The organism is Spirillospora sp. NPDC048819 (assembly GCF_040650055.1).
Lineage (GTDB): Bacteria > Actinomycetota > Actinomycetes > Streptosporangiales > Streptosporangiaceae > Spirillospora.
Map to the genome: position 1 here is coordinate 114,194 of NZ_JBEZGN010000007.1, position 57,671 is coordinate 171,864.

The window sequence follows — 57,671 nt, forward strand, 5'->3', positions numbered from 1 at the left end:
GAACGCGCGGGCCCTCGCGGGCCGGATCCGGGAGGTCTACCAGCGGCGGGTCGCGGAACTTCCGCCGGAGACGCGGCAGTTGCTGCTGGCCGCGGCGGCGGAGCCGGGCGGCGACCCCGTCCTGCTGTGGCGGGCCGCGGACCGGCTGGGGGTCGGCATCGAGGCCGCGACGGCCGCGGTTTCGACCGGACTGGTCGAGATCGGGGACAGGGTGCGGTTCCACCACCCGCTGGTGCGTTCCGCCGTCTACTGGGCGGCGTCGTCCGAGGACCGTTGCGGCACGCACCGCGTCCTCGCGGAGGTCACCGACCCGCAGGCCGACCCCGACCGCCGCGCCTGGCACGCGGCACATGGCACCCAGAGCCCCGATGAGCACATCGCGGCGGAACTCGAACATTCGGCCGGACGGGCGAGGTCACGCGGGGGGCCGGCGGCGGCAGCGGCGTTCCTGGCACGGGCCGTCGAACTGACCACCGATCCGGTGCGCCGCCAGGAGCGCGCATTGGCCGCCGCGCACGCCACCCACCAGGCCGGAGCACCCGACGCCGCACTGAGACTGCTGTCGGTCGCCGAGGCGGGACCGCTCGACCAGCGCCTGCGCGGCGAGGTGGACCTGCTGCGGGCCGAGATCGCCTTCACGGTGGACCGCGGCCGCGACGCGCCCCGGCTGCTGCTCAGGGCCGCCCGGCAGCTCAAGCCGCATGACGCGGCACTGGCGCGCGAGACGTATCTGGAGGCGATCAGCGCGGCCCTGTTCGCCGGCCCGCTGGCCGACGGCGTCGGCCGGCTCGAAGCGGCCGAGGCCGCCCGGTCGGCCCCGCCGGCCGGGGGCGACCCGCGTCCGGCCGATCTGCTGCTCGACGGAATGGCGGTGCGGATCAGCGAAGGGCTCGCCGCCGGGACGCCGGCGCTGAAAGCCGCGATGGGCGTCTTCCGCGGCCCTGACCTGTCCGAGGAGGACGGGCTGCGCTGGCTCTGGCTGGCCGGTGTGGCCTCCTCGGCACTGTGGGATCACCAGACGTGGGACCTGCTCGCCACCCGGCATGTCCATCTCGCTCGGAGGTCCGGCCGGGCCACCGCGCTCCCTCTCGCCCTGACCCAGCGCATCGCCGTGCACGTGTTCGCCGGGGAACTGGCCGAGGCCGCATCCCTGGTCGAAGAGGTCAGGACGGTCTCGGAGGCGACCGGGATATCCGTCCCGCCCTATGGCGCCCTGCTGCTCGCCGCCTGGCGGGGCCGCGAAGCCGAAGGCGCCGTGGTGCGGCGGGCCGTCGCCGCGGAGGCGACCCGCCGGGGCGAGGGGAACGGGCTGACCGTCAGCGGGTGGGCGACGGCCCTGCTGTTCAACGGCCTCGGCCGGTACAAGGACACGCTGGCCGCCGTCCCCGAAGCCGGCGAGGACCGTCCCGCGGAGATCGGCACCGCGCCCTGGGCGCTCGTCGAGTACATCGAGGCGGCCACCCGGAACGGCACACCCGGGCTGGCCGCCAACGCTCTCCGGCGGCTCACCGAGGCGACGGTCCCGGCCGGCACGGACTGGGCATTGGGCATCGAGGCGCGCTCGAAGGCGCTGATGAGCGACGGACCGCTCGCCGAGGACCACTACCGTGAGGCGATCGACCTGCTCGGCCGCACCGGTGTCCGCGGTGAACTGGCCCGGGCCCATCTCCTCTACGGCGAATGGCTCCGCCGCGGTCGCCGCCGGCGCGCCGCCCGCGAACAGCTGCGCATCGCCCATGAGTCGTTCACCGCGATGGACATGGAGGCGTTCGCACGGCGGGCCGCGCGCGAGCTGCTGGCCACCGGTGAGCACGTCCGCAGACGCACGGTCGAGACCACCACCGAACTCACCCCGCAGGAAGCCCAGATCGTCCGCCTTGTCCGGGAGGGCCTGACCAATCCCGAGATCGGGTCCCGGCTCTTCATCAGCCCCCGCACCGTCGAGTGGCACCTCCGGAAGATCTTCGGCAAGCTCGGCGTCACCTCCCGCAGGCAGCTCCGGCGCGGCGCCGCTGCCGAGGTATAGCCGACGATCCCCGGTCTCCGCCGAATCGCACGCCGACCCGACCACCCAGGGGGGCGCGCTCCGCCCCCAGGGGTTCGACCCGTGGTCCACCCGGGTGTGTCCGCCGCCCCACCCGGGCGAGAGTCGTCGGTACGGCAAAAGCCGGTCGTGAGCACAGAGAGGCGGACATATGAACATCACCGACCCACCCGTCGTCGTCCTGGTCCACGGAGCTTTCGCCGAGTCGGCGAGCTGGAACGGCGTCATCGGGCGCCTGCGCGGCCGCGGGCTGCCCGTCGTCGCGGTCGCCAACCCGCTGCGGAGCGTGGCGGGCGACGGGGCCTACGTCCGCGACGTGATCACGGGGCTCGACCGCCCGGTCGTCCTGGTCGGTCACTCCTACGGCGGCGCGGCCATCTCCGAGGCGGCGGCCGGCCACCCGGCGGTCCGCGCCCTGGCCTACGTCGCGGGTTTCGCCCTCGACCACGGGGAAACCGCGCTGCTGCTGTCGGGCAAGTTCGAGGGCAGCAGCCTGGGCGAGACGCTGGAGGCCTACCCGCTCAGCGGCGGCGGCAACGAGTTCCGGATCGCCGACGACAAGTTCCACCACCAGTTCTGCGCCGACCTCGACGCGGACGAGGCCGCTCTGATGGCCGCGACGCAGCGGCCGGTGACGGAGCGTGCGCTGACCGACGCGCTGACGGTGAGCGAACCGGCCTGGCGCACCGTTCCGTCCCGATTCGTCTTCGGTGAGCGCGACCTCAACATCCCGGCGGCGCTGATGCACTTCATGGCCGAGCGGGCCTCGTCCCGGGGAACCCGGGAGATCGCCGGCGCCTCACACGCGGTCGCCGTGTCCCAGCCGGACGCCGTGACCGACACCATCCTCGACGCGGTCGGTGACGCTCAGGGCTGAGCGAGACCGTCGCGGCGGATCCGGTGGTCCAAGGCGGGTGGAAAACCCGGCACTGGCCGCACGGTTCGGCGCGCGACGCGGCCAGTGCCGGAGTTCCGGGGTGCCCGCCGGCGGCTCAGGTGCCGTCGTCGAGGATGTGGGGTTCGCCGTTGCGGTAGCGGTCCCGGTCTAGCTTCTTGGCGTCGTTGAAGGCGGGTGCGACCCAGAGTTCGCCGAGGGTGGCCTTGCCGCCGGTGTAGCCGGCGGCGTCGAGCAGGGCGTTGGCGGCCAGGCGGCCGCCTTCGTTGGCGGTCTCCATGGTGGACACGTACAGGCCGGTCTTGACCCAGTCCCCGGCAAGGAAGAAGTTCTCGATGCCGGTTCCGGCGGTGGGGCGCGTCTCGTAGGCGCCGAGGGTCTGGATGAACAGCGGGTCCTCGTTGGCGACCTGGGGGGTGCCGGGATTGAGGATGCCGGGGTCCAGGTACCAGGTGTGCAGCATGTCGTCGGTCAGCACCGGCGGTTTTCCGGGCTCGTTGAGGTGCGCCTTGATCTGCTTCCAGGCCTCCTCGGCGATCTCCTCGCGGGTGCACTCCTTGGCGGTCTTGCCGTTGAACATGCCGGGGGTGTTCCAGTCGGAGATGATCGCCGACAGGTTGTCGGTGACCGTGCCGTCCCCGTAGGCGGTGAAGTCCCGCTTCCAGAACTGGGCCTGGCTGATGGACGTGATCGCCCAGGTGGAGTCCCAGTAGTTGACGTGGCCCGGCGTGATCGGCACCTCCTGCTTGAGGAAGAACATCAGGCCGTTCATCCAGTCGCTGCGCAGTTTGGAGATGTTGTTCAGCATCGGGTCGGCGGCGCGCATCCGGCGGTCGACCAGCCGGTCGGCGCGTTCGACCGGCACCGCTGACACGAACCAGTCGGCGTCGACGGTTTGCCGCGCCCCGGCGGGGTCGACCGCTACCGCGGAGGCGATCCTGCCGCCGGACAGCTGAAACGACTCGGCCGCCCATCCCACTTGGAACTGGACCCCGAGGGTTCTCAGGTGCGCGACCCAGGGGTCGATGAGCATCTCGTCGGTCGCCCCCGCCAGGACCCGGTCCACCGACCCGCCCGCCTCGTTGCCCTCGCCGAGGACGCTCCACAGCGTGGCCTCGCCGACCAGGCCGATGGCGTGGGTGCTGGCGTCGGCGGACTTCATCGCGGCCAGGTTGCGCACCAGCCCGTCGGCCAGCAGCGTGTTGTACTCCGCCGACCGGGTCGCGGTGCCCAGGTAGTCGGCCCACGACACGTGGTCCCACTGCCCGATCCGGCGTTCGTCGCAGCTGGTGACGTACATGACGCCCTTGCGCGCGAAGTGCAGGATCTCCGGCAGCGGGATCATGCCCAGCGACTGCAGCCCGCTGATCACCGTGGCGATCAGCGACTCCGGCGTCAGGAACGGCGGGGTGCCCTCCGGGATCGGCCACGGGAACGGGAACGGGATCGTCAGATCCGGGCGGTCTTTGCGGGCGCCCAGGTAGGTGGACGCGCGGGTCAGGTTGTCCCAGGTGCCCTTCTCGTTGCCGGGGAAGGGGATGCGGCGCATCGAGTCGGGCAGGTTCTGGTAGAAGCCGGGGAAGAACCGGAACCCGTGCTCGGCCGGCAACTCGTCCCGCCCGCCCCTCGCCGACCCCGGCACGCCGAACACCCGCGCCTTGCCGCCCAGCTGCCGCCGCTCGTACACCGTCACCGCGAACCCGCGCTCGGCCAGCTCCAGCGCCGCCGACAGGCCCGCGATCCCGCCGCCGAACACCGCCACCCGCCGGCCGGCCGCGCGCCGCCGCGTCCCGGCCAGGCCCGGCCGCCGTCCGGCCTGCGCGGACGCCTCACCGCCCAGTGCGCCGGCCACCGCCGCACCCGCACCCACGGCGGCCGCACCGCCGAGGAACTTCCGCCGGGTGGGTTTGTCCGCAGGGTCCGAGTTGTGCCCGCTGCTCATGGTGTTCCTCTCGCGTCTCCGGCCCCCGAGGTCCGTTCTCCCGCGCCTGGAGTCACACGTGACTCTAGAGCATTATTGGCGCTTCGCCAATAGCATGCACGCTGTTGTCAGGAACGCCTTGTTGGCATAGCGTCAACAACGCCGGGCCGGCCCCCGGCCGGGACGGCGAGCGAGGCCGGACGCGTCACCACGGGTGGTGCGCGCACCGCTCCAGGCGATCGGATCTGAGGGACGAAGTGACCGACCACGCTGCGGTGGAGGTTCCGCGCAGGGTCCGCAAGGGGCCCGACGAGCGGCGCGAGCAGATTCTCAAATGTGCGCGTGCGCTGTTCAGGGAACGTCCCTACGGCTCGGTGTCGAACACCGAGATCGCGGCCGCCGCCGGCGTCAGCAGGGGCCTGCTCAACCACTACTTCGGCACCAAACGGGATCTGTATCTGGCCGCCGTGGCGCAGATGCTGGCGGTGCCGCCGATTCCCGTGCCCGCGTTCGTGGAGGGCGCGATGGTCCCCGACCGCATCGACCAGAGCATCGAGGCGTGGCTGGAACTCCTCCAGCGCAACCGGACGACCTGGATCACCGCCCTGGACATGAGCGCCTCGGGGGTCGACGCCGAACTGGTGGAGATCCTGGAGGAGGGCAGGGAGAGCGCGGTGGACCACATGGCCGAGGTGGTCGGGCTCGCTCCGGCGACCCGCGAGCACCCGGAGATCCGGGCGGCGTTCCGGGGATACTCGGGGATGGCCGAGGCGACCACGCGCGAATGGCTCAAGTACGGGCGGCTGGACCGTGACCAGGTACATCTGATGCTGAAGGAGGTCCTTCTGCATCTCCTCGATCGGGTCGTTCCGCAGTTCGTGCAGTCCGGCGCCGGCTCAGGCTGAGGATCGCGGCGGTCAGGGAGAGGGGGTGGGCGAGGTCGACGGCGACGGACCGGTCTGCTTGCCGTCGGGGTCGGTCATGCTCTCGTTGGCCGCGCCGATCGAGTTCACCTCGGTCACCTTCCACTGCCCGTCCTGCCGGGTGAGCTTCATGTCCAGGTAGGAACCGAGCACGCGGCGGGTGCCCGCGGTGCTGTGCACTTCGGAGTCCATGACGACGACGGCCTTGGCGTTGCCCTCCCCGACGTCGCTGACGTAGACGGTGCGGGCGGTGGCGGTGGCGTCCGCCTTCAACTTCGTGATCACGCTCTCCAGGCCGCCGGTGAACGCGACGTCGTAGGTCTTGGCGAAGTCGTCGGACGCCATCGCGAGAACACGGTTGCGGGCGGAGTTGACGTCCTTGTGGTCGTAGCTCAGCAGGGCCTGCCCGAACTCCTCGGCGCGCTCGGCCACCGCCTCCCGGTCGCTCTCCCGGCCGGCGTAGCCCTCGGCGCGGTGCCACTGCATGCCCGCTGTGACCACGGACGCGGCCAGGACCGCCATGGTGACCGCCTTGCCCAGCCACGGCGTCCCGGACTCGCGCAGCCGCCTCCTCGCCGGCCGGTCCGCGTCCTGTTCCTCTTCCTCTTCTTCCTCGGAATCCTCGCGAGCCTCCGCTTCGGTGTCGTCCGGTGACTCGTCCGGGTCGGTTTCGGTCTCGGTGGCCTCTGCCTCTTCCAGGACGTCCTCGGAAGCCGGCTCGGCGGCGGGCTGCTTGTCGGTGCGGGTCTTCATCGCGGGCCTACCTTCTTGATCGGAGACGCTGGCGGAGCAGGGCGCGGACGGCACCGGCCGCCGCGGCCAGGACGATGACCGCGGCGAGCACCGGGGGCAGGAGGGGCAGTGCGCGCGACAGCGGCGCGGACTCGGGCTCCTCGTCGGCGACCTTGCGCGCCGGCCCCTGGGCGGGCGCGGGTTCGGCCGGACCCGCCGCAGGCGGGCTCGCGACGGGTGTACGGGCTTCGACGGCGGGCTCCCGTCCGGTCTTCCCGCCCTTGACGTTCTTGGTCGCGGGGCAGAGCGTCAGGGACGGCGGGGTGGGGCGGGGGACGGGGGTGGCGTACTCTTCCGCGGCCTTGGCGGGGCCCGCGATGGTGATGACGGCCGTGACCTGCAGGCCGCTGCCCCCCTTGCCGTCGGGCGCGATGGTGTCGGAGGCGAGGGCCTCCAGCGTCGGGATCATGCGCAGAACCTGGTTGATCTTCGCCCGGTTCTCGGCGCCGAAGACGGGCGCGGTCGGGATGGCGGCGGAGGTGAGCAGGCAGTCCAGCCCGGGGCGGGCCTTCTGCAGCAGCGCGTTGAGGTCCTCCAGGCGTCCGGGGCCGTGCTCCAGGATGGCGTCGAGGTCGCGGCGGGTCTGCCGGGCGGCGGTGGTGAAGGCCGCCAGATCGTTGATGCCGGAGGCGATGCCGTGGCGGTGCTGGGTGAGCGTGGCGGTGAGCTGCGTGAGCTGGGCGGCCAGTGCGTCGAGGGTCCCGGCGTTCGCGGCGAGGGTGGCGGTGAGGCGGTGGGCGTCGCCGACCATGTCGTTGAGGTCGTCGCCCCGGCCCTGGAGTCCGATGGCCGCCTCGTGGACGAGCGTGCGGGTGTCGCGGGGGTCGACGGATCGCAGGGTCTCGCTGAGGCTGGAGAACAGCTGCTTGTAGTCGGTGCTGCCGGACGTCCGGCTGAGGGGGATGTGGTCCCCGGCTTCGAGGACGTCGCCGCCGGGTTGCCCGGACGGCGTGGTGAGCTCGATGTACGGTTCGCCGACCGCGGACTTGCGCAGCACCCGGGCCTTGCTGGCGGCGGGCACGCGCACACCGCGGTCCATGTCGAGCTGCACGGTGACATGCCCCTGCCCCAGCCGGACCGAGCCGACGGTGCCGACCCGCACGCCCAGGTGGGTGACCTCCAGGTCCTCGCGGAGGCCGGGGGAGGAGGCGAAGTCGGCGGTCACCGGGAACGGGCGTTCGAGCGCGTCGACGGTGATGATGCTGCGGACGGCCCAGACGGCGAGCGCGCCGCCGAGCAGCGCGAAGAACACGAGGTTGATGACGACCCGGAAGCGTTTGATCATGAGCGCGGTCCCAGCAGGTCGGCCCAGGATGCTCCCCGGCGAGGGGCGGGTTCCTGGGAGGGCTCACCGGGCGGCGGGGCGGAGCGGGCACCGGACGGCGCGGCCCCGGTGGCGGGCAGGAACCCCTTGATCCAGCCGAACAGCAGTCCCTGACCGCTGTAGGAGACCGACGGCGAGCGCAGGAAGGTGAGCACCGCCGCCGCCACGGTCTTGAGTTCCCGGCGTCCGCGCAGGGCCGCCGTGAGCAGTTCCTCGGCGCGTTCCAGCAGGATGGCGAGCCGGCCCGCGTGGCGTAGGTGAACCTTGGCGTTGACCGAACGGGCCAGTTCGCGCATTTCCCGGATGGCCCGCTTGAGTTCTCCGCGTTCGTCCTGGAGCCGCCGGGTGGCCAGGGCGACGTTGCCGGGGAGCTTGTCGATCTGGTTCCTGCCCTTGGCCAGAGACGTGCCCAGCTTGGCGAAGGAGTCGAGGACCCGGCCGAGGTCGCCGCTCGCGGCGGCGTAGGAGTCGGTCACGTCGGCGGCCCGTTCGATCAGGGTGTTCAGCTTGCGGCCCTTGCCGTTCACGGCGGTCGCCGTCTCGCCGGTGATGGTGGACAGGTCCTGCCCGCCGAGGGCCGCCAGCAGCGGGCCGGCCTTCTCGCTGATCTGCTCCAGGTCGGGCTGGACGGAGGTGTGCTCGATGACCGCCCCGCTCTTGAGGAAAGGTCCGGTGTCCAGGCGGCGGCCGGGCGGCGGGTCGAGCCGGACGTAGTTCTCGCCGAGCAGGGACGACTTGGCGATCGTCGCGGTCGTCCCGGCCGGGACGTGCCGGTCGTCGCGCAGCGACATGGTGACCTCGGCGCGGTAGCCGGACAGGCCGATGCGCGTCACGGTGCCGACGCGGACGTCGGAGATCTGCACGCTGTGCCCGACGACCAGGCTCTGCACATCGTCGAACACCGCGGTGACCGTCATGTCGCCGTGCGGCGCGCCGATCGTCTGGAGCGAGCAGCCGCTCGCGACCGTGACCGCGAGGGCGCACGCCGCCGCCCGCACGGGAACCCGGGCGGACCTCCACGCCGATACGCGGGCACGGATCGATACGCGGGCACGGATGCGGGCACGGATGCCGGCCGGTGTCGTCATCGTCTGCCTCCTCCCGGACCCGGGACGCAGTTGGCGATCGCGGTGTCGCCGGCCGGGCAGGGCACGGCGCCCCACCCCATCGCCGTGAACAGCGGCTGGAGCCAGGCGCGGACCGTGGCGCTCAGCACGGCGCGGATGGTGACGACGTTGTTCTCGCGGTCCCATGCCTGGTCGGCGACCTTGGTGAACTGCTCCAGGGCGGCGATCGCCTGGTTGAGCGCGCCGGCGTTCCCCTTGAGGGTGAGCACGATGTTGGACAGGTCGGTCATCGCGTCCGGCAGGGTCTCCCGGTACGCCGTGATGAGGACGCCGCTCTTCTCGATGGCGGCGGCGAGGCCGGAGACGAACTCGCGGAGCCTGGTGCGTTCCTCCGACAGCGACCGGCTGGTGGTGGAGAACGACCGGAGCAGTTCCTCCAGTCGCTGGTCGCGGTCGTTCAGGGTGGCGGCGAGCGACCGCAGCCCTTCCGCGAGGGACACGATCTTCTCGTCCTGGGCGGCGAGCTTGCCGGTGAGGCGGGAGGTGGCGCCCAGCCCGCGGTTGATGCCGGCGCCGTGGCCGCGCAGCCCGTCCGCGCCGCGGTGCACGGCCGATCCGAGCGCCTCGGGGTCGAGGGAACGGTTGAGCTTGGCGAACGCGTCGAGCGCGTCGTCGATCTCGACCGGCAGCCTGGTGCGCTCCTGCGGGACGACGGCGCCGGGCTCGGCCTTGGGCTTTCCGGGCTTCCACGCGGGTTCCAGGGAGACGAACCGCTCGCCGAGGGTGTTGGCGGACTCGATCACGGCGTTGACGTCGCGCGGGAGCGGCACCTCGCGGTTCACCGCCAGCTCGACCCGCACCCGGGTCCGCTCGTCGGTGATGGAGGTGACGGTGCCCGCGTCCGCGCCCAGCACCTTCACGCTCGACTGCTCGTACAGCGACGGCGTGCGGGCGAAGTAGACCGTGACGCCGTAGGTGCCGGAGCCGCCCGGGAGCACCGAGCAGCCGCCGGTGGCGGCGGCCAGGAGCAGCGCCGCGGCGATCGTGACCGGGCGGATCATGGCCGTCCCCCCGCCGGCGCGTTGCGGGCCAGCTCGGCCAGATCCCTGGGGGACAGGGGGCCGAGCCCGGTGGCGACGACGTCCAGCCAGGGGCCGCTGCCGCCCGCGCCCGACAGGCCGCTCAGCGTCGGGCCGGCCCACGCGAGCAGGTCGTTGAATTCTCCGGTGGCCGGACGCAGCGTGCCGAGCGTGCTGCGCAGATCGGCGATCACGGACATGAGCTGGGCCTGCCTTCGGTCGATGAGCTCGGCCATGTCCGCGACGGCGCTGCTTCCGCCGCCGAGGAACGCCGACAGTTCGTTCTTCCGCCGCCGCAGCTCGTCCAGCATGATCTGGACGTTGCCGAGGAGCCTGCGGAGCTGCTCGTCCTTGGCCTTGGCGAGGTCGAGGAGCCGGTCGCCGCCGGCGAGCAGCCTCTCGATCTGGGGGTCGCTCTCGTCGACGGTCTCGGCGAGTTCGGCGAGGTTGGTCAGCGCGCGGCCCAGCCGGCCGCGCTGCCCCGCGTCGATGCCGCTCACCTCCGCGACGATCGTGTTGACGGCGCGGGCGTCCAGCTTGGAGATGGTGCGCGTGGAGGTGTCCAGGACGTCGTTGACCGTCGCCGGCACCCGCGTCCGCTCAAGGGGGATGCGGCGGCGTTCGGAGGGCAGGTCGGCGAGGTGCGGGGTGGTGACGTCGCCCGAAAGGCGCAGGTACCGGCCGCCGAGGATGTTCTCGGTCGTGACCGCCGCGCGGGTCGCCGGGCCGAGGTCCACGTCGGAGTCGACCTTCCAGGTGACCACCACCCGGCCCTTGCCGTAGTCGGGTTCGACCTCGGTCACCTCACCGACGTTGATCCCGGCCACCCGCACCTCGTCGCCGGTGCGCAGCCCGCCCGTCTCGCTGAACACGCCGGTCACGGTGTAGCGGTCGAGCAGCAGGCCCCGCGTGCCGACCACGTACACGGCGAGGACGAGGGCGACCAGCGTCGCGCTCGACACGAGCCCGACCTTGATCTTGTCGCGGTCGCGGAACGACGTGCGGGCCATCTCACGAACCTCCGACGAGAAGGCGCTTCAGGGCGGCGGGGTCATCGATCGGCGTGCCGGACTCGCGGGGGCCCGGCAGCCCCGTCGGGTACGGGCAGGGCGGCGCCGCGAGGCTGACGCACGGCGCGGCGACCTCGACGTAGCGGCCGTTGTCGGTGGCCGCAAAGATGTGCTGGAGCTTCGGCCCGGCCTCGCTCAGCACCGACGCGACCATTGCGGCGTTGCGTTCGACGCCGGAGGAGAACCGGGCCAGCCGGCCGATCACCTCCGCGAGCCGGTCGGCGTTGCCGGACAGCACGGCGTCCGACGTCCGGGCCGTCGCGGCGAGCTGCACCAGTGCCCGGTCGATCAGCCTGCGGTTGTCGGCGAACGCCTTGCTGAGGCTGACCAGGTCGTCGACGGCGACGCCGATCTGCTTGTCGCGGCGCGCTATCAGCGTGGTGACCGTCGCGTAGTCGTCGAGCATCTGGCCGAGCCTGGAACGCCGCGCGGCGATCGTGGACGACAGGCGGTCCACGTCCACGATGAGCCGTTCGATGCTTCCGGCGTTGCCGTCCAGGGCCTGGGCGAGCGACACGAGCACCTGGTTGACCTTCTTCGGGTCGATGCTGCGGGTGAGGGGGGCGAGCTGGGCGAGGAGTTCGCCGGCGTCCACGACCGAACGGGTCCGGGTGATGTGCGCGCCCGGCCGCATCCGCTCGGGGCTGGTGCCGGGGATCAGGTAGACGACCCTGCGGCCCATCGCGTCCCGCCAGCGGACGGCGGCCTCGCTGTCGGCGGGCACCCGTACCGAGTCGCGCACGGTCATCCGGACCCGCGCGCGGCCGTCCACGACCTCGATGCCGTCCACCCGGCCCACCGGGGCGCCGGCGATCTTCACCTCGTCGCCGGTGGTCAGGCCGCTTGCGTCGTCGAACGTCGCGGTCACCCGCCAGCCGCCGCCGACGTTCACGCGGGCGATCTGCAACCCGATGAACGCCGTCAGGACGCCGGTCACGAGCACGAACAGGGTGAGCCTCGTGAGCAGGGCGGCGCGGGCCCGTCCGCGTGCACTCGGCCGTCCCCGCAACCTCCGGGTTCGCCCGGCCATCTCAGCGCCCCCCGGCATCGGCGGGGCCGCACATGCCGCGGATCAGCGCGCACGGGTCGGTCGGCAGGAACAAGTGCGACTCCAGATAGTGCTTGCCGCCCGGCCCGGGGTGGCGGATCAGCTCCTGGTAGCGGGGCAGCAGACGGTTCGCGGTGCGGATCGAGCCGCCGAGCAGGCCGAGCTGGGAGTAGATGACCGCGGCGGCCCGCTCGCCCGAGCGGAACGCCTCGCCGAGCTGCCCGCCGCGCTTGTCGAACCCGTGTGAGACGAGCTCCGACAGCTCGGAGATCTGGTCGGCGAACGCGCCGAGCCGCCCGTGCCCGCCCCCGGCGGCGGTCTCGATCAGCGCGTTGGCGTCCGACCCGATGCCGACGATCTCGTCACCCGAGTTCGCCAGCGCCCCCGACAGGTCGGCCGCGTCACCGAGGAACCGGCGCGCGTTCACACGGTTCTTGTGCGCGACGTTCACCAGCACACCGGTCTGGTCGATGGTGGCGCGCAGGTCCCGGCCCCTGCCCTCCAGCCCCTGCGCGAGGGTGTGCACGACGGTGAACACCTCGCCGGGGTCGACCGCTCCGAGCTGCGTGTTCGCGTCGGCCAGCAGGTCCGACAGGTCGCGCGGACCGGACGTGCGGGCGATGTGCGCCCCCGGTGCCAGGTAGGGGCCTCCGGTCTCGTGCGCGCCCGGGACCAGGTCGACGAACTTCGGGCCGAACGCCGACGCCGGCTCGATCGACGCGGTGACGGAGTCGGGCACGCGCGTCCCCTCGTCCAGCCGGAGGGTCAGCCGCACCCGTCCGCCGCCGGTCAGCTCGACCTCGTCGACGGTCCCGACCGTCATGCCGCGCACCTTCACCGGCGCGCCCGTGCCGAGGCCCTGCCCCGCCCGGTCGAACTCCGCGGTCAGCACCGTCCCCTCGCGCTGGAACGGGCGCGCGACCAGCAGGTACAGGGCCATGGCCGTCACCAGCAGCGTCACCAGGCTGATCTGCAGCCGGCGGCGCACGGACAGCTCCTCGTTGATCATCCGGTCAGCCTCACGGTGGCGCCGCCGCCCCAGAACACGTAGGACAGCAGCAGGTTCAGGGCGACGATGACGATGATGGACAGCCGGATCGCGCGGCCCGCCGCCCGGCCGACCCCGGCGGGCCCGCCGGTGGCGTAGTAGCCGTAGAAGCAGTGGATGGAGATCACCGCGAAGGCGAACACCGCGACCTTGATCGAGCTGTAGACGAGGTCGATCGTCGGCAGGTACAGCCGGAAGTAGTAGTCGTACACGCCCGGCGCCAGGTCGAAGAACTGCGTGCTGATCAGCCGGGTGGAGAAGAAGCTGGCGAACAGCGCGATCAGGTACAGCGGGACGAGCGCGATCAGCGCCGCCACCACCCGCGTGCACACCAGGTACGCGAACGAGGGGATGCCCATCACCTCGAGGGCGTCGATCTCCTCGGAGATCCGCATCGCGCCGAGTTCGGCGGTGAACGCCGACCCGCACTGCGCCGCCAGCGCCGTCGCCGCGATGACCGGGGTGATCTCGCGGACGTTCGCGAACGAGCCGACCAGCCCCATGAACGACTCCGCGCCGATCGACTCCAGCCCGGTGTAGCCCTGCAGCCCGACCTCGGTCCCGACGAAGAACGCCATGGTGAAGATGACGAAGATCATTCCGCCGCCCACGACGGTCGCGCCCGCGCCGACCACGATGTCGCTGACGTGCCGGGCGACGGTCTTGGCGTACTTGCGCCGCCAGAGCAGGTCGCGTGCCGAGTACAGCAGGATCCGGTGGACGAAGACCGGCCACTGCGCGAGGTCGCCCATGCGCTGCGCGAGGTCGCCCGTCCGCCGCACTCCGCCGGTGACGGTGGCCATGGCGCGCGTGCCCGCGCGTCCGGCGATGATCGGCCCGGCCATCAGATCTTCGGGGGGAACGCGACGAAGTACACGGTGGTGATGACGTAGTTGAGGGCGAACACCAGCATGAACGCGACCACGATCGCGCGGTTCACCGCGCGGCCGACCCCGACCGGGCTGGCCGCGCAGTTCATCCCCATGTAGCAGGCCACGATCGCGGCGATCAGGCCGAACAGCCACGACTTCAGCAGCGTCACCAGCAGGTCCGACACCTGCAGCAGCGACAGCGCGCCGTCGAAGTAGGCGCCCGGCGTCACGTCCTGCAGCAGCACGTTGAACACGAACCCGCCCGTCGCCCCGGACACGATGACGAGCGAGGCGAGGAGCGAGGCGATCAGGCTGGACGCCCACAGCCGCGGCGTGACCAGCCGGTGCACGGGGTTGACGGCCATCGTCTCCATCGCCGACAGCTCGTCGCGGATCCGGCGCGCCCCCATGTCGGCGGTCATGGCGGAGCCGCCGGCGCCCGCGATGATCAGCGCGGCGGCGATCGGGGCGACCTCGCGCACGAGCCCGACGACGACAGCGCCCCCGGTGGCCGACTGCGCCCCGAGCTGCGCGGCGAGCTGCCCCACCTGGAGCGCCACCGTCGCGCCGAGCGGCAGCGACACGAGGATCACCGGCAGGCTCGTGACCCGCGCGAGGAACCAGGCCTGTTCGGCGAACTCCCAGAACCACGTCCGCACGTCCCATGTGCGCCGCAGTCCCTCCAACGCGATCACGAAGAGCTCGCCGACCTCGTTGAGCAGCCCGTGGACCCTGCCCGGCAGGTATGCGACGGCCACGACGATCACCTCCCCAGCCGAATGCAGGGGGACTCTAACCCATATTGGCGCACCGCCAACAGTGCTCCGCACGAGTTATTGTCAGATCGCCAATAGGTGTTCTACGATCGCGGTCGACCGCGGGTTTCAGCCGCGGATGTAGCCGATGACGAGTTCGGCGAGTTCGTCGACCATGCGCTCGTGGGGGATGGGCGGCCGGTCCAGGACGTACTTGATGGAGAGCATGCCGACGGTCTCGGCGAGGATCCACAGCGTCGCGTCCACGTCGAGGTCGTCCCGGAACGCCTCGCGGTTGAGCAGGAGGTAGACGCGGACCAGATCGGTCAGGCGCCGCTGGAGCGCCGCGAGCTTGTCGAAGGGGCCGAGCCGCGGGATCTGCTCGACGATGATCCGCAGCAGGTCGGCATGCTCCTCGAACAGCCGGATCTGGACGTCGAGCAGCGCGCGGCCGGCGACCTCCCACGGCTCGGACATGGTCGCCTCGATCTGGGTGCCGAGCTGGTCGGCGAGGTGGTCGGCGAACCGGTCCAGCACCGCGACGACGATCGCGTCCTTGTTCGGGAAGTACTGGTAGAGCGATCCGTTGCTGACGCCGGCCGCGCGGGCGATCCGGTTGGTGGAGGCGCCGTCGTAGCCGCGTTCGGCCAGGACGCGGGTGGCGGCGTCCAGGATGCGCTCGACCGTCCGGCGGGACCGGTCCTGGCGCGGAGTCCTGCGCGGCGAAACCCCTGGAGAACGGGCCATCGGCCGGTCCTTCCTCGAACGCGACCTGTAAGCAACTGCTTATTCAGGTTACCGTACGCGGTGGTCTCCACGGGCTAAGGCGAAATCCGGAGATAAGCGGAAAGTGACCATCCGGCCACGCCGCAGGATCTACGATTTCCCCATCCCCCGAACCGTGCGCAAGGTGCGCACTACAAGGAGATGTCTCCCTGTGAAGTTCAGCTACGCCATGCTCCCCGATTACCCGCTCTCGGAGTCGCTGGCCTCCATCCAGCTCGCCGACCAGCTCGGCTTCCACGCCGTGTACGCGGCCGACGAGCCGTGGCACAAGGACCTGTGGCTGCTGTTCGCCGCCGCCGCGGCCGGCACCTCGCAGATCCGCCTCGGCCCGTCGGTGTCGGCGGTGACCCTCCGCGAACCGTCCTTGATCGCCCAGGCCGCCGCGACGCTGGACGAGCTCACCGGCGGCCGCGCCGAGGTCGTCCTCGGCAGCGGCAACTTCGGTGTCCTCGCCCAGTACAAGATCGACTGGGCGAAGACCAAGCCGCTCACCCGGGTGAAGGAGGCCGTCGCGGTCGTCCGGACCCTGCTGGACGAGGGCGCCATCACCCGCGACGGCGAGTTCTACTCCTACGAGGGCCTGTTCACCTTCGCCCGCCCCGTCCAGGAGCACCTCCCGGTCAAGATCGGCGCGATGCGCGGGCCGAAGTCGTTCGAGGCGGCCGGTGAGCTGTCCGACGGCGTGCACCACGCGCTCAGCTACTCGCGCGGCGCCTACGAGTACGCGGTCGAGCACTTCAAGGCGGGCGCCGAGCGCGCGGGCAAGGACTGGCGGACGCTCGACATCGGCGCCTGGGTCGTGTTCGCGGTCGGACCCGACTCGGCCGCGGCCAAGGAGGCGGCCCGCAGCATGGTCGGCCTGTACGCGTCCGCGATGCCGGCCGAGCAGCTGGAGCGCAACGGCGTCGACCCGGCGGACATGGCCCCGATCATCCAGGCCATCGGCGCCGGCGACCTGGCCAAGGCCATCGAGCTGACCACGCCCGAGATCACCGAGAAGCTGTCCCTGGCCGGCACCCCCGACGAGGTCCGCGCCAAGATCGAGAGCGAGATCGCGCCGACCGGCGTCAACCACATGATCTGCGCGATCACCGACCCCGGCCTGGTGAAGTCCTTCACCGGCCGCGACCTCACCGGCGTCCCGGACGTGGACGGCCAGCTCCGCCTGATCCACGAGCACCTGATGCCCGCGTTCAAGTAGGGCCCGGTCGGGCCGTCCCCGAGGACGAGCGAGGGCCGGGCGCCCGGCTGAGCGCCCGGCCCTCCGCCATCGGGCGGACGGTCACCTCACCGCTGGTCCAGGCGGGCCTCGATGGCCTCGATGATCCGCGGGCGCAGTTCCGCGGCGCGGACGACGGCGTCGACGGAGCCGACCTCGACCGCGCGCCGGATGTCGTGGACGCGGTCGAACTCCGCGGCCACCTCCCCGAGCTTCTCCGCGCGGACCGACGCGCGGAGCTCGTCGAGCTCGGCGGTCAGCGCGGCGCGGTCGGCGCCGGAGGTGGGCGCGACGCGGGCCTCCAGGTCGCGCACGCGCGGATCGGCCGCGGTGCGGGCGTTGACGTCGCCGGAGAACACGACGGCGGCGGCGGGCGCGCCGCCGAGCACCGACGCGAACGAGCCCTCCAGCGCGAGCACGGTCATGTTCGGGTTCAGCGCCTTGGAGAACACGACGAACGCGCCGCCGTGGTAGCGCGAGATCACGCAGAACACGATGGGCCCGCGGAAGTTGACGATCGCGCGGCCGATCTCGGCGCCGTACTCCAGCTGCAGCTTCCGCATCGACTCCGGCGAGCCGTCGAAGCCCGACAGGTTCGCCAGCACCACCAGCGGCCGGTTGCCGCTGGCCGCGTTGATCGCCCGCGCGGCCTTCTTCGACGACTGCGGGAACAGCGTGCCCGCGGTGTAGGTGTCCGGGCCGTCGGTGGGCGGGAAGCCGCGCCGCGGCACCGCCCGCGACTCGATGCCGAGCAGGCACACCGGCATGCCGCCCAGATGCACGTCCTGCACCGCCGCGGTGTCGGCGTCGGCCATGCCCGCCCAGCGCTCCAGGACCGGGTGGTCCTGGTCGGACAGCGCCCGCATCACGGTCCGGATGTCGAACGGCTTCTTGCGGTCCGGGTTGGCCTCGGCGGAGAAGATCTCCCCGACGGTGGTGAAGTCGCTGCCCTCCACGGCGTGCGGGAAGTCGGAGACGTCCCGGTCGACCGGGTCGGACGTCCGCGCGCGGCGCGGCGCCTCCTCGCCTGGCGCGACGTACGTGTGGTCGTAGTGCGACATCAGCACGTCCCGCGCCGCGACCAGGTTCGGCGCCCAGTACTGCGCCTGCCCGTTCGGGCCCATCACCCGGTCGTAGCCGCCGATGCCGAAGTTGTCCTCGGCCGACACGCCGCCGGAGAAGTCGAGCGACTGCTTGCCGGTGAGCACCATCGCCGAGTCCGGCGTCATCACCAGGATGCCCTTGGTGTGCATGAGCATCGTCGCCTCGGCGTTCCAGTACGGCTGCGCGCCGACGTTGATGCCCGCGACCACGATGTTGATCTCGCCGCCGTCCTGGGTGAACTCGACGATCCGCTTGAGCGCCGCCGCCACCCAGTCCATGTTCTCCGTGCCCGACTCCATGGAGATCCGGGCCCCGGCGGACAGCGCGTACCACTCGACCGGCACCCGCATCCGCTCCGCCAGGTCCAGCGCGGCGATGACGCGGCGGCACTCCGGCTCCGACAGTGCGCCGAGCGACTTCGTCGGATCGCCGAGCAGCACGACCCTGGTGACGCCCCGCGGATGCCGCCGGGTCGTCGTGGTGACGACGCCCGCGACGATCGCCGCGGTGTTGCGTCCCCGCGGCCGGTCGACCGGCACCAGGACGTGGTTCCCCGCTTCGTCGACGTCGAGGTCGTGCTCGGTGAAGCGGCCGAGCATGCCGGTCAGCTCGTACGGGTACACCGTGTTGCGGCTGCTCGCGCGCAGCACCTTCTGCCGGTAGTCGTCGAGCGGCTCCACCGGCTCGTCCGACGGCTCCCCGACCGTCAGCTCGGTACCGCCCGCGGCGTCGTAGGAGACCCGCACGGCGATCTTGAACAGCTCGCCGGTCCCCGGGTCGCGCTGCCGCCCGATGAGCAGGATCTCCTCCAGCCCGGCGCCCGCGGTCGTCGGCACCACGCGCGCGGCGATCCGCTCCAGCTCCGTGCGGGTGAGGCCGCTCGGCGGCCAGACGTAGATCACGATCCGGTTGGTGTTGAAGCGGTTCTTCGACGGCCGCCGCGCCTGCGCGCGGCGGATCGAGTCGACGCAGGAGGCGATGGTGTACTCGGCCGTCGGCAGCGTGAGCAGCCTGCCGTCCTGCTCCCGCAGTTCGGTGAGGTCGCGCACCTGCGCGAACGCGACGAGGCGGTCGTCGGACGGGTTGTCGCGCGCCACGCACTGGAAGAGGTAGACCTCCTCGTCCGAGGACGGCAGCCGGGTGAGGTCGAACTTGCTCAGCCGCTCCATCTGCATCCGCTGCGCGATGTGCGGGTGCAGGCCGCGGATCAGCCGCTCCTCCGCCATCGCGCCGCCCGACGGGCGGAACGTGAAGTGGTGGTGCATCACCGCGCCGCGGCTGCCCGCGACGGTGGCGGTGAGCCTGCGGACCCGGTCCGGCAGCGGGTGCGCGTTGACGACCCCCTGCAGCGCGGCCGCCATCGCCGCGAAGTCCTCCGGCTGGTTCTCCCAGGCGAGATAGACGTCGGCGTCGATGTCCCGGTCGCCGACCGCCAGCTCCGCGAGCCCGCGCAGCGCGCCGCCCAGCGCGTCGAAGCTCACCGCCGAGGAGACCAGGCACGAGCCGGCGCGCTCGGCGACCACGAACGTGCAGCCCGCGACCTCGCTGGTGCGGACGCCGGTGAGGCCCTTGTTGCCGTAGTACCGCCGGGTCAGCACCTCCAGCATGACCGCGTTGTCGCGCCCGCGGTCGTCGCGCCCGCCGCGGATGAGCCGCTGGCCGAGCAGCCGCACCAGCGGCTCGGTGCTGCGCACCATCTCGGCGATGCGCTCCGCGCGGTCGGGCGCGTCCGGGTGCGCGTCCAGGTGGCGCAGGTGCCTGCGGACGTCGGCGTAGACGCGGGCGCGGTTGCGCCGCAGCAGCGGCTGGGCGTACCAGGCGAACACCACGCCGCACGCGAGGTCGTAGACGACGGGGAAGCGGACCTGGGTCGCGGCCACCAGCCGCTCCAGCGCGAGACCGGCGGGCTCGCGCAGCGACTCCTCCGGCGGCGGCTCCCGCAGCCACGCGCGCAGCAGCGTCGTGACGACCGCGGCGTCGGCGGACGCGCGCTGCTGGGCGAGGAAGATCCGGAACACCGCGGATTCGAGTTCGGGGGAGCGGTCCAGCTCGGTGACCCCGTAGTGGCCGAGGGCCTTGGCGAGCCCGGCCTGGAACGCCTCCGGCAGCCCGGCCCGCTCGACGTCGAGGCTCTGCAGGTAGGTGTGGAAATGCTCACGGGCGCTGTGCACGTGGCCGTTCCCGCCGCCGTCCCCGCCGTCGTCGCCGCCCGCCGGGCGGTTGCGGCTCAGCTCGGCGAGATCGGCGAACACGTCGATGAGTTCGAGTTCCTCGGCCAGCGGCCAGTGGCCGTCCGCGATGGCGGCCCGGCGTGTGACGAGGTAGTCGTCGAGGACGCGGCGTCCGTCCTGCGGGTCGACGTCGTAACCCAGGAGCAGGCTGCGCAGGTCCTCCTGGCCGCGGCGGGCGCGTTCGCGCGCCGGGACCGTCTTGGGCGCGGCCGGCAGGTCCAGTTCGACGGACTCGGCGGCCGCGGTGTCGTCGGCCTCCTCGTCGTCGGCGAGCGGCTCCAGCCGCAGCAGCGGCGCACCGGTCTCCACCTGGCTGCCCACGGCGACGGCGCATTCCTTCAGCCGCGCCTTGAACGGCGCCCGCAGCACCGTCTCCATCTTCATGCTCTCCAGCACCAGGACCGGCGCCCCCGCCTCGACCTCGGCGCCGACCTTCAGCGGCGTCGCGACGACCAGCGCGGGCGCGGGCGAGCGGACGACGCCGCCCTCGTCCCGGCTGACCCGGTGCGCCACACCGTCCACCTCGACCATGTGGATCGGCCCGTGCGTGCCGGTGAGCAGGTGGTACCGGGCGCCGTTGACGACGATCTGCCCGGTGTGCCGGTCGAAGCGTTCGAGTTCGACGTCGGCGGTGCGGGCCGTGCCGCCCGCGCCGTCCCCGGCCTCGACGCCGACGCGGAACCGGTGCGCGCCCGTCCGCGCGACGCGCACGCGGTAGCCGGCGCCGCGCAGCTTGAGCTCCAGCGGCCGGCCGCTCTCGTGCTGCACCTGCGGGCGCCCGCCGAACGCCGTGGACAGCAGCCGCTGCCGCTCGGCGCGCTCCTCCTCCTCGTACGCCTCGATGGCGGCGGCCGCCAGCGCGACGGCGGAGTGCCGGTGCGAGACGAGCCGGCCCTCGCCGCGGACCCGGTCGATCCAGCCGGTGTCGGCGCTCGCGTCGATCACCTCGGGCTGGTCGAGCAGGTCGAGCACGAAGCTCTTGTTCGTCGCGCCGCCCTCGATGATCACACCGGTCTGCGCCATCGCCCGGCGCAGCCTGCCGAGCGCCTCGTCGCGGTCCCGGCCGTAGGCGATGATCTTCGCGATCATCGAGTCGAAGTCGGCGGGGATGGTGTCGCCCTCCCGGACGCCGGTGTCCACCCGGATGCCCGGCCCGGCGGGCAGGTCCAGCCGCGCGATGCGGCCCGGGGAGGGCGCGAAGTCGCGGTCGGGGTCCTCGGCGTTCAGCCGGGCCTCGACGGCGTGCCCGCGCTCCACCGGCGGCGCGCCTTCGAGCCGGCCGCCGGAGGCCACCAGCAGCTGCGCCTTGACCAGGTCGAACCCGGTGGTGGCCTCGGTGATCGGGTGCTCGACCTGCAGCCGGGTGTTGACCTCCAGGAACGCGAACAGCTCGTCGCCGGGGTGATAGAGGAACTCGACGGTCGCCGCGCCGCGGTACCCGACCGCGACGGCCAGCCGTTCCGCGGACGCCTTCAACTCGGCCGCCTGCTCAGGGCCGAGCACCGGCGACGCCGACTCCTCGATGACCTTCTGGTTGCGCCGCTGCACCGAGCAGTCTCGGACGCCGAGCGCCCACGCCGTCCCCTCGCCGTCGGCGATCACCTGCACCTCGACGTGCCGGGCGCCGGTGACCAGGCGCTCCAGGAACACGACGCCGCTGCCGAACGCCCGCGCCGCCTCCTGGCTGGTGCGCTCGTAGGCGTCGGCGAGTTCGTCATCGCCGGTGACCACGCGGATGCCGCGCCCGCCGCCGCCGGCGGTCGCCTTCAGCATCAGCGGATAGCCGATCTCGGCCGCCGCCGCGAGCGCGGCGTCCAGCGTCTCGACCGCGCCGCGGCTCCACGGCGCGACGGGCACGCCGACCTCTTCGGCGAGGAGCTTCGCGCCGATCTTGTCGCCGAGTTTGCGCATCGCCTCCGCGCTCGGCCCGACGAAGGTGACGCCGACCTTCTCGCACAGTTCCGCGAACGCCGGGTCCTCCGCGACGAAGCCCCAGCCGACCCAGGCGGCGTCGGCCCCCGTCTCCACAAGAGCGCGCTCCAGCACCTCTAGGTCGAGGTAGGGGCGCGCGGCGGCGGGACCGAGGTCGTAGGCAATGTCGGCCTCGCGCACGAATGTGGCGGTGCGGTCGACGTCGGTGTGCAGGGCGACGGTCTCGATCCGCGTCCCGGTCTCCGCGGCGATGTCCCGTACGGCGTGGATGAGCCGCATGGCGGCCTCACCACGATTGACGATGGCGACACGACTGAACACCCGGCCGAACCTTCCTGTACCGACTATGTGCAAGCCGCGAACGGCGGCCCCCCGCAGGTGCTCACTTTTCCGTCTCCCGGGCCCGGGCGCCATGTCGCTGACAGCGCACGCTGGACGCCGCAAGTTGTGGGAAACCTGCAAAACCGTCCGGACCATCCGGCCGGGCCGAGCATGATCGATGAGTTTTCGCGGCGCGGCCGGTCTACCCCGCCATGACAACGACACCTGAAGCCGCAGACTTGAAGCCGCACCACGGACCCGCGACCGAGCCCGGGGGTGTGATGACCGGCCGGCGCCCCGAGCGCCGCGGGACGCCCGCCGTCGTCCGGTTGCTGGTGCTCGCGACGTTCGTGGTCATCCTCAACGAAACGATCATGATCAACGCGATTCCGCGGTTGATGACGGACCTGAACATCACCGAGCAGGCCGCGCAGTGGCTCTCGACCGCATTCATGCTGACCATGGCCGCGGTGATCCCGGTGACCGGCTGGTTCCTCCAGCGCGTCACCACCCGCCGCGCCTACGCCACGGCGATGGGCGTCTTCCTCGCCGGCACGGCGCTGGCGACGGTCGCGCCGGTCTTCGAAGTGCTGCTGGTCGCGCGGGTCGTCCAGGCCGCCGGCACCGCGGTGATGATGCCGCTGCTGATGACGACCCTGATGACCGTCGTGCCGGAGCGGGACCGCGGCCGCGTGATGGGCGTCGTGACCATGGCGATCTCGGTCGCGCCCGCGATGGGCCCGACGGTCTCGGGCCTGATCCTGCAGCTCGGCTCGTGGCGGCTGCTGTTCGCGGCGGTGCTGCCGATCGCGGCCGTGATCACCTGGCGGGGACTGGCGCAGCTGGAGAACGTCGGGGAACCGCAGCTCAGCACCATCGACTGGTTCAGCGTCGGCGCCGCGGCCGCCGGGTTCGGCTCCCTAGTGTACGGGCTGAGCCGGTTCGGCGAGGGCGGCACGGCGGTCCCCGCGGTGATCGTCCTGGCCGGGCTGGTCATGATCGCGGCCTTCGCGGTCCGCCAGCTCCGGCTGCAGCGCCGCGACGTCCCCCTGCTGGACCTGCGCGTCTTCCGGCACCGCACCTACGCGCTGTCCCTGCTGCTGATGTCGCTCGGCTTCATGGCGATGCTGGGCTCGATGATCCTGCTGCCGATCTACCTGCAGAGCCTGCGCGGCCTCAGCCCGCTGGAGACCGGGCTGCTGGTGATGCCCGGCGGGCTGGCGATGGGGCTGCTCGGCCCGGCCGTGGGCAGGGTCTTCGACCGCTTCGGCGCCCGGGTGCTGATCATTCCCGGGTCGGCCGGCATCGTGGCCGCGCTGGCCGGCCTCACCCAGATCTCGATGACGATGCCGTACTGGCAGGTGCTCGGCCTGCACGCGCTGCTCATGGTCTCGCTGGCCGCGACGTTCACCCCGGTGTTCACCCTCGGCCTCGGCGCCCTGCCGGAGCGGCTGTACTCCCACGGCAGCTCGATGCTGGGCACCCTCCAGCAGGTCGCGTCGGCCTTCGGCACGGCGCTGGTGGTGACCGTGATGGCCGGCCGGGCGGAGACCCGGATCGCCGGCGGCGTCACCGAGACCCTGGCCCGGCTGGACGGGATGCGGTTGGCGTTCGTCATCAGCGCCGCACTGGCCCTCGCGATGCTCGGGATCGCCTTCCTGCTGCCCGGCCGGCCGGCCGCCGCCGGGGAGCCCGAGGTCCTGGACGTCCCCCTGGCCGCCGATGACCTGGACGACGAGCTGGAGAAGGCCGGCCTGGCCCTCGAACCGGTCTGCTGAACGGCCCGGAGACAGCCCGGACGGCGGGCCGGAGGTGAGCTCGGCGCTCGCCCCGGCCCGCCGTCGCCGTCTCCGTTGCCGTCAGGCGAGGGTGACGGTGACCGGCATCTCCTTGACGCCGTTGACGAAGTTGGAGCGGACGCGGCGGATCTCCCCGGCCAGGCGGATGTCGGCCAGCCTCGGCAGCAGCTCCTCGAACATGATGCGTATCTCCAGGCGCGCGAGGGCGTTGCCCAGGCAGAAGTGCGGGCTGCCCTTGCCGAAGGTGATGTGGTCGTTCGGGGTGCGGGCGACGTCGAAGCGGTACGGGTCGGCGAAGACCTCCTCGTCGCGGTTGCCGGACGGGAACCACAGCACGACCTTGTCGCCGTCCTTGATCTGCTTGCCGCCGAGTTCCACGTCGCGGGTGGCGGTCCGGCGGAAGTGGTAGACGGGCGAGGCCCAGCGCAGGAACTCCTCCACCGCGGTGGGCATCAGGTCGAGGTCCGCGCGCAGCCGCTCGGCTTCGGCGGGGTGGTCGATGAGGGCTTTCATCGAGTGGGTGATGGCGTGCCGGGTGGTCTCGTTGCCCGCGACGACGAGCAGCAGGAAGTAGTTGTCGAAGTCGCGGTCCGACAGCGGCTCGCCGTCGCCGGGGACCTGGTTGACCAGCTTGCTGATCAGGTCGGTGCCGTTCCCGCCGCGCCGCCGGGCGCCCAGCTCCCGGCCGTACTCGAAGACCTCCAGCGAGGCGGGGCTGCGGAACGGCAGGTCGCGGTACTGCTCGCTCTCCGCGCTGTGCAGCAGGACGTCGGCGTAGTCGGGGTCGGTGTTGGCGATGATCCGGTTGCCCCAGTCGATGAGCCGCTCGGTGTCGTCGTCCGGGACGTCCAGCATCCGTGCCAGCACGTTGATCGGGAAGTCGGCCGAGACCTCCTTGACGAAGTCGAAGGTGCCCTTGGCCAGGGCGGCGTCCAGCGTGCGGGCGGTCAGGCCGCGCAGGAACGTGGCGTAGCCCGCGACGGCCCTGGGGGTGAACTCGCGTTGCAGCAGGCGCCGCAGCGCCATGTGCCGGGGCCCGTCGGTCTCCAGCATGGAGCGGCGGATGGCGGCCTGGCGTTCGTCCACCTCCTCCAGGTTGACGAAGCGGGTGGAGGTGAAGGTGGCGGCGTCCCGGTCCACCGCCACGATGTCGGCGTGGCGGGTGAGGGCCCAGAAACCGCTGCCGCCGTCGGTCTCGGGGTTCCAGTGCACCGGGTCGCTGCGGCGCAGTTCGTCGAACATCCGCCACGGCGTCCGGCCGTCCATGAAGTTGTCGAGGTCGGCGAGGTCGACCGGGAGGGTGTCGGTGGGCACGGCTGTCTCCTTACAGTTTGCGGGCGTACTCGCGGAACTCCCAGTCGGTGACGTGCCGCTGGAACCGGGCGACCTCGTCCCGCTTGTAGGCCAGGTAGGAGCCGACGAACCGCTCGCCGAGCACGCCGGCGAGGTCGTCGTCGCCGGCCAGGGCGTCGAGCGCGGCGGTCAGGGTGCCGGGCAGCCGGGCGGCCTTGGCGGTGTCGTAGCCGTAGCCCTCCAGCGGCGGCGGCGCGGTGAGCTTGTCGCGGATGCCCAGGTAGGCGGCGGTGACGAGGGCCGCGATGCCGAGGTAGGGGTTGGCGCCGGCGTCGCCGAGCCGGACCTCCAGGCGGGTGGCGCCGCCGCGCTCGGGGGGAACGCGCACCATGGCGCTGCGGTTGTCCAGCCCCCAGTCGATCAGCCAGGGGGCCAGCGTGTCGGGGCCGAAGCGCTTGTAGGAGTTGATCGACGGGTTGAAGATCGCGGTGAGTGCGGGGGCGTGCGCGATGATGCCGGCGATCGCGTGGTGCGCGGTCTGCGACAGCCCGTCGGAGCCCGCGTCCGGCCCGTCGAAGACGTTGCGGCCGGTCTCGTCCGTGCACGAGAGGTGGACGTGGAATCCCGAGCCGCCGTCGTCGTTGAAGGGCTTGGCCATGAATGTGGCCATCCGCCCCTCGATGCGGGCGAGGTCCTTGACGGCCGACTTCAGGCGGAAGGCGCGGTCGGCGGCGTCGAGGGCCCCGGAGTGTTCGAGGTTGATCTCGAACTGGCCGCAGGAGAACTCGTGGTTGCCCATGGTCACGCCGAGTCCGAAATCGCGCAGGTGCCGCAGGGTGCGCAGCAGGTGCCCGTCGGGGTCGCTCCTGCGGCCGACGGTGTAGACGTTGCCGGGGCCCTCGCCGTAGCGGCGCCATCCGTTCGGCGAGCCGGGGTCGGCTTCGCACAGGAAGTACTCCAGCTCCGGCCCGGCGACGGGGACGAGCCCGAGGTCGGCGAGCCGCCCGATGGCGCGCCGCAGGACCTCGCGGGGGCCCTCCGCGCAGGGCTCGCCGCCGTCCGGCTCGTACGCCTCGCCGAGACACTGCGCCACGCCCGGCTCCCAGGGAATCGCGGCCAGCGTGGACAGGTCGGGCCGGACGCAGATGTCGGGCAGGCCCGCGTCGATGCCGCCGGCGACGTCGACGACGTCGCCCTGCGGGGTGGTGTGGTAGACCGCGCGGCAGAAGGCGAGTCCGTGTTCCATCACGGCCGGCAGCCGGTCGACGAGGACGTCGCGGCCCCGGTCGACGCCGATCAGGTCGGGGTAGGAGACCCGGACCACGTCGATGCCGTCGGCCGTCAGCCGTTCCACCGCGTCGTGGACGTCCGCGGAGTGCTGTCCGGGCATTGAACTCCCCTCAGGACGGCGGGTTCGTTTGGGAGCAAACAATATGACCGGTGCTCTGGCCTGGCAAGAGTCAATCGCCACTCGGGTGGAACATTCCCTGCGAGGTGACAAGACCACCCGCCCGGGCATATCGTACGGACCCAAACGATTCAGAAGGAGGGGGCCATGGCACCGGTGCGGGGATTTCTGCATCCCAGGACGGCGACCGGCCGCTCGTCGCTGATCCCCAGTCCGCCCTGGTACTACTCCGGTGACCTGCTCACCGTGGAGTACCGGACCGACCCGGCGCGCGTCGCGGAGCTGCTCCCCGCCCCCCTCGGCCTCGCGTCCGAGGACCCCGGAGCGGTCGCGATCATCTGGGCCGACTGGCAGTCCTGCTCGGAGTCGGCGGACGAACTGCTCGACCCGGTGCGCGCCCAGTACAAGGAGTGCTTCGTCGTCGTGCGGTGCTCGTTCGAGGGCCGCACCTACAGCCGCTGCGTCTACATCTGGGTCGACAAGGACTTCGCCATCGCGCGGGGCCTGCACCAGGGCTACCCGAAGAAGCTGGGCTCGATCCACCAGACCCGCCCCCACCCGTACGGGCGGGCGGCGCCGCGCATCGGCGCGGGCGGCCGTTTCGGCGCGACCCTGGCCGCCGCCGACCGGCGGCTGGCCGAGGCGGTGGTCACGCTGCGCGAACCGTCCGCCGGCAACGGCTTCGTCAACGGCCATCCGATGGCCCACCACCGCTTCCTGCCGTCGATCGAGCCGGACGGGCCACCGGCGCTCAACGAGCTGATCGAGTCGGGCGCCGTCGGCTTCGAGGCCGGGCAGGCCTGGACGGGCGACGCCGACCTCCGGCTGTTCGCATCGCCCACCGAGGAGCTGGACCGCCTCGCGGTCGACGAGGTGATCGGCGCCTACTACCGCCAGGTCGGCGTCGTCTGGAACGGCGGCAGGCGGCTGTGGGAGGACGGCCCGGAAGGCTGACCCGGTGATCGTACGGTCTCAAATGACGGGTGGGCGGCGGTAGATTCGACTACACCCCACCCGTCGGGGCCGGGGATCCGCGCCCGGCGCCGGGGCCCGCGAGAGGACACATGTGACCGGCCACCACACACTGCGCGAGACCGAGCAGGCCATCCAGAGGCGGCTCGGCGACGTTCCCCTGCGCCACGACGCGATGATGGCGGTCTCCAACATCTACCGGGCCGCGGCCGCGATCCGGCAGCACTTCGAAAGCTCCGTGCTGCGCTCGGCGGACCTCACCTGGACGGCGTTCGTCGTGCTGTGGGTCGTGTGGATCTGGGACGAGATGGAGACCCGCCACGTCGCGGAGGAGGCCGGCATCTCCAAGGGCACCCTCACCGGGGTGGCCAAGACGCTTGAGGGGCGCGGGCTCATGGAGCGCGGCCCCCACGACACCGACGGCAGGCTGGTCGTCCTCCGGCTCACCGACAAGGGGCGGGAGCTGATGGACGAGCTGTTCCCGCAGTTCAACGCCGAGGAGGCGTTCGTCGTCAAGCGCCTCGACCAGGCCCAGAACAGGTCGCTGGCGGAGGTTCTCGGCACGATCGTCGAGCACCTGGAAAGCGAGGGCGACGAGCGCCGGACCACCCTGCGCGGCGACGCCCCCCTCCCACCCCGCCGCTCAGGCCGCCGCGCCCGCACCTGACCCTTCCCCCAGCCGCCCACTCCGACCGACCCCGCCTCATCACGTCGAGGCGGGGTCTTCGCGTTTCCGCGCGATGACGTCCTTCGGCGCTCTTGACAGATCGTTTGAACCCGAACATTCTGATGACCGTTTGGTCCCGAACGTTCATGGGTGCCGTGGAGAGGAGCGTTCATGGAGCGCAGCCCGCTGAGCCGTCGAGGACTGCTGAGGGGAGGAGCCGGCCTGGCCGTCGGCGTCGCGGCTCAGCCCCTGGCCAACGCGAACGCCTGGGCCGAAGACACGAATCCGTCGTCGGCGGCGGATCTTGTGCTGCACAACGGCCAGGTGCTGACCATGGAACGAGGGTTCCGCATCGTGTCCGCGTTGGCGGTCAAGGCGGGCCGGGTCGTCCACGCCGGCCCCGACGCCTCGGTGCGCCGCCTCATCGGCCGCCGCACGCAGGTCGTGAACCTGCGCGGACGCACGGTCCTGCCCGGCATCAACGACTCCCACCTGCACGGCCTGCGTACGGGGCTGGCCCTGCCGCCGTACACCGTCGATGTCGGCGAGCCCGCCGTCCGCTCCATCGCCGACGCCGTCGCCGCGGTCGCCGAGGCCGTGCGGCAGGCGGACGCGGGCGCGTGGATCCGCGGCAAGGGATGGAACGAGAACGCCTTCGCCGAAGGGCGCCCGCCCACCCGCCACGATCTGGACCCTGTCTCACCCGACCACCCGGTCGTCCTGCTCGACTGGTCGAACCACGTGCTTTGGGTGAACAGCAAGGCCCTGGAACTGGCCGGCGTCGACCGCGACACCCCCGACCCGAGCGGCGGCGTGGTGGTGCGGGACGCCTCGGGCGAACCGACCGGCCTCCTCCGCGAGACGGCCATGGACCTCGTGAACAGGCACGTCCCGCCCTACACCGAGAAGGAGCAGGCCGACGCCATCGACACCGCCGTCGCCCTGCTTCTGAGCCACGGCATCACCAGCTTCACCGAGCCGGGCATCGGCGCCGAAGCCCAGCGGATCTACGCGGACAAGGCCCGCCGCGGCGCGCTCGGCATCAGGGTCACGGCGCTGCTCAGCAGGCCCGACGACACGTACCCGACGTCCGCGGGGCACGTGCGCGAGATCCTCGGCGCCCACCGTCCGCCGGAGGACGTCGACCCCCGGTGGTTCAACATCACCGGGGTGAAACTGCGGGCGGACGGAGTCCCCATCTCAAGCCGCACCGCGTGGATGCGCGAGCCCTACACGGGCGGCGGACGGGGCGGCCTCGTCACCGACGGCGCGACCGATCAGGAGAAGGTCGCCGAGCTCACGGCCATGATCGGCCTCGTTCACCGCGCCGGTATGCAGGTGGGGACGCACGCCACGGGCGACGCCGCCATCGACGCCGTCGCCGCCGGGTACGCGCGGGCGCTCCGGCGGCGGTCGCGCGCCCACCCGCGGCACTACGTCATCCACGGCGACTTCGCCTGGCCCGAGACGCTGCGCGTCCTGGCGAAGCACGGCTGCGGGGTGAGTCTCAACCCGAACATCAAGCACCTGATCGCCGACTCCCAGCCGGACATCGTCGGGGCCGAGCGGGCGGCCTACCAGACGCCCTACCGGTCGGCCCTGCGCGCGGGCGCGGTGGTGACGAGCGCCTCCGACTCGCCGAACGTCGCACCGGACTGGCGCCAGGGGCTGGAGACCATGCTCCTGCGCGAGGGCGGCTCCGGCGAGGTCTCCGGCCCGGACGAGATCATCGGCGTGCGGGAGGCGCTGCACACCTACACCACCGGCGGAGCGTGGCAGGACCACGCGGACCGCTGGAAGGGCACGCTCGCGCGTGGCATGGCCGCCGACCTGTGCGTCCTCGAAGGCGCCTTGTTCGACGCGCGCGGACGGCTGACGCACGACGCGCACGCCATCACCGACGTCCCCGTCGCGCTCACCGTGGTCGGCGGCCGCATCGCCTACGACGCCGCCGACACGTCCCACCGCTCCGCCGCCGCCCGAGCCCGAGCGGTCGGCTGGGCCCGCCGCCCTGATCCCCGCCAGATGTGCGCGCACTGCTCGTGAAAGGGAGCTTGGAAATGGGAAACCGACTCGACCGACGTAGGTTCCTGCAGGGATCGGCCGCAGCGGCGGCCGGCGTGGCGATCGCCGGGACGCTGCCCGCCGAGGCCGCGACGGCCGACCCCGGGGGGAGGGGACGAGGTCCGGCCGACCTGATCATTCACAACGGCAAGGTCCTGGTCATGGACGAGCGCTTCCGCACCGCCGACGCGGTCGCGATCCGCGACGGTGTCGTGGTCGGCGTCGGACGCGACAGGGACATGCGCCGATTCGCGGGCCGGGGCACGCAGACGCTCGACGCGGGCGGCGGCACCGTCCTGCCCGGCATCAACGACTCCCATCTGCATCTCGGCGGGTTCGGACTCGACTACCCGCCGTTCACGATCGAGGTCGACACCGCCACGATCGAGGAATTGGTCGAGGCCGTGCGCACCGCTGCGGCGGGTGCGGCGTCCGGCGCCTGGATCCGCGGGCAGGGCTGGAACGACAACCGGCTGCCCCGCCCGCCGCGCAAGACCGACCTCGACCCCGTCTCCGGTGACCACCCGGTGATCCTCACCGACTTCTCCGGCCACGCGGTGGCGGTCAACTCGGCCGCGCTGCGGCTGGCCGGGATCACCCGTGACACCGAGGCGCCGACCGGCGGTGTGATCGAGAAGGACGCCGACGGCGAGCCCACGGGCGTCCTGCGCGAGACGGCCACGGGGCTCGTCGGCCGGCACGTCCCGCCGTTCACCGAGGACGAGGTCTCGGCCGCCATCGACAACGCGATCGGGGTTCTGCACGGCCTGGGCATCACGAGCATCACCGATCCGGGCATCGGCCTCGACAGGCTCGCCTTGTACGCGCGGAAGGCGGGGGCGGGAACGCTCGGCATCCGTCTCAACGCGCTGCTGTCCGCGGGCAGGTCGCCGGACGCGCTCCGCGACGTGCTCGCCGGTTACGAACCCCTGCGTGGAGTAGACCCCCGGATGCTGCGCGTCGCGGGCGTCAAGATCTTCGGTGACGGCATCCCGACCGCCGCCCAGACCGCGTGGCTGCACGAGCCCTACCTCGACGGCAGCAACGGCAGCCTCACGATCGACGGCGACACGGTCGAGGAACAGGTCGCGAACCTGCACGAGCAGATCCGGATCGCGCACGACGCCGGGCTCCAGGTCGGGACGCACGCCACCGGGGACGCCACCATCGACGCGGTGGTCGCGGGCTACCTCGCGGCGATGCGGCGCAACCGGCGCCGCCGCGATCTGCGGCACTACGTCATCCATGGCGACCTGACGCCGCGCGAGACGCTGCGGACGATGGCGCGCAACGGCATCGGCGTGAACATGAACGCGACGATCAAGTATCTGCTCGGCCGGACGCTCGATCCGGTGCTCGGGCCCGAGCGCACGTCGTACCAGTGGCCGTATCGGAGCGCGCTCGACCTCGGCGTCCGGGTGAGCAGCGCCTCGGACGCGCCGGTGACGTTCCCGAGCTGGCTCCAGGGCGTGCAGTCCGCGGTGCTGCGCGAAGGGAAATTCGGCGGGGTCGCGGGCGAGGCCGAACGCATCACGCTGGAAGAGGCCCTGGCCACCTACACGCGGACCCCGGGCTGGCAGGATCACGCCGACCGCTGGAAGGGCACGCTTCGCCCCGGGAACGTGGGCGACGTCTGCGTCGTCGACGGCGACATCCTGGGCGTCGACCCGCACGAACTGATCGATCTGCCGATCGCCGCGACCGTCCTCGGCGGCCGCGTCGTCCACGACGGCAAGTCCGGCGGACCGAGGAGCGCGATCGTGAACGCCGCCGCATCGGGCAAGCGGCACGACCGCAGCGTCGCCTGCCTTCAGGGCGGCAGGTGCTGCTGCGACCTCGCCGTCTGAAGCCGCGACACGAAATGCCCCCGGTGCCGGACGCGGCACCGGGGGCACGTTCGTCCGATCAGGACGTGGGAGTCCGGACGTCGTCCAGCAGCCGCTTCCGGTAGCCGACCTGGGAGCGGGTGCAGCCGATCATCACGACACCGACCAGCCTGCCGTCGCGGTGGTACCCGAGCACCACCTCACCGCCGAGGTCGCCTTCCAGCACGCGGATGTCGCCGTCGCCAAGGTTCGGTGCGCCGAACGACTGGAGCCGCATGCCGTACTGGTCGCTCCAGAACGAGGGGAGCGGCATGAACGGCCCCACGTCCTGCCCGAGAAGGGTGCGCGCCGCGTGTTTGGCGGTGTCGGTGGGGATGCTCCAGTGCTCCACCCGGCGTGGGACGTCGTCGTACCGGGGGTTGGGGAACCGGGCGACGTCTCCGACGGCCACCACCTCGGGACGTCCCTCGACCCGCAGCGCGCCGTCGCACAGCACGCCGTCCGACAGGTCGAGCCCGTTGCCCTCCAGCCATTCGACGCACGGCACGGACCCGACGGCCTCGACGACGACATCGGCCGGCACCGCCGAGCCGTCGGACAGCTCCAGCCCGTCCCCGGTGAAGCGGGCGATCGTGCGGCCGAGCAGGAACCGCACACCGCGCTCCCCGTGGCGGCGGCGAAGTTCGGCTCCGAGGTCCGGGCCGAGCGGGCGGAGCATCGGCTCGCTCTCGGGCGCGACCACGGTGACGTCCGCGCCGAGCGTACGGGCGGTCGCGGCGACCTCGCATCCGATGAAGCCCGCCCCGACCACGGCCAGCCGCGTCCCCGGGCGCAGGCGTGCGCGCAGGGCGGCGGCGTCGTCCAGCGTCCGCACGACATGCCGTGACGGACCCGTCCCCGGGACGGCCAGCCGCCGCGGGCGCAGGCCGGTGGCGATCACCAGGGCGTCGTAGGCGATCTCCGTCCCGTCGGCGAGCCGGACGGTGCGCGCGGCGAGGTCGGCCGCGGTGACCGCCGTCCCGAGGCGCCAGCCGACGTCGGCGACGCCGGCCCGCATCCGGAACGCCACCCGGTCGAAGGACACCTCGGCTGCGAGGACCTCCTTCGACAGGGGCGGCCGGTTGTAGGGCGGGTGCGGCTCGTCGCCGATGACGGTCACCTCGCCGGTGTGGCCGGCGGCGCGCAGCTGCTCGGCCGCCCGGAGCCCGCCGAGGGACGCGCCGACGACCACGACGCGTCCCCCCTCTGCGCCGGGCACCGCCTAGTCCTCGACCGTGATCGCCTGGAGGGGGCAGACGTCGGCCGCCTCCTCCACCGCGTCGCGCAGGGCGTCGCCGGGTGCGCTCTCGTACTCCAGATGCCCGGCCTCGTTGAGCCGGAAGACCTCGGGCGCGGCGAACACGCACTGCCCGTGGTCCTGGCACTTGTCCATGTCGACGATGACCTTCATGGCTACCTCCTCGGGGCGCGGACGCCGCGGAACTCCCAGTCACCGCCGAAAGCGGTGGAGACGACCTCTTCGGACTCGGTGGGCTGCGCACCGCAGTCGTCCCGGACGGGGACGGGACCGGCCACGATGTGGTTGCGCAGCCGTCCCAGCCCCTCGGCCTCGACCTCGACCACGTCCCCCGGCCGGACGGGACGCGAGTTGGCGGGCGTCCCCGACAGCAGCACGTCCCCGGGGTGGAGGGTGATCGTGCGGGCGATGTCGGCGACGAGATAGTGCATGTCCCACTCCATCTCGTCGGTGCCGCCGTCCTGCACCAGCTCGCCGTTCACATAGGTGCGCAGGTACTTGCCGCGGAAGTCCCAGCCGGTGACGAGGCCGGGGCCGAGCGGGCAGAGCGTGTCGGAGCCCTTGACCCGCAGCATCGAGCCGGCGTCGGTGTCGCGGAAGTCGTGCAGGCCGTAGTCGTTGGCCACCGTGTAACCGGCGATGTACGCGGCCGCGTCCGCGGGGGCGATGTTGCGGCAGGTCCGGCCGATGACGATCGCGATCTCGCCCTCGTAGTTGAGGTACTTGCACCGCTCGGGGCGGACGACCGCGCCGCCGTGCGCGTTCAGAGCGGAGACCGGCTTGTGGAAGTAGGTCGGCGCGGCGGGCAGCCGGGCCTGGAACTCCTCCACGCGGCTGCGGTGGTTGAGGTGCACCGCGATCACCTTGGTCGGCCTGCACGGCGGCAGGTGCACGGCGTCCTCGGCGCGCACCCGGCGGCCGTCGGCGGCGACCAGGTCGTCGCCCTCGCGGACGACCTGGACGTCGGCGCCGTCCAGCAGGATCCTGCGGTACTCGGTCGGGCGCTCGGGCAGGTGTTCGTCCATCTAGGCGGTCCATCCGTTCTCGGGCCGGTCGAACCAGATGTGCACCTGGCCGGTTCCGACGGAGTTCTCGTACTCGCTGTAGAGGCGTCCCGGGGCGGTGCAGGCCCGCTCGCCCAGGGCGCCGATCATCATCAGGTAGTGGCCGAACTGGGCTTCCGGCTTGAAGCGCAGGAACTCCGGCATCGTGTCGAGGACGCGGGCGTGGTCGCCGTCCGTCAGCCACGCGATCCGCTCCTCGTCGGCGGCGCGCGCCTCGGGGGTGAAGATGTGCGCCGGGTCGGCCGCCTCGTGGTCGCGGATCTGCCGCAGCGGCCAGAACGTGTGCGACATCGCGCCCGAGGCGATGAGCAGGACCCGCCGGTCGGTGGCGGCGATCGCGTCGCCGAGCGCCCGGCCGAGCCGCAGGAAGTCCTCGGTGTCGGCGGTCTGGCACACGCCGATCGACATCCAGCGCTTGCCGTCCAGCTCCAGGTACGGGTCGTCGCGTACGCCCAGGTACGTCCAGAGGTTGACGGTGGCGTAGAAGATCGGCAGGTACGGGTCGTCGATCGGCGTGATCCAGGTGCCGTGCTCGTCGGCGTAGCCCGCGACGGCGTTGGCCAGCTCGGGGTCGCCGGGGAAGTCGTAGGGGATGCGGCACATGCCGCGCGGCAGTTCCTCGGAGGTGAACAGCCCGGCCCGCCGGTGGTGGGACGTGGCGACGAACTCGACCGTGGTGGCCCAGTGGGAGTCGAGGACGACGACGGTGTCGTAGTCCTCCACCCGACCGAACACGTCGGCCCTCAGCCGTTTCAGGCCGTCGACCAGGGTGAAGTCCTCGCCGTGGTTCAGTTCGCGGCGGGTGACCTCGGGCAGCACGATCGTGGGGACGTGGGCCAGGAGGCCGGCGCCGACTACTTCTCCCATGGGGCCATCACCGTGTTCTTCACATCGCAGTAGAAGTCGAAGCTCCAGTCGCCGCCCTCGCGCCCGACGCCGGACTGGCGGGAGCCGCCGAACGGCGCCCGCAGGTCGCGGACGAAGAAGCAGTTCACCCACACCGTCCCGGCGACCAGCCGCCCCGCGACGCGGGCGGCGCGTTCGGGGTCGCCGGTCGCGAGGGTGGCGGCGAGCCCGAACCGGGTGCCGTTGGCCATCGCGACGGCCTGCTCCTCGGTCTCGAACGTCTGGAGCGTCAGGACGGGCCCGAAGACCTCTTCGGTGAGGATCTCGCTGCCCTCGGGCGCCTCGGTGAACAGGGTGGGCCGGTAGTAGAGGCCGCCGAGGCCGGTGTTGGGGCCGCCGCCGATCAGCGCCCGCGCGCCGTCGCCGAGGGCCCGCCGCACGAATCCGTCCACGCGCTCGACGTGCCGCCGGTGGATCTGCGGCCCGATGTCGGTGCTCTCCTCGCGCGGGTCGCCCTGGACGAGACGTCCCGCCCGGTCGAGGAGCCGCCCGGTGAACTCCTCGGCGATGGACGCCTCGACGAGCAGCCTCGTCGCCGCCAGGCAGACCTGCCCGGCGTTGTCGTACTGCTCCACGGCCAGGTCGACGGCGAGGTCCAGGTCGGCGTCGGCGAAGACCAGCAGCGGGGACTTGCCGCCGAGTTCCAGCGACAGCGGCGTGAGGTTGGGCGCCGCGGCGGCGGAGATGCTCCGCGCGGTCGGCACCGAGCCGGTGAAGCTGATCCTCCGCACGCCCGGGTGGGCGACGAGGGCCGCGCCCGCCTCCGCGCCCGTCCCCTGGACGACGTTGAGGACGCCGTCGGGCAGCCCGGCCCCGGCGGCGATGTCGGCCAGCAGCGACGCGGTGAGCGGGGACCATTCGGCCGGTTTGAGCACGACGGTGTTCCCGGCGGCCAGCGCCGGGGCGACCTTCCAGGTGGCCAGCATGAGCGGCGCGTTCCACGGGGTGATCAGCGCGCAGACCCCGGCCGGGTCCCAGTCGACGTGGTTGCGGTGGCCGCGGGTCTCGAAGTCGTCGTGTCCGAGGCGCAGCAGCCGGTCGGCGAAGAACCGGAAGTTGTGCGCGACGCGCGGCATGACCCCGCGCCGGTGGGACCGGATGAGCGCCCCGTTGTCGGCCGTCTCGACCTGCGCGAGTTCCTCGACGCGCTCGTCGATGCCGTCGGCGATCGCGTGCAGTGTCCGCGCCCGGTCCTCCCGGCTCGTGCGCGCCCAGGCGGGGAACGCCCTGGAGGCGGCGGTCACGGCGGCGTCCGCCTCCGCGGGCCCGCCCCGCGCGACCTCGGCGATCGGCTGCTCGTCGATGGGGGAGAGGTCGGTGAACGCGGCGGCGGAGCCGACCCGTTCACCGCCGATCCAGTGGCCGGTGTCGACGGTGACGCCCGCGACCTCTGCCATAGCGGCACCTCCAGTTCGTTTGGTCCCAAATAAACTAGGAGAACCGGATCGTCAGGTCAACATTCCGGCCGGCGCGTCCGCGCGCTACTGTTTGGGATCAAACGAATCCTATCGGAGGGAGGCGCCCGTGACCGGCGACGGTCCGAAGACTCCGCGCTTCGTGCTCGTGCTCAGCGAGAACTGGACGCTGACCGGCGGCCGCGACCTGCCCGCCCTGATCCGCTGGGCGCGCGAGGCCGAGGACGCCGGCTTCGACGCCGTCATGATCAGCGAGCACATCGTCCTCGGCCCGGACGCCGGCGCCGGCGGCGTCATGGGGAACCCGCGCGAGTACGCGCTGCCGGGCAACCAGGACCCCCGCACGCCGTGGCCGTCCTCGCTCACCCTCCTCGCGGCGATCGCCTCGGTCACCTCCCGGCTGCGGCTGGCCGCGGCCGCGGTGCTCGCCCCGCTCCGGCATCCGCTCGCGCTCGCCCGCGACCTCGGCACGCTCGACCTGATCTCCGAAGGACGCCTGGTGGTACAGCCCACCGTGAGCTGGAGCCGCGACGAGTACGCGGCCCTGGGCGTGCCCTTCGAGAACCGCGGCGCCCTGCTGGACGAGCACCTGGAGATCTGGAACCTGCTCTGGCAGGGCTCCCCGGTCTCCTACCAGGGGCGGCACTACAGGTTCGAGGACGTGTACTTCGAGCCGCGCGCCCACCGGCCCGACGGCCCCCGCATGTGGTTCGGCGGGCAGCGGCTGCACGCCAGGATGCTGGACCGCCTGGTGCGGTACGGACACGGCTTCCACCCGCTCGGCAGACCCGCCCCGGAGGAACTCGCGCGCCTGCGGACGGCCATGGCCGGCGCGGGCCGCGACGCGACCGCCCTCGAAATGATCGGCGGAACCCGGCCCGCCTTCCCCGACGACCACTCCTGCGCCCCGCTCGCGCCCGCGCTGGAGAGCATCCCGGAGCAGCTCGCCCAGGGATTCACCACTTTCTGCGTCAAGCCCTCGCAGTTCATCGACGATCCGGACGCCGTCGGCGCCTTCTGCCGCGAGGTCGTCAAACGCACCGACGCCCTGCTCGCGTCCTGACACCGCTCGCCTCCTGACACCGCTCGATTTCATGACACTGCTCGGCTCCTGAAGGGAGAGGCCATGACCGACGTCCCCTACGAGGAGTGGCGCATGCGGGCCGCGCGGCTCGCGCCGCACACCGGCCACCACATCGGCGGGGCCTTCGTCCCGAGCCGGGACGGAGCCACGTTCCCCGTCGTGTCCCCACGGGACGGCCGCACCATCGCCGAAGTGGCCGCCGCCGGACCCGCCGACGTGGACGACGCGGTGGCGGCGGCGCGGCGCGCCTTCGACGACGGCCCGTGGCCCCGGCTCGCCCCCGCGGACCGCAAGGCCGGACTCCTGCGCCTGGCCGACCTCGTCGAACGCGACCGTGAACACCTCGCCCTGCTCGTCTCCCTGGAGATGGGCAAACCCGTCGCCGACGCGGACGGCATCGAGGTCCGCGCCCTCCTCGGCTGCCTGCGCTGGTACGCCGAGGTCGCCGACAAACTCGTGGACGAATCGCCCCGCACCGACGCGGCGTCCCTGGCCCTCGTCACCCGCGAGCCGGCAGGCGTGGTCGGCGCCGTCGTCCCGTGGAACTTCCCGCTGACCATGGCCGCCTGGAAGGTCGCGCCGGCGCTGGCGGCGGGCTGCACGGTGGTGCTCAAACCCGCCGAGGAATCGCCGCTGTCCGCCCTGCACCTGGCGTCGCTGGCCGCCGAGGCCGGGCTCCCGGACGGGGTGCTCAACGTCGTCAACGGCCACGGCGAGATCGCCGGGCGGGCGCTCGGCGGGCATCCCGGCGTCGACGTCATCGCCTTCACCGGCTCCACCGAGGTCGGCCGCCACTTCCTGCGGTACGCGGCGGACTCCAACCTCAAGCGGGTCTGGCTCGAACTGGGCGGCAAGTCGCCCAACATCATCCTGCCCGACGCGCCCGACCTCGACGCCGCCGCCGACACCGCCGCCTGGGGCATCTTCTTCAACGCCGGCGAGATGTGCACCGCGCCGTCCCGCCTACTCGTCCACCGCTCGGTGGCCGACCGGGTCCTCGACCGGGTCGTCGCCCGCGCGCGGTCCCTGGTCGTCGGGGACCCACTCGACCCGGCCACCGAGATGGGCCCGCAGGTCTCGGCCCGCCAGCGCGACCGCGTCCTGTCGTACGTGAAGGCCGGCGACGCCGAGGGCGCCCGCCTGCGCGCCGGCGGCTCCGCGATCGGCGGGGACGGGTACTTCGTGCGCCCTGCCGTCTTCGACCGGGTGGAACCCGGCATGCGGATCGCGCGCGAGGAGATCTTCGGCCCGGTGCTGGCCGTGCTGGAGTTCGACGACGTCGACGAGGCCGTGCGGCTGGCCAACCACACCGATTACGGCCTCGCCGCCGCGGTCTGGACCTCGGACCTGACGACCGCGCACCGGGTCTCGCGTGCGCTCCGGGCCGGCACCGTGTGGGTGAACTGCTACGAGGAAGGCGACATGAGCGTCCCGTTCGGCGGCGTCAAGCAGTCCGGCAACGGCCGCGACAAGTCACTGCACGCCCTCGACAAGTACCTCGACCTCAAAACCACCTGGCTCGCACTGTGAACGCCCGCGCGATGAGCACCCGCCCGATGAACAATCGCCCGCTGATCGCCGTCCCGGCTCGTTTCTCCGCTGGAGCGTCGGCGCTGCGGTACGCCGCCGAGGTCGCGGCCCGTGCGCTGGTCGAGGCGGTGTGGCGCGGCGGCGGCGAACCGTTCATCATGCACCCGGCCGCCCCGGCGCACGCCGCAGAACGCCTGGCGCGCTGCGACGGCGTTCTGCTGCCCGGCGGCGGCGACCTGCACCCGCGCCACTACGGGGTGGCCGACGAGCACGAGGCCCTGTACGACGTCGACGACGACCAGGACGCCTTCGACCTGGCCGTCGCCCGGCACGCCCTCGCCGCCGGGCTGCCGACGCTGGCGATCTGCCGGGGCCTCCAGGTCGTCAACGTCGTGACCGGCGGGACGCTGCGCCAGCACATGGAACCCGACCACCGCCACGTCACGCACCGGGTCACGGTCGCGTCCGGCTCGCTGCTGGCCAGGACGGGCGGCACCCGGGAACCGGCCGTCTCCTGCTACCACCATCAGGGGATCGAGACCCCCGGGACCGGCCTCGTGGTCACCGCCCGGGCGGCCGACGGCACGATCGAGGCCATGGAACTCCCGGACGCGACGGGCTGGTTCCTCGGCGTCCAATGGCATCCGGAGGACACCGCGGCGGACGACCCGTCCCAGCAGGCCCTCTTCACCGCCCTCGTCCGGGCGTCGAGCGCGGCGGAGGCGCGCTCAGCGGAGGCGGGCGTGGCGTAGGAACGCGTCCACGAAGGCGTGCGCGCGGCGTTCGGCTTCGGGAGCCAGCGCCCGGGTCCGGTCGAGCACCGCCGCGGGATCCAGTCCCAGCCCCCGCATGTCCTTCTCGGCGCCGTTGGCCAGCCACGATTCCAGCTCGCGCACCGTGAGCTCGGGGTGGAACTGGACGCCGAGGCTCCGCCCGATGCGGAACGCCTGCGGGCCCACCTCGTCGCGGGCGATCTCGATGCCGCCCGGCGGCATGACCCAGCGGTCGAAGTGGTACTGGAACCACGGACCCGGTCCGACCAGCGCGGGCTCGTCCGTCTCGATCTCGACCCACCCGATCTCGGGACGCGGCGCGCGCTCGACCCCGCCGCCGAGCGCCGTCGCGAGGGCCTGCCCGCCGAAGCAGATGCCGAGGACCGGGACCCCGGTGGTGTGGGCCTTGCGCAGCATGGCCAGCTCGTCGGTGATCCAGGGACCGATCGCCGCCTCGTCGTCGACGGACCACGGCGCGCCCATCACCACGACGAGGTCGGACTCCGACGGTTCGGGGAAGGCGATCTCCACGCCGGGGCTGTGATGCCGCTCGGCCGGCACGACGACCAGCTCCGTGACCTCGAACCCGTGCTGGACCAGCCGGTCCCCGATCGGCCCGATCGGGGACATCGCATCGTGCTCGACGACCAGTGCCCGCATGCGCCCTCCGTTCGGCCGTCCCAGATCCATTTGCTCCCAAACAATATCCGACCGGGGCGGCCGCTCCCCACGGCGGCCCGATGCGGCCGCGTGTGATCCGCGCGACCTCTTGACAGGTCGTTTGAGCCCGAACATTCTTTAGGGCACCTTCGACCCCTTCGACCCTCCGAACGAACACTCCGGCGCCATCGGCCGCCGGCCGCCCGGGATGACGAGGTATTTCCAAAAGTCGTTTGGCCCCGTATGATCCGCGTCACGCCAACGCGTGCGCGGTCGATCGAAAGGACTGTGAGGGGTATGACCGATCAGAGCGGAACGGGTCTGCGAGACGCCGACCCGGCCGATGCGAGCGCGAGCCGCCTCGCGAAGAACAAACTCGGAATCGCGGGCATCGTCTTCTTCGTCGTCGCCGCGGCCGCACCCCTCGTTGGCATGACCGGTGCCGTCCCCATCGCCATCGTCCTCGGCAACGGCGCGGGGGTCCCCGGCGCCTACCTGGTCGTCGGGATCATCCTGCTCGTCTTCAGCGTCGGGTACTCCGCGATGAGCCACCGGGTGACGAACACCGGCGCGTTCTTCGCCTACGTCGGACGAGGGCTCGGCGTCGTCCCCGGCGTGGGGTCCGCGTTCGTCTCCCTGCTCGCCTACCTGGCGATCCAGCTCGCGATCTACGGGTTCTTCGGGGCCGTCATGGCCGGCCAGATGAACGCCGAGCTGGGCATCGACCTGGCCTGGTGGATCTGGGTGCTGATCGCCTGGGCCCTGGTGCTGGGCCTGTCCGCGCTGAGCGTGGACGTCGGAGCCAAGGTGCTGGGCCTGCTGATGCTCCTCGAAGTACTGTCGCTCGCGATCGTGGCCGTGGCCGTCCTCTTCCACGGCGGAGGACCGGACGGCATGTCGCTCGGCTCGTCGTTCTCACCCGGCAGCGTCTTCGCCGGCGGCTTCGCGGGCTCGGCGGGCATCGCACTCACCTTCGCCTTCGCGTCCTACATCGGTTTCGAGGCGACCGCCATCTACGGCGAGGAGACCAGGGACCCCAAGCGCAGCGTCCCCATCGCGACCTACATCGCCGTCTCCCTGATCGCGGTGCTGTTCGCGTTCACCTCGTGGGCGGTGGTCAGCGGCCTCGGCAGCGAAACGGTCCGCGACCGCGTCGCCGAGATCTCCTCCGTGGAGGGAACCCCGCTGGCCGACCCCGCCGCGGTCATCTTCGGCGTGGCCACCGAGTACGTCGGCGGCTGGCTGGCGACGGTGATGAGCTGGCTGGTGCTCTCCAGCCTCTTCGCGGGACTTCTCGCCTTCCAGAACAGCGCGGCGCGCTACTTCTTCTCGATGGCGCGCGCCGGGGTGCTGCCCGCCGCCCTCGGCCGGGTCAACGGACGCGGCGCGCCGGTGCTCGGCACCGCCGCCGTCGCGGCGACGACGCTGATCGTCGTTCTTCTGTTCCGGGTCACCGACCGCGATCCGGTGCTGCACATGTTCTCCTGGTTCAGCGCACTGGCGGTGCTGGCGATCGTCCTGGTGGAGATCCTCGTGTCCATCGCCGTGATCGCATACTTCCGCCGGGAGGGCGGCGCCGCGCGTGTGTGGGGCACCCTGGTCGCGCCCGCCGTCGCGATCGTCGGCCTCGCGCTCGGAATGTACCTGCTCGTGTCGCGCTTCGGCCTGCTTGCCGGGACGGCGGCCGAGGGCGTCGACCCCGCGGCCCAGTCGTGGGGCCTGTCGGCGCTGGGATGGTTCCTGGTGGCGCTGCCGTTCCTCGTCCTCGCGGCGGGGATGGCGGTCGGGACGCTGCGCCGCGGCAAGAACACCGAGGCGATGGCCGACCTCGTGACCTGACGCCCGTCCTCGCGGCCCGCCCGGGAGGACCCGTCCCGGGCGGGCCGCGTCCGCCGCCTCCTCAGCGTCGCAGCGGGAACAGGCTGTCGGACGCGAGGAAGATCGTTGCGAGCGCGACCGCGGCCACCAGGGCCACGGCCGCGCTGATCAGCAGGAGGGCGTGGCGGCGCTCGTGCCCGGCGACGCGTCCGGCCGGACGCGTCACGCGGCCCAGCAGATGGACCAGCGCGCTCATGCCCAGGATGAGCCCGCCGATCACGGGGGTGGTCTGGAGCATGGCGCCGCCGAGGGCCGCGAAGGACACGGCGGTCCGGAACCAGGCCAGCTCCGTGCGTTCCCGGGCCAGCCCGGGATCGAGGTCCTCGGGGTCGTCCAGGCCCCCGGAAGTCACTCGACGGCCTCCGACAGCAGGACGAGGACGGCGGCCAGCAGCGCGACGGCCGCGATGGCGACGGAGAGCATCCGGGGGAGCGGCGACCGCGGCAGCGGCTCTCCCCGCCGCAGCGCACGCTGGTTGCGGCCCCACTCGGCGAAACCGCCGATGGACAGGACGGCGCCGAAGACGATCAGCGGGACGGCCAGCAGGTGTCGGCCCCACGGCAGCCCGGGGAACGGCGGCAGCAGTTGCACGATGGCCAGCCCGGCGACGATCAGGGCGAGCGCCGTGCGGTTCCAGGCCAGGAACGTCCGCTCGTTGGCGAAGGTGAACCGCGCGTCCGGCTCGCTCTCGCGCGGACGCCCCGGCGCGCCCTCCCCGCCTTCGGCCCCGGACGGTTCGGATTCGCTCACGCGCAGGTCTCCTGGCCGATGCGTTCCAGCAGGTGGTCGACGGTGGTCACGAACCCGGCCAGGTCCCTGTCGGCCAGGCCCGCGAAAAGCCGCGCGGCGCCCTCGTCGTATTCACCGCTGAGGCTGCCGACGGTGTCGCGGCCCCGGTCGGTGAGGTCCACCAGCGTGGCGCGCCGATCGCCGGGATGCGGTGCGCGGGCGACGAAGCCGTCGTTCTCCAGCGCGTCCACCAGCCCGGTGATGTTGCGCGGGCTGACCCCGATCGCGGCGGCCAGCGCACGCTGGGTCATCGGACCGGTGTTCTGCAGGTTCCACAGCACCGTCGCCCGCGCCCGCGACAGCCCGCGCGCGGTCAGCCCGGCCTCCATGAACTGGTGCGTGACCACCGCCAGCGCGAACAGCTTCTCCAGCGCATGCCCCGCCTCGGTGGCACCGCCGTCCCTATTTTCTGAACTCGCATCATTGTGAAGTTGCTTCACTATGTCGTAGCCTCCAGAAATGAGAGTACCGGCTGTACTCGGCCCTCAGAAGGAGCGCCCGACATGAACCCCACCGGCAGTCCCGCAGAACGCGTCGGGTGACCTGGCCCGAGGGGCGGCTGCCGTTCCCGGACCGCGCGAACGGCAGGCGTGTTGTCGGTGCGGGGTGCTTGGCTGCTCCCCATGAACGGTGAAGAGCCGATGGCGGCCGTGTCCCGCCTCATGTCGGCGGGTTCCGCCGAGCTGAGCTGTGACGAGGCCGGGCATCCGGACGGGCATACCTGCCTGGCGGTCCCCGAGGGCACGGATGTGGACGGCCTGGTGGAGAAGCTCACCCAGCGGTACTCGCGCCCGTTCACCCAGGCCGGGGGGCTCCCGCCGCTGCCCCTCGCGGAGCAGGCCGGCTGGACGCACACGTGGATATGGGACGAGCGGGCGGCCGCGCTCGGGCGGGGCCCGGACGGCCGGCCGGTCCTGGCCGTCGCGGAGCGGAACATGCCGCACCCGGACGAGCTTCCCGCCGGGATGCCCTGGGTGGACCGGCTGGTCGCGATCACGGGAGGGATACCGTCACCGGTGCCCGCGCCCGACTGGGCCGCGGTCGAGTCCCGCCTGGGCACGCCCCTGCCGAGCGACTACAGGCGGCTCGTCGAGACGGGCCGATTCGAGTGCACGGCCACGGAGTTCCTGTTCCGCCAGATGGCCGATCCGGACCATCCGTTCTTCACGAAGGCCGACCACCTCAGCGGGCACTGGTTCATGAGGTTCCTCCGGGAGTCCTGACACGAGCGCCGGGCGCGGTGGATCATGCCGTCGGCCCCGCCGAGCTCGGTGCTCCGCGGGGCCGAGGCCCTTCCGGTCAGGTCGGTCGTCCGGTCAGATCAGTCGTCGTAGTAGTTCGGCTGGGACTGGGCGTTGAGCACGTCGAGCCTGACGCGCTTGGCCCGGTCGGTGCGGCGGTCCCGGAGGTCGATGACGTCCAGGCCCCGCTGGATCTCGTTGGCGTAGATGTAGCCGTTGTAGTAGTACGCGGACCACGGGCCGGCGATCGCCAGTTCCTCCGACCACGGGCCGCGGTCGAACCAGGCGATCTCCTTGGGCTTGCGGGAGTTGGTGAAGTCCATGACCGAGATGCCGCCCTGGTACCAGGCCTGCACCATGATGTCCTTGCCCTTCACCGGGATCAGCGAGCCGTTGTGCGCCACGCAGTTCTCGGCGTCGGTGTTGTGCCGCGGGATCTTGTAGTAGCTGCGGAACTTCAGCGTGCGGTGGTCGCCCTTGCCGACGATGTCGTAAATGGCGTTGGCGCCCTTCTCGGGCCCGACCTCCGCGTTGCAGGTGGCGGCGCCGCCGCCGCCCAGTTCGTCGGTGAAGACGATCTTGTTGGCGCGGTTGTTGAACGTCGCCGAATGCCAGAACGCGAAGTTCCGGTCGTCGCGCACACTGGTGATGGTGCGCGGCTTGAGCGGGTCGGAGATGTCGAACAGCACGCCGTCGCCCATGCAGGCCCCGGCCATCAGGTCCTTGTCGGGGTAGGCGGTCAGGTCGTGGCAGCCCGAGGTGGCGCTGGTCCTGCCGGGCCACGGGGTGTCCTGCGGGTCACCGGGGTTGCCGCCGTCCGGGAACAGCACCGGCTCGGCCGCCACGTGCGCGGCCTGCGGGTGCCGCAGCGGGACCTTCACGATCGAGATGAGGTCGTGCGGGGGCCGGCAGTCGGGGTAGGTGTCGTCCGGACGGTACGAGGACACGTAGATGTAGACCGTGCCGCGCTTGCCCGGGACGAGGGTGTTGGTGTGGGAACCGCACTTGGTCTCGACGGCCTTGACGTAGCGCGGGTTGCGCACGTCGCTGATGTCGAAGATCTTGATGCCCTCCCACGCCGACTTCTCGGTCGCGGGCTTGGGCACCGACTGGCACGAGTCGTCGCTCCGCGAACTGTCCGTCGACAGGAACAGCAGGTCCCCGGCGATCGACACGTCGTTCTGGGACCCGGGGCAGTGCACGACCGTGACGACCTCCGGCCCCCAGGGCCGGCTGATGTCGTAGACCGTGAAGCCTTCGTAGTTGCCGCCGAAGGCGTACCGGCCCTTGAAGGCCCAGTCCGAGCCGTACGCGTCGGGTCCGGCGAGCGGTCCCTGCTTCGGGATGTTCGCCAGATGGTGCATGTTCGGGGTCTTGGTGATCGGGTCATCGCCCTGGGCGGCCGACGCCGCCGGGACGAGCACGGACGAGATGACCAGCACGATGCCCGAGAGGACACTGAAGAGGGTCCGGCGTCCGGTTCTTCGCTTGAGCACTGGCGCCACTCCTGACTCCTTTGTCTGCATGGCCCCCGGTGAACAGGTGTTGATCTTCAGAATTATGAAGCGTTTTGGGGTCGGTGCATAGATCTGGGCGCATATGTGGGCATCCTGATATCAAAAAGCTCTTTTGTGACACCTTGGTGTGCGGATACGGTCCGGATGGGCCGGCCGGACGTGGGAGGTTCGATGCGGAACCGGATCGCGGTGGCGATCACGGCGGTGATGGCCGCCGGCGCCCTGGCGGGTTGCAGCGGCGGCGCCGATCCCGAGGCGGCCCCGTCGAGGACGGTGCTGGTTCCGGGCAGTCCGGGCGAGCCCAACGAGACCAAGGTCGCCGGCCCGCGCGAGGCCGCGCCGCCGACCACGGCCGAGGTCGTGTTCGTGCAGATGATGATCCCGCACCACGCGCAGGCGCTGGAGATGTCCGCGCTGGCCCCCGACCGGGCGTCCGACGAGCGGGTGCGGTCGCTGGCCTCCCGCATCGACACGGCGCAGAAGGTCGAGATCGCGGCGATGCGGTCCTGGCTGGAGCGGAACCCCAAGGCCGTCCTGAAGGCACACGGCCGCAACCACGGCGCGCACACCACCGGCATGCCGGGGATGGCGACACCCCCGCAGATCGAGCAACTGCGGGACGCGCGCGGCGCCGCGTTCGACGAGCTCTACCTGACGCTGATGATCACCCATCACCAGGGGGCGATCACCATGGTCAAGGACGTCCTGGGCAAGGGCACCGACGTCACCGTCCAGGAGATGGCCCGCGACGTCGAGTCCACTCAGCTGGCCGAGATCGGCCGCATGCGCGCACTGCTGGCGGACTGACCACCGGATTCCTAAGAGTGCGAGGTCGGGCGGCGGCCCTCACGCCGCCGGCCCCCGGGACGACTGCCGAAGCCGGCCAGGATCGCCTCCAGCAGCGGGAGTGCGTGCCCTGCCCTTTTGGCGCGGATGACCAGGTCCCACGCCGGCTCGAACTTCTTCCAGCCCCCGGCGTAGGCGGCGTGCCTGGCCTTGCCGCGCAGGGTCGGCTTGGCGGAGGCGCCGCGCAGGATCGAGCCCCAGCGGTAGAAGTCGCGGTAGGCGCGCCAGTAGCCGTCCTCCAGTTGCCGGGCGGTCATCTTCGCGGGCTTGAAGACGACCGTCCGGGTGTCGTACTTGTCCCAGTCGGAGTGCAGGAGCCGGTCGTCCCTCGCCATGCGGTCGTACAGGCGCGTGCCCGGGTAGGGGGTCAGGACGTGGAAGGTGGCGGTCTCGATCCCCTGGCCGACCGCCCACTCGACGGTGCGGTGGAAGACGCCGGGATCGTCCTCGTCCATCCCGAACACGAAGCTGCCGTTGACCATCACGCCGTTGTCGTGCAGCCGGCGGACCACCGCGCCGTAGTCGCGGTCGATGTTCTGCCATTTGCGCTGCTCCGTGAGATTGCCGGCGTTGACGGTCTCGAAGCCGACGAACAGGCTGCGCAGCCCGGACTCGACCGCCTTCTCCAGCAGCCCGGGACGCAGCACCGCCTGCACCGTCCCCGCGGCCTGCCACAGCCGTCCCATTCCGCGCATCCCGTCGAACAGCGCGGACGCGAACCGGGCGTTGCCGAACAGGTGGTCGTCCAGGAAGTACAGGTGCCGCCCCGGCAGCCGGTCGATCTCGGCGAGCGCGGCGTCGACGGTCTGGGTGTAGAAGGACTTGCCGCCCTCGAAGAACGCCTCCTTGTAGCAGAAGTCGCACACGTGCGGGCAGCCGCGCGACACGACGATCGAGTTCGGCACCAGGTACCGCTCGCGGGCGATCAGGTCGCGGCGGATCGGCGGCAGCCCCGCGAGCGTCCGCTCGGACGAGTCGTAGCGGGGCGCCGGCCGCCCGGCGCGGAAGTCGGCGAGGAAGCGCGGCCAGGTGTCCTCGCCGGGCCCGCAGAAGATCGTGTCCGCGTGCCGGGCCGCCTCGTCGGGAAGCGAGGTGACGTGCAGTCCGCCCAGGCAGACGTGGGCGCCCCGGGCGCGGTACAGGTCGGCCAGCTCGTAGGCGCGCCGTGCGGAGGTGATATAGACCTGGATCACCACGAGGTCGGGCTCGTCGGAGGTCTCGACCTTCTGCACATGCTCGTCGGTCACCGTCACCTCATCGTCCGGATCGAGGTATCCGGCGAGCGTGGCGAGGCCCAGCGGCGGGAACAGCGAGTACTTGATCGGACGGAAGAACGGCGACGTCGCCTCGGTCAGGGCCGGCAGGATCATCTTCACGCGCATGCTTCATTCGACGACGCCGAACCGCTGCAGTGGCGCTCGTCCCGTGCAGATCGTGTGAAGATCCTGTGCGCTCGGCCCGGGTGATCAACGGGGTTGCGCGGTGTGGGGTGATCTAGAAGGGTCGCTCGGATGGAGCCCCTCGCACCCTCCGATCCCGCGCGCATCGCTTCGTACGAACTGCTCGCGCGGCTCGGTGCGGGCGGGATGGGGCTGGTCTACCTGGCCCGCTCTCCCGGGGGGCGGCTCGTCGCGGTCAAGGTCATCCACACGCACCTGACCGATGACCCGAGGTTCCTGCAGCGCTTCCGGAGCGAGGTCCGGGCCGCCAGGGCGGTCAGCGGCTTCTACACCGCCCCCGTCATCGACGCCGACACCGGCAGCCGGCCGGCCTGGCTGGCGACCGCGCACGTCGCGGGACCCGACCTCGGGGCCGTCGTCCGGACGCGCGGACCGCTGCCGGGGGCCTCGGTCACCGCGCTCGCGGCGGCGCTTGCGGAGGCGCTCAAGGCCGTCCACGCGTCCGGGGTGGTCCACCGGGACCTCAAACCGTCCAACATCCTGCTCGCCCAGGACGGGCCGCGGGTGATCGACTTCGGGATCGTGCACGCGCTCGACGGCCCGGCGACGCTCGGCGGGCTGGTCGGGACACCCGGCTACATGTCGCCGGAACAGGCCGAGAGCAGAGAGATCGGCCCGTCGAGCGACGTGTTCTCCCTGGGGGGCGTGCTGTTCTTCGCCTCCACCGGCCACCCTCCGTTCGGAACCGGCGAGCTTCCCGTGATCCTGCGCCGCGTCGTGCGAGGGCAGCCCGATCTGGCCCTGGTCCCGGCGGCGCAACGGGACCTGGTGGCCCGCTGCCTGGCCAAGCGGCCGTCCGCACGCCCCAGCCCGGACGAGATCCTGGAGGCGCTGGCGGACTCGATCGCGTCGGCGGGCCAGGTGGACTGGGCCGGGCTGTACGGCACGGTGATCGACGAGTACGTCACCGAAGCCTCCGCCTACACCAACTCGGATCCCGAACCGGACCCGGAACCCGAGCCCGTGCCGGCCCCGGACCCTGAGCCGGCCCCGGACCCTGAGCCGGCCCCGGACCCTGAGCCGGAGCCGGAGCCCGAGCGCGAGGCCGAGCCGGACTCGGAGCCGGAGCCCGAGCCCGAGCCCGAGGCGGAGCGGACGGTTCGGCCGGGTTCCACGCGGACGTCCGATCCTTGGCCGCCTGCCTCGTCCCCGAGATCCCTGTCGCGTGCTCGTTGGCGGCGTTGGGCGCTGTTGCCGGTCATCGCATCAGCGGTCACGGTCGTGGTGGTCCTCTCCTCGCGGGACGCGGGACAGGGCGCGGGCTTCAGGCCGTGGTCCGTCGACGATGTGCGCGGACGCGCCGTCGTTTCCGATGGGCTGGTGTACGTGGGCAAGGCGGACGGGACGGCCGCCTATGACGCGCGGACCGGCCGTCAACGCTGGGAGTCCAAGACGGGTGAAGAAGAGGCCGCCGGCGGGCTGTACGGCGACGTGCTCCTCGTCCGGAGCGCCGGGCGGTTGCGAGCACTCGACGCGCGCTCGGGGAAAGGGCGCTGGCAGGTCCCGCTGAGCGAAGACGGCTGCCTGCCGGAACGGCCGGACTCCGCGGGCCGCGTCGTGGTGGCGGACCCGATCAGGCGGGAGGACGCCACCGACCAGCTGCGGCTCTCCGTCTTCGAGGCGGCCGGGAAGCGGCTCTGGAGCAAGACGCTGGGCCTGAGCTCCTGCGGAAATGACCTGGCGGTCGGCGGCGGCCGTGTCAGCGTGGTCGAGCGCGGCGAAAACGGGTCGAAGGAACGATTCCTGGTCTCCGCGGCCATGGGCTCGGGCGAAAGCTGGCGCATTCCCACGGAGAACGTCAGGGCCATGACGGCCGACGGCACGAACGTCTACACGGTCACGCGCGACGGCGACGAAGTGTACAAGGTCCGAGCGTATGCGGCCGGCAACGGGCGTACGCGCTGGGACGTCCGATTCCCGGGTTCGGACCCGCACCCTCAACTCGCCGACGGCGGTTTCGAAACGGCCGCCGCGGGCTCCAGCCTGTACGTGCTCGGCGATGGCGGGCTCCACGCCTTCGACACCGAGGACGGACGCCTGCGTTGGACGTCCGCCCTCACGACGGAGTCCTCCGGAGGTTTCCTCGTCGTGGGGAACACCGCCTATGTGTGGTGGGACGACACCAAGCGCCAGCTTTTCCGCACCACCGTGCGAACGGTGTTGTCGGCGATCGACCTTACGGACGGCCAACGCCGGTGGTCGAAGCGAACCGGCTCGCGCGCGAAGGTCGCATGGGCCGACGCCCGCACCGCCTATATCGCCTCCTTCCGGCAGCGCGGCTTCCAGCCGGACGACAACGCGCTCGTCGCCCTCGACGCGGGAACGGGAAGGGAACGCTGGCGACGGGACATGGAGGTCGACGACACCGTCGTCGTGTCGTCCGGAATCGTCTACGTCCGCGACGGCCATACCTTGGAGGCCATCGACGGCGCGACCGGTGAGGGCACCTGACCCGGCCTTCGGCTGCGGACCCCTGCTGGTCCTCCCGGTGGGTCAGCCCCGGGCGCCGGCGGTGGCGGGCAGCAGGGCGAGCGCGGCCCGGTGGGCGTGCTCGCCTGCGCTCACCTTGTCGTGGTGCGCGGCGACGGCGGTGGCTCCTTCGACCAGCATGAGCCATTGCCGCCCCAGCGTGTGCGGGTCGGGGGCTCCGGCGCGCACAGCAATGCCCGTCAGGAGTTCGAGGTAGCGGTCCAGGTGCCGTTCGGTGATGGCCCGCACGGTCTGGTCGTGGTGCTGGGCGGCGGCGTTAAGCACCGCGCACCCGCGGAAGGCCGGGTCGTCGTACCACTGCTGGAGGACGTCGAACACGGCGGCGAGCTGGTCGGCGGGGTCGTGCCCGGCGGCCGCGATGGCCTCGGCCAGCCAGCGGGCGATCCGTTCGCTGCGCGTCTCCAGCATGGCCCGGACGAGGCCGTCCTTGCTGCCGAAGTGCCGGTAGAGCGTCTCCTTGGACACTCCGAGGTGCGCGCACAGTTCGGCGACGCCGATGCCGTCGAGGCCCCGCTCGTACAGCACGGGCGTGGCGGCTTCCAGGATGGCGGCGCGGGTGCGCACCGGGTCGATGGTCGAGCCTTTGGGGACCGGCATGACCCAGATGGTACCGGTCGGTTCGATTGACTGCTAGTGTCCCCGGATCGTACCGAACGGTTCGATCTCTGGAGGCGACATGACCGGTACCGGGCAGGCCGCGAGGCCGGCCACCAGACAGGCCACCGTGCAGGCCGCCCGGCTGGCACTCGGGACGGCCTCGGCCCTGGGCCTGGCCCGCTTCGCCTACGGACTGCTCCTGCCGGCCATGCGGGAGGATCTGCGATGGACCCTGTCCGAGGCCGGTGCGATGGGCACCGCCAACGGGCTTGGCTATCTCCTCGGCGCGCTCGTGACCGCGATGCTGGTCCGCCACCGGGGCGCCGCGACGGTCTTCCGCGTGGGCATGGCGCTGACGGCCGTTTCGCTGGCCGCCACCGCCGTGAGCGACGCGTACGCGGCACTGCTGGCCGCGCGGGCCCTCGCCGGAGCGACGGGTGCGGCCGTGTTCATCACCGGCGGAGTGATCGCCTCGCGCATCGCCGCCCGGGCCGGCTCCGGACTTCCCATCACCGTCTACTTCGCCGGAACGGGGCTGGGGATTGTCGTCAGCGGCGCGACCATCCCCGCCCTGGGAGAGCACTGGCGGCCGGCCTGGATCGGCCTGGCGGTCGCCGCCGTCCTGGCGACCGCGGTGAGCTGGTCCGCGGCGGGCACCGAGGGCGGCGTCCAGGACGCGGGGCGCGGGCGGCCCCGCGTGACGCCCCTGTGGCGGCCGGCCCTGGCCTACCTGCTGTTCGCTGCCGGGTACATCACCTACATCACGTTCTTGTCCGCCTACCTGGCCGACCGGGGCGCCTCACTCGCGCAAGTGGTGCTGACCTGGACGGTGCTGGGCTTGGCGGTCGTCGCGGCGCCCGCACTGTGGAGCCGCCCGACCGCCCAGTGGCCTGGTACGCGGGCCCTGACGACCCTGCTCGCCGTCCTGGCCGGGGGATCGGCGCTGGCGCTGGCGGCACCGGCGCCGCCGGTCATCCTGCTGTCCGCACTGGTCTACGGGGCGACGTTCATGGGGGTCCCCGCGGCCGTCACCGCCCTCATCAAGAACCGCGTCGCCCCCGCCGACTGGACCGCCACGCTCGCCGCGTTCACCACGGTGTTCGCGGCCGGGCAGACGGCCGGGCCGTGGATCGCGGGCGTCATCGCCGATCACACCTCCACCGAGGCCGCGCTCGGATGGACCGCGGCCCTGTGCGCCGCGGCGGCCCTCATCGCCGCCGGGCACCGCGAACGCGACCGCCGGCCGCACGGCACCGCCCGGAGCCGCGCATGACCCCGGCGCTCCTCCCCGATACCCGGCAAGACCCGAAACCCCGACAAGACAGAGAGGCGGGACGATGGCGAACTTCGTACTCATCCCCGGCATGTGCCACGGCGGTTGGTGCTTCGAGGAGGTCACCGAGGGACTGCGCGCCCACGGGCACACCGTCCATCCGCTGACGTTGACGGGCCTTAGCGAACGCAGCCACCTGGGGCCCGGCGCGGTGAACCTCGAAACCCATGTCCGGGACGTCACCGGCGTGCTGGAGGCCGAGAACATCCGTGACGCCGTGCTGGTCGGCCACAGCTACGGAGGCATGGTGATCACCGGCGCCGCCGACCGCGCGCCGGGGCACGTCGCCTCCCTGGTGTACGTCGACGCCATGGTGCCCGGGCACGGCGACTCCTGCTGGAACCTGGTCACCGACCAGGAACGGCGCTGGTACATGGACGTGGTGGACTCGGGCGACGCGGTACGGCCGCTGCCGTTCTTCGACGCACGCGCCACACCCCACCCGCTCGCCTCGCTGCTGCAGCCGCTCCAAATGGCGGGCGACCTCGCCCACATCCGGCGCAAGGTCTATGTGTACGCGGCCGGATGGGACGGCCCATCGCCGTTCACCTCCGTCTACGAGCGGCTGCGAGAGGAGCCGGGCTGGACGGCGCACGCACTGGCCGGCGGCCACAACCTCATGCGGGACGCGCCCCAGGACCTCCTCAAGACCCTGCTGGACGCCGTCGAACCCGACTGATCACCTTGATGGCGCGGCCCGGGACCGCACGATCCGCTCCGAGAGGTCCTGGCCGGCCACCATTCCGGCGTGGTCGGCTACGGGGGTGGATCGTCGCCTTGCAGGGCGTGGGCGGCGTCGGCGTCGTAGTGCCGGCGGCCGCCGAAGACGACCAGGGTGCCTGCCAGCAGCGGCAGCAGCAGTACCGTGAACGCGCCGCGCAGCGAGCCCGTCAGGTCGGAGGCCGCGCCCACCAGCAGCGGCCCCGCCGCGCCGCCCAGCGTGATCAGGAACTGCAGCACGGCGAACCCCAGCCCCCGGCGTCCGGCGCTGACGACGTCGGCGGTCGCCGCCGTGAGGTTGGGGATCGCGATGGAGAAGCCGGTGTTGGCCAGGAAGTAGAACGCGATCTGCCCGGGCAGCGCCGGTATCAGGACCGCCCCGGCCAGGCCCGTGGTGCCGACCGCCAGGCCGATCGCGCCGAGGTGGACCCGCCACCCGGGGGACAGCCCGTGGCGCCGGTCCCCGTACCGGCTGCCGAGCAGTGTGCCGATGACCATCCCCGCCAGTCCCACGCCCCCGGCGATGGCGGCCGCGGGGCCTTCGGCAAGGTCGTAGGTCCGCTGGTAGTAGCTGGGCATCCAGAAGAACAGGCCGCCGAGCCCGAAGAACAGGATCGTCAGCCCCAGCACGACCGAACGCAGCGTGGGGATCCCCAGCAGGGTGCGCAACTGAAGAGCCAGCGGCTCGCGGACCGCCTCTTTCATCTTCTGGATCGAGACCACGGACGGGGACGCGTCCGGTACCGGGTCCGGGGGCGCGTCCGGTACCGCGTCCGAGGCGCCGGAGTCGGCGCGCATGGCCTCGATGCGGTCGCCCAGGCCCCGCACCGGTTCCCGGATGGTCAGGCAGAGCAGCGCGATGACGACGCCCGGCACGGCCACCACGAAGAACATCGTCCGCCAGCCGAACGCCTGGGCCAGCGCGCCGCCCGCCATGATGCCGAGCGGCAGGCCGGAGTAGTACGCGAAGCGTTCCAGCCCGTACGCGCGGGCCCGGCCCGCGCCGGGGTAGTAGTCGGCGATGAGGCTGGAGCCGGACGGGTTGTAGAGCAGCCCCGCCCCGCCGAGGAAGACCCGGACCGCGAACAGCGTCGCGTACGACTGCGCCAGTCCGCTGCCCAGCGTCAGCACCGACCAGACCGCCACCACGGCGGCGATGGTCCAGGTCCGCCGGGTGCGGTCGGCGAGGCGTCCGGCGGGGATGAGCAGCACCACCCCGGCCAGGGCGGCGGCGGTGGCGATGGCGCCGCCCTCGGTGTCGGAGAAGCCGAACTCCTCCTGGATGCGGGGCAGCGCCCCGGCCATCAGGTTGGCCTCGACCCGGTCGATCAACGCGACGAGGCCGATGCAGATCGCCGGCCACCATCCGAACGGGGCGGCCCGCTCCGGATCGACGGGGACCGGCGGACGCCCGGCATAGGCCGTGATCGTGGGGAGCGGGGCCGCTGGTGGTTCGGTCGTGGCGCTCATCGTGCCCCGTTCTCTCGGTGGAGACTCCGTGCGAGAAGTGCGGGAGCCCGATCGGGAGATCCCCCGGGAGCGACCCATGTTTCGCTTAGAGAAACAGAGTTTCCATCATCGCCTCTATTAAGAGGTGGCGCGGGGCGGAAACGCAACGGGACGCGGAACGCGATTCGGTAACGCTCCGGCGTCCGCGAACGTGCCGGGCGGCGAGTCGGCGCGTTCGTTCGAGCCGTGGCCAACACCGGATAAAGATCTTGAAGCTGGTCGCCCGACCTGGTGCGGGACGGATCGTGGCGGGTACGCGCACCGAGCGTCATGCCGATCCGCTCTCACAGGAAGGTGAACCCGGTGGCGTTCAACCCGCTGGAACACCGCGGCATCCCGCTGGACGACCAACTCCGCAACTGGAGCCAGCTGGACGTCGCGCCCGTCGACCCCGACCATTCCGATCCCTACACCCGGTGCCGCATCATCGCGATGAACGGCATCGAGGTGGAAGCGATCATGTTCAGCCACCACTTCAACCGGGTCTGCCCGGATCTGGAGGTCAAACAGCAACTCGCGCAGGTCCGGAACATCGAGCAGCAGCAGCAGAAGGTCGTCAACTGGCTGCTGCCCGGCCAGGCGTCGGTGCTGGAGACCACGATCGCCTACGAGCAGGTCGCGGTCGACCTGACCGGCTGGGTCGCGCGGCAGGAGCCCGACCCGTACCTCAAGCAGGCCTATCAGTTCGGTCTGCTGGAGGACTTCGACCACCTGTACCGGTACGCCAACCTCTACGAGATGATCGAGCACCGCAAGGCGGAGAAGATCATCGATCAGCTCACCGAGGCGATGCCGGGACGGCCCACGCGGCTGCACCACCGCCACCCGATCGACAACGTCCGCGAGCCCTACGACCGTGAGGCAGCCGCGCCGCTGTCGAAGCTGCACGCGCTGACGATCATGTCGGCGGAGCAGCAGACGATGAACTTCTACATGAACGTCGGCCCGGTGTACATGGAGCCGATCGCCCGGCAGCTCTACCAGGAGATCGGGCTGGTCGAGGAGGAGCACGTCACCCACTACGAATCGCTGGTCGACCCGGGCGAGACGTGGTGGGAACGGCTGGTCAACCACGAGTACAACGAGTGCTACCTGTACTACTCCTTCATGCAGACCGAGACCGACCCGCGCGTCAAGGGGATCTGGGAGCTGCACCTGAACATGGAGCTGGAGCACCTGCGGATCGCGTGCGATCTGATGCGCCGCCACGACGGCCGCGACCCGGAGAGCATCCTGGCGCCGTCGCTGCCCGAGCCGGTCACCTTCGAGCCGAACAAGCAGCTCGTCCGTGAGCTGCTGGCCACCCAGATCGACTGGACGACGCTCGGCACCGGCTACGTCCAGGAGGCCCACCAGCGGTTCGAGGAGTACCAGGACAAGATCAACGCCGAGCGGCCGGCCAGCGACCAGGTCATCGAGGACCACCAGCACAAGTTCGGCGACGAGTACCGGCTGGAGACCGAAGGGCCCCACCCCGTCCCGAGCATGCGGGACCAGTCCCGCCGGTAGCGGCCCGATCATCGAGAAAGCGAGAACGTTGTGAGCACCTCAACGACGCAAGTCTCGTCCACGACCGACGTCGTGGACCTGCTGCGGGCCCAGCACGGCCGGATCCGGGACCTGTTCGATCAGGTGATGCAATCCGAAGGGCGGGAGCGCACGGAGGCGTTCCGGGCGCTGGTGCGGCTGCTGGCCGTGCACGAGACCGCCGAGGAGGAGATCGTCCACCCCGTGGCCCGGCGCCTGCCCGGCGGCGCCGGGATCGTGGACGACCGGCTGGCCGAAGAGCGCGAGGCCAAGGAGCTGCTGTCGGAGCTGGACGGCATGGACACCGACGACCCGCGGTTCCTGAAGTCGATCGACAAGCTGCGCATGGACGTGCTGACCCACGCCCGGGCCGAGGAGCGCTACGAGTTCGACCGGCTGCGCGACGAGTTCAGCCCGGCGCAGCTCAGGGGGTTCGCCGCCGCGGTCCGCGCCGCCGAGGCGACCGCGCCCACCCACCCCCATCCCGGCACCGAGAGCGCGACCAAGAACCTGCTCGCCGGGCCCGCCGTCGCGGTCATGGACCGCGTCCGCGACATGATCCGCGACGCCCGCGA

At 71.9% G+C, this 57,671-nt stretch carries 47 protein-coding genes (2 of these 47 running past the window's edge); 20 read left to right on the plus strand and 27 right to left on the minus strand.

What is annotated here, in order from left to right:
• Together AB0C35_RS12725 and AB0C35_RS12730 are read left to right on the plus strand one after the other, a co-directional pair.
• Positions 1-2,026, plus strand: the 3' portion of a protein-coding gene (locus AB0C35_RS12725) for an AAA family ATPase (protein ID WP_358453982.1). The gene continues 710 nt to the left of window position 1, outside the view; only the last 2,026 of its 2,736 coding nucleotides appear in the window; its start codon lies off the left edge, out of view; its stop codon occupies positions 2,024-2,026.
• Positions 2,027-2,195: 169 nt separating this feature from the next.
• Positions 2,196-2,921, plus strand: a complete 726-nt coding sequence (locus AB0C35_RS12730; RefSeq protein ID WP_358453985.1) for an alpha/beta hydrolase — start codon at positions 2,196-2,198, stop codon at positions 2,919-2,921.
• A 115-nt stretch (positions 2,922-3,036) separates the two neighbouring features.
• Here the strand turns inward: AB0C35_RS12730 and AB0C35_RS12735 are convergent, their stop codons facing one another.
• Complete coding sequence (locus AB0C35_RS12735) at positions 3,037-4,881, minus strand: FAD-dependent oxidoreductase (protein ID WP_358453987.1); 1,845 nt, start codon at positions 4,879-4,881, stop codon at positions 3,037-3,039.
• Positions 4,882-5,117: 236 nt separating this feature from the next.
• On the opposite strand from AB0C35_RS12735, the gene AB0C35_RS12740 reads away from it, so the two are divergent.
• On the plus strand, positions 5,118-5,765 hold the full coding sequence (locus tag AB0C35_RS12740; protein ID WP_358453989.1) for a TetR/AcrR family transcriptional regulator: 648 nt from the start codon (positions 5,118-5,120) through the stop codon (positions 5,763-5,765).
• 12 nt (positions 5,766-5,777) lie between these two features.
• Here AB0C35_RS12740 and AB0C35_RS12745 read toward each other — a convergent pair whose 3' ends face one another.
• From AB0C35_RS12745 to AB0C35_RS12790, 10 genes are all read right to left on the minus strand, one after another.
• Positions 5,778-6,536: a hypothetical protein gene (locus tag AB0C35_RS12745; protein WP_358453992.1), complete on the minus strand. Its 759-nt coding sequence runs from the start codon at positions 6,534-6,536 to the stop codon at positions 5,778-5,780.
• A gap of 7 nt (positions 6,537-6,543) precedes the next feature.
• On the minus strand, positions 6,544-7,860 hold the full coding sequence (locus tag AB0C35_RS12750; RefSeq protein WP_358453994.1) for an MlaD family protein: 1,317 nt from the start codon (positions 7,858-7,860) through the stop codon (positions 6,544-6,546).
• Positions 7,857-8,987, minus strand: a complete 1,131-nt coding sequence (locus AB0C35_RS12755; RefSeq protein ID WP_358453997.1) for an MlaD family protein — start codon at positions 8,985-8,987, stop codon at positions 7,857-7,859. The genes AB0C35_RS12750 and AB0C35_RS12755 overlap by 4 nt, the downstream gene beginning before the upstream one ends.
• Positions 8,984-10,027 (minus strand): MCE family protein, encoded by a 1,044-nt coding sequence (locus AB0C35_RS12760; RefSeq protein WP_358453999.1) that lies wholly within the window; start codon positions 10,025-10,027, stop codon positions 8,984-8,986. Before AB0C35_RS12760 ends, AB0C35_RS12755 begins: the two co-directional genes overlap by 4 nt.
• Positions 10,024-11,055, minus strand: a complete 1,032-nt coding sequence (locus tag AB0C35_RS12765; RefSeq protein WP_358454001.1) for an MlaD family protein — start codon at positions 11,053-11,055, stop codon at positions 10,024-10,026. Before AB0C35_RS12765 ends, AB0C35_RS12760 begins: the two co-directional genes overlap by 4 nt.
• 1 nt (position 11,056) lies before the next feature.
• Complete coding sequence (locus tag AB0C35_RS12770; RefSeq protein WP_358454004.1) at positions 11,057-12,145, minus strand: MCE family protein; 1,089 nt, start codon at positions 12,143-12,145, stop codon at positions 11,057-11,059.
• 1 nt (position 12,146) lies between these two features.
• Positions 12,147-13,172 (minus strand): MlaD family protein, encoded by a 1,026-nt coding sequence (locus AB0C35_RS12775; protein WP_358454006.1) that lies wholly within the window; start codon positions 13,170-13,172, stop codon positions 12,147-12,149.
• Positions 13,169-14,056 (minus strand): ABC transporter permease, encoded by an 888-nt coding sequence (locus tag AB0C35_RS12780; RefSeq protein ID WP_358454009.1) that lies wholly within the window; start codon positions 14,054-14,056, stop codon positions 13,169-13,171. Before AB0C35_RS12780 ends, AB0C35_RS12775 begins: the two co-directional genes overlap by 4 nt.
• Positions 14,056-14,841, minus strand: a complete 786-nt coding sequence (locus AB0C35_RS12785) for an ABC transporter permease (RefSeq protein WP_358454012.1) — start codon at positions 14,839-14,841, stop codon at positions 14,056-14,058. The genes AB0C35_RS12780 and AB0C35_RS12785 overlap by 1 nt, the downstream gene beginning before the upstream one ends.
• Positions 14,842-14,967: 126 nt before the next feature.
• Positions 14,968-15,585, minus strand: a complete 618-nt coding sequence (locus AB0C35_RS12790; RefSeq protein WP_358454015.1) for a TetR/AcrR family transcriptional regulator — start codon at positions 15,583-15,585, stop codon at positions 14,968-14,970.
• Positions 15,586-15,775: 190 nt separating this feature from the next.
• Here AB0C35_RS12790 and AB0C35_RS12795 point away from each other — a divergent pair, with 190 nt between their 5' ends.
• Positions 15,776-16,825, plus strand: coding sequence for an LLM class flavin-dependent oxidoreductase (locus tag AB0C35_RS12795; RefSeq protein WP_358454018.1), 1,050 nt, complete (start codon positions 15,776-15,778; stop codon positions 16,823-16,825).
• An 86-nt stretch (positions 16,826-16,911) separates the two neighbouring features.
• Here AB0C35_RS12795 and AB0C35_RS12800 read toward each other — a convergent pair whose 3' ends face one another.
• Complete coding sequence (locus tag AB0C35_RS12800) at positions 16,912-22,431, minus strand: carboxyl transferase domain-containing protein (protein WP_358454021.1); 5,520 nt, start codon at positions 22,429-22,431, stop codon at positions 16,912-16,914.
• 281 nt (positions 22,432-22,712) lie between these two features.
• Between AB0C35_RS12800 and AB0C35_RS12805 the strand changes: the two genes are divergently transcribed.
• Entirely contained in the window at positions 22,713-24,209 is a 1,497-nt protein-coding gene (locus AB0C35_RS12805) for an MDR family MFS transporter (protein ID WP_358454024.1), read from the plus strand.
• A gap of 81 nt (positions 24,210-24,290) precedes the next feature.
• On the opposite strand, the gene AB0C35_RS12810 is transcribed toward AB0C35_RS12805, so the two are convergent.
• Both AB0C35_RS12810 and AB0C35_RS12815 read right to left on the minus strand, forming a co-directional pair.
• Positions 24,291-25,544, minus strand: coding sequence for a cytochrome P450 (locus tag AB0C35_RS12810; protein ID WP_358454027.1), 1,254 nt, complete (start codon positions 25,542-25,544; stop codon positions 24,291-24,293).
• Positions 25,545-25,554: 10 nt separating this feature from the next.
• Positions 25,555-26,913, minus strand: coding sequence for a glutamine synthetase family protein (locus tag AB0C35_RS12815; protein WP_358454029.1), 1,359 nt, complete (start codon positions 26,911-26,913; stop codon positions 25,555-25,557).
• A 165-nt stretch (positions 26,914-27,078) separates the two neighbouring features.
• Between AB0C35_RS12815 and AB0C35_RS12820 the strand changes: the two genes are divergently transcribed.
• The 4 genes from AB0C35_RS12820 (at position 27,079) to AB0C35_RS12835 (ending at position 32,481) form a co-directional block, all read left to right on the plus strand.
• A complete protein-coding gene (locus AB0C35_RS12820) occupies positions 27,079-27,885 on the plus strand; it encodes an acetoacetate decarboxylase family protein (protein ID WP_358454032.1) in 807 nt (268 codons plus the stop codon).
• Between the two features lie 112 nt (positions 27,886-27,997).
• Positions 27,998-28,570 carry a MarR family transcriptional regulator gene (locus AB0C35_RS12825; RefSeq protein WP_358454035.1) on the plus strand — a complete coding sequence of 191 codons (573 nt, stop codon included), beginning with the start codon at positions 27,998-28,000 and terminating at the stop codon, positions 28,568-28,570.
• A gap of 171 nt (positions 28,571-28,741) precedes the next feature.
• Entirely contained in the window at positions 28,742-30,616 is a 1,875-nt protein-coding gene (locus AB0C35_RS12830; protein WP_358454038.1) for an amidohydrolase, read from the plus strand.
• 14 nt (positions 30,617-30,630) lie between these two features.
• Positions 30,631-32,481, plus strand: coding sequence for an amidohydrolase (locus AB0C35_RS12835; protein WP_358454041.1), 1,851 nt, complete (start codon positions 30,631-30,633; stop codon positions 32,479-32,481).
• Positions 32,482-32,539: 58 nt separating this feature from the next.
• Here AB0C35_RS12835 and AB0C35_RS12840 read toward each other — a convergent pair whose 3' ends face one another.
• The 5 genes from AB0C35_RS12840 to AB0C35_RS12860 are packed head-to-tail and all read right to left on the minus strand — an operon-like array spanning position 32,540 to position 37,124.
• On the minus strand, positions 32,540-33,718 hold the full coding sequence (locus tag AB0C35_RS12840; RefSeq protein ID WP_358454044.1) for an FAD/NAD(P)-binding oxidoreductase: 1,179 nt from the start codon (positions 33,716-33,718) through the stop codon (positions 32,540-32,542).
• Positions 33,719-33,721: 3 nt separating this feature from the next.
• Positions 33,722-33,910, minus strand: a complete 189-nt coding sequence (locus AB0C35_RS12845; RefSeq protein ID WP_358454047.1) for a ferredoxin — start codon at positions 33,908-33,910, stop codon at positions 33,722-33,724.
• 2 nt (positions 33,911-33,912) lie between these two features.
• Positions 33,913-34,782 (minus strand): fumarylacetoacetate hydrolase family protein, encoded by an 870-nt coding sequence (locus tag AB0C35_RS12850; protein ID WP_358454050.1) that lies wholly within the window; start codon positions 34,780-34,782, stop codon positions 33,913-33,915.
• Positions 34,783-35,688: a catechol 1,2-dioxygenase gene (locus AB0C35_RS12855; protein ID WP_358454053.1), complete on the minus strand. Its 906-nt coding sequence runs from the start codon at positions 35,686-35,688 to the stop codon at positions 34,783-34,785.
• Positions 35,676-37,124, minus strand: a complete 1,449-nt coding sequence (locus tag AB0C35_RS12860) for an aldehyde dehydrogenase (protein WP_358454055.1) — start codon at positions 37,122-37,124, stop codon at positions 35,676-35,678. The genes AB0C35_RS12855 and AB0C35_RS12860 overlap by 13 nt, the downstream gene beginning before the upstream one ends.
• A gap of 127 nt (positions 37,125-37,251) precedes the next feature.
• Between AB0C35_RS12860 and AB0C35_RS12865 the strand changes: the two genes are divergently transcribed.
• From AB0C35_RS12865 to AB0C35_RS12875, 3 genes are all read left to right on the plus strand, one after another.
• Positions 37,252-38,205 (plus strand): TIGR03619 family F420-dependent LLM class oxidoreductase, encoded by a 954-nt coding sequence (locus tag AB0C35_RS12865; RefSeq protein WP_358454058.1) that lies wholly within the window; start codon positions 37,252-37,254, stop codon positions 38,203-38,205.
• A gap of 63 nt (positions 38,206-38,268) precedes the next feature.
• Entirely contained in the window at positions 38,269-39,756 is a 1,488-nt protein-coding gene (locus AB0C35_RS12870) for an aldehyde dehydrogenase (RefSeq protein ID WP_358454060.1), read from the plus strand.
• A 26-nt stretch (positions 39,757-39,782) separates the two neighbouring features.
• Positions 39,783-40,508: a gamma-glutamyl-gamma-aminobutyrate hydrolase family protein gene (locus AB0C35_RS12875; RefSeq protein WP_358454063.1), complete on the plus strand. Its 726-nt coding sequence runs from the start codon at positions 39,783-39,785 to the stop codon at positions 40,506-40,508.
• On the opposite strand, the gene AB0C35_RS12880 is transcribed toward AB0C35_RS12875, so the two are convergent.
• Complete coding sequence (locus tag AB0C35_RS12880) at positions 40,485-41,189, minus strand: type 1 glutamine amidotransferase (protein WP_358454066.1); 705 nt, start codon at positions 41,187-41,189, stop codon at positions 40,485-40,487. The genes AB0C35_RS12875 and AB0C35_RS12880 overlap by 24 nt on opposite strands.
• A gap of 297 nt (positions 41,190-41,486) precedes the next feature.
• Between AB0C35_RS12880 and AB0C35_RS12885 the strand changes: the two genes are divergently transcribed.
• On the plus strand, positions 41,487-43,028 hold the full coding sequence (locus tag AB0C35_RS12885; RefSeq protein WP_358454069.1) for an APC family permease: 1,542 nt from the start codon (positions 41,487-41,489) through the stop codon (positions 43,026-43,028).
• A 61-nt stretch (positions 43,029-43,089) separates the two neighbouring features.
• On the opposite strand, the gene AB0C35_RS12890 is transcribed toward AB0C35_RS12885, so the two are convergent.
• From AB0C35_RS12890 to AB0C35_RS12900, 3 genes are read right to left on the minus strand one after another with little or no spacing between them, the layout of a single operon-like run.
• Complete coding sequence (locus tag AB0C35_RS12890; RefSeq protein ID WP_358454072.1) at positions 43,090-43,419, minus strand: DUF202 domain-containing protein; 330 nt, start codon at positions 43,417-43,419, stop codon at positions 43,090-43,092.
• Entirely contained in the window at positions 43,416-43,817 is a 402-nt protein-coding gene (locus AB0C35_RS12895; protein WP_358454075.1) for a DUF202 domain-containing protein, read from the minus strand. The genes AB0C35_RS12890 and AB0C35_RS12895 overlap by 4 nt, the downstream gene beginning before the upstream one ends.
• A complete protein-coding gene (locus AB0C35_RS12900; protein ID WP_358454078.1) occupies positions 43,814-44,296 on the minus strand; it encodes a MarR family transcriptional regulator in 483 nt (160 codons plus the stop codon). The genes AB0C35_RS12895 and AB0C35_RS12900 overlap by 4 nt, the downstream gene beginning before the upstream one ends.
• 183 nt (positions 44,297-44,479) lie before the next feature.
• Between AB0C35_RS12900 and AB0C35_RS12905 the strand changes: the two genes are divergently transcribed.
• On the plus strand, positions 44,480-45,079 hold the full coding sequence (locus AB0C35_RS12905) for a hypothetical protein (RefSeq protein ID WP_358454080.1): 600 nt from the start codon (positions 44,480-44,482) through the stop codon (positions 45,077-45,079).
• A 98-nt stretch (positions 45,080-45,177) separates the two neighbouring features.
• On the opposite strand, the gene AB0C35_RS12910 is transcribed toward AB0C35_RS12905, so the two are convergent.
• Positions 45,178-46,593, minus strand: a complete 1,416-nt coding sequence (locus AB0C35_RS12910; RefSeq protein ID WP_358454083.1) for a hypothetical protein — start codon at positions 46,591-46,593, stop codon at positions 45,178-45,180.
• A 192-nt stretch (positions 46,594-46,785) separates the two neighbouring features.
• Here AB0C35_RS12910 and AB0C35_RS12915 point away from each other — a divergent pair, with 192 nt between their 5' ends.
• Positions 46,786-47,421: a DUF305 domain-containing protein gene (locus AB0C35_RS12915; RefSeq protein WP_358454086.1), complete on the plus strand. Its 636-nt coding sequence runs from the start codon at positions 46,786-46,788 to the stop codon at positions 47,419-47,421.
• Between the two features lie 11 nt (positions 47,422-47,432).
• Here AB0C35_RS12915 and AB0C35_RS12920 read toward each other — a convergent pair whose 3' ends face one another.
• Positions 47,433-48,842, minus strand: a complete 1,410-nt coding sequence (locus tag AB0C35_RS12920) for a radical SAM protein (RefSeq protein WP_358454089.1) — start codon at positions 48,840-48,842, stop codon at positions 47,433-47,435.
• A gap of 129 nt (positions 48,843-48,971) precedes the next feature.
• Between AB0C35_RS12920 and AB0C35_RS12925 the strand changes: the two genes are divergently transcribed.
• Complete coding sequence (locus AB0C35_RS12925) at positions 48,972-51,371, plus strand: PQQ-binding-like beta-propeller repeat protein (protein WP_358454091.1); 2,400 nt, start codon at positions 48,972-48,974, stop codon at positions 51,369-51,371.
• 42 nt (positions 51,372-51,413) lie between these two features.
• Here the strand turns inward: AB0C35_RS12925 and AB0C35_RS12930 are convergent, their stop codons facing one another.
• On the minus strand, positions 51,414-52,007 hold the full coding sequence (locus AB0C35_RS12930) for a TetR/AcrR family transcriptional regulator (protein ID WP_358454093.1): 594 nt from the start codon (positions 52,005-52,007) through the stop codon (positions 51,414-51,416).
• A 79-nt stretch (positions 52,008-52,086) separates the two neighbouring features.
• Here AB0C35_RS12930 and AB0C35_RS12935 point away from each other — a divergent pair, with 79 nt between their 5' ends.
• Together AB0C35_RS12935 and AB0C35_RS12940 are read left to right on the plus strand one after the other, a co-directional pair.
• Positions 52,087-53,280 (plus strand): YbfB/YjiJ family MFS transporter, encoded by a 1,194-nt coding sequence (locus AB0C35_RS12935; RefSeq protein WP_358454095.1) that lies wholly within the window; start codon positions 52,087-52,089, stop codon positions 53,278-53,280.
• Positions 53,281-53,344: 64 nt separating this feature from the next.
• A complete protein-coding gene (locus tag AB0C35_RS12940; RefSeq protein ID WP_358454097.1) occupies positions 53,345-54,019 on the plus strand; it encodes an alpha/beta fold hydrolase in 675 nt (224 codons plus the stop codon).
• A gap of 77 nt (positions 54,020-54,096) precedes the next feature.
• Here the strand turns inward: AB0C35_RS12940 and AB0C35_RS12945 are convergent, their stop codons facing one another.
• Positions 54,097-55,530 carry an MFS transporter gene (locus AB0C35_RS12945; protein WP_358454099.1) on the minus strand — a complete coding sequence of 478 codons (1,434 nt, stop codon included), beginning with the start codon at positions 55,528-55,530 and terminating at the stop codon, positions 54,097-54,099.
• Positions 55,531-55,872: 342 nt separating this feature from the next.
• Here AB0C35_RS12945 and AB0C35_RS12950 point away from each other — a divergent pair, with 342 nt between their 5' ends.
• Together AB0C35_RS12950 and AB0C35_RS12955 are read left to right on the plus strand one after the other, a co-directional pair.
• Positions 55,873-57,078, plus strand: coding sequence for a hypothetical protein (locus tag AB0C35_RS12950; RefSeq protein ID WP_358454102.1), 1,206 nt, complete (start codon positions 55,873-55,875; stop codon positions 57,076-57,078).
• A gap of 30 nt (positions 57,079-57,108) precedes the next feature.
• Positions 57,109-57,671: the 5' portion of a hemerythrin domain-containing protein gene (locus AB0C35_RS12955; RefSeq protein ID WP_358454105.1), read on the plus strand. 10 nt of this gene lie beyond the right edge of the window; only the first 563 of its 573 coding nucleotides appear in the window; it begins with the start codon at positions 57,109-57,111; its stop codon lies beyond the right edge, outside the window.

Excerpts from the sequence above, each read along its gene's own strand:
- AB0C35_RS12790 (WP_358454015.1), bottom strand. The coding sequence starts at position 15,585 with ATGGCCCGTTCTCCAGGGGTTTCGCCGCGCAGGACTCCGCGCCAGGAC.
- AB0C35_RS12885 (WP_358454069.1), top strand. The coding sequence starts at position 41,487 with ATGACCGATCAGAGCGGAACGGGTCTGCGAGACGCCGACCCGGCCGAT.
- AB0C35_RS12925 (WP_358454091.1), top strand. The coding sequence starts at position 48,972 with ATGGAGCCCCTCGCACCCTCCGATCCCGCGCGCATCGCTTCGTACGAA.
- AB0C35_RS12845 (WP_358454047.1), bottom strand. The coding sequence starts at position 33,910 with ATGAAGGTCATCGTCGACATGGACAAGTGCCAGGACCACGGGCAGTGC.
- AB0C35_RS12915 (WP_358454086.1), top strand. The coding sequence starts at position 46,786 with ATGCGGAACCGGATCGCGGTGGCGATCACGGCGGTGATGGCCGCCGGC.
- AB0C35_RS12755 (WP_358453997.1), bottom strand. The coding sequence starts at position 8,987 with ATGACGACACCGGCCGGCATCCGTGCCCGCATCCGTGCCCGCGTATCG.
- AB0C35_RS12820 (WP_358454032.1), top strand. The coding sequence starts at position 27,079 with ATGGCACCGGTGCGGGGATTTCTGCATCCCAGGACGGCGACCGGCCGC.
- AB0C35_RS12770 (WP_358454004.1), bottom strand. The coding sequence starts at position 12,145 with ATGGCCGGGCGAACCCGGAGGTTGCGGGGACGGCCGAGTGCACGCGGA.
- AB0C35_RS12880 (WP_358454066.1), bottom strand. The coding sequence starts at position 41,189 with ATGCGGGCACTGGTCGTCGAGCACGATGCGATGTCCCCGATCGGGCCG.
- AB0C35_RS12775 (WP_358454006.1), bottom strand. The coding sequence starts at position 13,172 with ATGATCAACGAGGAGCTGTCCGTGCGCCGCCGGCTGCAGATCAGCCTG.
- AB0C35_RS12745 (WP_358453992.1), bottom strand. The coding sequence starts at position 6,536 with ATGAAGACCCGCACCGACAAGCAGCCCGCCGCCGAGCCGGCTTCCGAG.
- AB0C35_RS12855 (WP_358454053.1), bottom strand. The coding sequence starts at position 35,688 with ATGGGAGAAGTAGTCGGCGCCGGCCTCCTGGCCCACGTCCCCACGATC.
- AB0C35_RS12780 (WP_358454009.1), bottom strand. The coding sequence starts at position 14,056 with ATGGCCGGGCCGATCATCGCCGGACGCGCGGGCACGCGCGCCATGGCC.
- AB0C35_RS12860 (WP_358454055.1), bottom strand. The coding sequence starts at position 37,124 with ATGGCAGAGGTCGCGGGCGTCACCGTCGACACCGGCCACTGGATCGGC.
- AB0C35_RS12940 (WP_358454097.1), top strand. The coding sequence starts at position 53,345 with ATGGCGAACTTCGTACTCATCCCCGGCATGTGCCACGGCGGTTGGTGC.
- AB0C35_RS12805 (WP_358454024.1), top strand. The coding sequence starts at position 22,713 with ATGACCGGCCGGCGCCCCGAGCGCCGCGGGACGCCCGCCGTCGTCCGG.
- AB0C35_RS12835 (WP_358454041.1), top strand. The coding sequence starts at position 30,631 with ATGGGAAACCGACTCGACCGACGTAGGTTCCTGCAGGGATCGGCCGCA.
- AB0C35_RS12830 (WP_358454038.1), top strand. The coding sequence starts at position 28,742 with ATGGAGCGCAGCCCGCTGAGCCGTCGAGGACTGCTGAGGGGAGGAGCC.
- AB0C35_RS12765 (WP_358454001.1), bottom strand. The coding sequence starts at position 11,055 with ATGGCCCGCACGTCGTTCCGCGACCGCGACAAGATCAAGGTCGGGCTC.
- AB0C35_RS12735 (WP_358453987.1), bottom strand. The coding sequence starts at position 4,881 with ATGAGCAGCGGGCACAACTCGGACCCTGCGGACAAACCCACCCGGCGG.
- AB0C35_RS12935 (WP_358454095.1), top strand. The coding sequence starts at position 52,087 with ATGACCGGTACCGGGCAGGCCGCGAGGCCGGCCACCAGACAGGCCACC.
- AB0C35_RS12750 (WP_358453994.1), bottom strand. The coding sequence starts at position 7,860 with ATGATCAAACGCTTCCGGGTCGTCATCAACCTCGTGTTCTTCGCGCTG.
- AB0C35_RS12760 (WP_358453999.1), bottom strand. The coding sequence starts at position 10,027 with ATGATCCGCCCGGTCACGATCGCCGCGGCGCTGCTCCTGGCCGCCGCC.
- AB0C35_RS12870 (WP_358454060.1), top strand. The coding sequence starts at position 38,269 with ATGACCGACGTCCCCTACGAGGAGTGGCGCATGCGGGCCGCGCGGCTC.
- AB0C35_RS12850 (WP_358454050.1), bottom strand. The coding sequence starts at position 34,782 with ATGGACGAACACCTGCCCGAGCGCCCGACCGAGTACCGCAGGATCCTG.
- AB0C35_RS12945 (WP_358454099.1), bottom strand. The coding sequence starts at position 55,530 with ATGAGCGCCACGACCGAACCACCAGCGGCCCCGCTCCCCACGATCACG.
- AB0C35_RS12730 (WP_358453985.1), top strand. The coding sequence starts at position 2,196 with ATGAACATCACCGACCCACCCGTCGTCGTCCTGGTCCACGGAGCTTTC.
- AB0C35_RS12815 (WP_358454029.1), bottom strand. The coding sequence starts at position 26,913 with ATGCCCGGACAGCACTCCGCGGACGTCCACGACGCGGTGGAACGGCTG.
- AB0C35_RS12905 (WP_358454080.1), top strand. The coding sequence starts at position 44,480 with ATGAACGGTGAAGAGCCGATGGCGGCCGTGTCCCGCCTCATGTCGGCG.
- AB0C35_RS12930 (WP_358454093.1), bottom strand. The coding sequence starts at position 52,007 with ATGCCGGTCCCCAAAGGCTCGACCATCGACCCGGTGCGCACCCGCGCC.
- AB0C35_RS12875 (WP_358454063.1), top strand. The coding sequence starts at position 39,783 with ATGAACAATCGCCCGCTGATCGCCGTCCCGGCTCGTTTCTCCGCTGGA.
- AB0C35_RS12920 (WP_358454089.1), bottom strand. The coding sequence starts at position 48,842 with ATGCGCGTGAAGATGATCCTGCCGGCCCTGACCGAGGCGACGTCGCCG.